We start from the raw sequence: 48449 nt of genomic DNA, 5'->3' as shown, positions 1-48449 counted from the left end.
TATATACACATTTAAATTCAATACTACTATTACTTTGATTTAATGATTCTCCAATTTGTACTGTTGAAATAGGTTTAGTGAAGTAATTATGAAAAGTTGAAGCAAAATAATCAATAGATTTTTGGGTAATCAAAATTTCTGATAACCTTTTTGAAATTAAACGTTCTCTATTAGCTACCAAATCTTGACGCTCTTTTCTTAATTTGTCTAATTCTTCTCTTTCTTTATTTTTTAACCTTTCATATCGTTGTTTGTAATTTGTTTTCCTGTTTATTTCATTTTCAATGTTATTAAAAGAGTATCCACTTGATAAAAAGCCCGAATAATCAGAATGTGAAAAACTAATATTAGAATCAATTATAAATTTATTAAAGTTGTCGTCCTTTATGAGTTCTGTTTCATCTAGGGTTTCAACACCAACTTTTATTTTTTTTACAATTTGATTATGTTTTTTATTAACTAAATTGATAAATGTGTACAAATAAAATTTTCGCAATTCATCAATATTTTCAAATGATTCTTTTCTTGATTGTTCAATTTTTTCTTCATCGATTAATCTAATTTCTACGTCAATCTTCTCGATTTCAGTATCAATTAAATCTTTTTTATTTTTAAATAATTGATAAACATATCCTTTGTTTTTGTCTAAACAATCAAAATCGGAAGGTTCAATATTTTTGTAAATCATCATTGATAACAATTTTATTTTGTCAATACCACTCCCTCCTAAAATTTTTTCATATATCTTAAACTCGTTACAAATTGATATAATTGTTCGCATGTCATTGATATATCGAGAAACGACTTCAATAAAATCTTTAAACTTACTTTTTTCTTCTAAATCACTTATTTGATTTAAATTAAGAGCCAATGCTCCAAGGAATTTATCTGAGGAATTTGTATAATTTATTACAGGAATAACAGGCAATATTATATCGAAGAATTTTGTGCGTTCGGTTTCATCGAACATATTATCTCTCACAGCATATACAAAAGTAACTTTTCCTCTTTTTTTAATTGGTTGGTAATTATTTATCAAGCAATTAATTTCTCTAAGCTTAATATAAATTTCTGTATTATCAAATCTATCTAAGTCTTCGATAAAAACAACATCTGTTTTATTCTTATCAAAAAAATAAAGTATTTCGTCTATCTCGTTTTCGAAATCAATCGTTTTGGAATCATTCTTGTTATCAAACTCTGCTTCACTAACTTTGAGTTTACCAATTTTAAAGTTTACAAAAAAATCATAAGTTGTATACAAGAAATATATTCCTCCAGAAATAGCAAAAATACTGCACATAAAATCAAGTATTTCTGCATATAATTTAGTTAGCCATAATGTGTGTATTAATTTAGTTGTAAGTAGTGAATCTGGAAAATCAAAATCTGATAAATAAATAATTGATGAAATCCATAAAAATAGTAAACCTGTTTTTAGACGAATATATTTATAATTGATTATTCTTTTAAATCTTGATTGAGGAACTTTATCATGAGAAACTTTGTAAAAGATTTGTTTTAATATACTATATTCTAATTTGCTTGTTTTATCATCCTTAATTACTTTTCCATCAAAAGTTGCTAAAGAAATATTTATAAATTTTAGGTTAGAAAAATTATGTTCAAAAGTTTTTATTATTGACGTTTTGCCTGAACCATAAGGGCCGGTTAAGGCAATATTTAATATATTGTTGTCTTTGATAACTTCATTCAGCAAAGCAGAATGATTATCCTCTCTTGAGCTTAATATTTTAGGTGTGAAGTTTTCAATTTTGACAATTTTAATGCGGTCTAATTTTTTCTCCAATCTATATTTCGAGATTATCAATTTTTTTAGCAAAGATTTTTGTATGTTAATCTTAATCTTCTTGGCAAATTCTTTTCCTTTTTTAATAATATTATTTGTCATTTTCAAGTTTTTTCATTCTTGCTAAATTATATCTTTTAACAAGACAAATATTTGAAACTTGTTCACAATGAGAGCATTTTATTTACAATCAATACTTTTAAAGTTCGACTGTTATTTTTGATTTAAGACTGATAATATTGAGATAATTGATTTAGTTTTAAATTAAAGAAGGAAATAGCTTATTTTTTTAAAAGTAGAAGACCAAATCATTTCTAATTGAAAACTAAACATCTTGCCTAGCCCCGATGGAAGCAAATATCCTTTTGTCTCGTCCTCAAACGAGATAAAAGATATTGCGGACAGCGGGAGTGAACTTGATGTAAGCACAAATCTCTCTGCTCCTAAAAACAAAAAAAAAACACCAGCTTTTCGACTGGTGTTGTTGATGACCTTTGTCAAAGTTCAAAACTTTGGCAAAGGTTTTTACGGACGTTTTTATTTATTCGTGTACCAACTCGGTTTGATTTCTAAAAACGAGTTCGTTGTCGAAGGCATCGAGTAGGATGATGCTGTCGGGTTTTACGCGACCGGCGAGGATTTCTTTGGAGAGTTGGTTGAGGACGTCTCTTTGAATTACTCGTTTTACGGGTCTGGCACCAAATTGCGGGTCATAACCTTTCTCGGACAGATACGCGATAGCTTCGGGAGTGGCGTCCATGGTGATGCCTTGTTGGGCAAGCATTTTGGTTACGCTTTTCAATTGTAATCCTACGATTTGGGCAATGTTGGCACTTGTTAATGGCGTGAACATTACGATTTCGTCGATACGGTTGATGAACTCGGGGCGCACGGTTTGTTTCAATAATGCGAGCACTTCGATTTTGGCGAGTTCAGTGGCGGCTTCGACGCTTCCTTTTAGGTTTTCAAATTTTTCCTGTATGATTTGGCTTCCCATATTGGAAGTCATAATGATAATGGTGTTTTTGAAATCGGCCAAACGCCCTTTGTTGTCGGTCAGACGGCCTTCGTCGAGTACCTGCAACAAGATGTTGAAAGTGTCGGGATGGGCTTTTTCGATTTCGTCCAACAGTATTACGGAGTACGGTTTACGTCGCACGGCTTCGGTCAATTGTCCACCTTCGTCATAGCCCACGTATCCCGGAGGCGCACCTACCAATCGGCTCACGCTGTGGCGTTCTTGGTATTCGCTCATATCGATACGGGTCATCGCGTTTTCATCATCAAATAGATATTCGGCCAGGGCTTTGGCAAGCTCGGTTTTCCCAACTCCTGTTGTTCCTAGGAAAAGGAAGGTTCCCACCGGTTTTTTCATATCCTGCAATCCGGCACGGCTTCGACGTACAGCATCACTCACCGCTTCGATAGCTTCCTCTTGGCCAACAACACGTTTTTGCAATTCTCCTTCAAGATGCAATAGTTTTTCGCGTTCGCCCTGAAGCATTTTCATCACTGGAATTCCGGTCCATTTGGCCACCACTTCGGCAATGTCTTCGCGGGTTACTTCTTCTTTTATCAATGAAGTTCCCGATTGGTTTTCGGCCAATTGTTTTTGAAATTCAGCCAATCGATCTTGGGCTTCCTTGATTTTACCGTAACGAATTTCGGCTACTTTACCGTAATCGCCATCACGTTCGGCGCGCTCGGCTTCGTGTTTGAAATCTTCAATTTCGGTTTTTACTTCCTGAATGTTATCGGCGACTTCTTTTTCGGCTTTCCATTTGGCGTAAATTATGTTTCGTTCATCTTTGAGATTAGCCAAATCCAAACCTAATACTTTAAGTTTACTTTCGTCTTTCTCGCGTTTAATGGCTTCTATTTCGATTTCCAACTGCATTATTTTTCGATCCAAAACATCCAATTCCTCAGGTTTGGAGTTGATTTCCATACGCAGTTTGGAGGCCGCTTCGTCCATTAAGTCGATGGCTTTGTCCGGAAGGAAACGATTGGTGATGTAGCGTTGCGAAAGTGTTACGGCTGCAATGATAGCGTCGTCCTTAATTTGCACTTTATGATGTGTTTCGTATTTTTCCTTGATTCCTCTCAGAATCGAAATCGCACTTTCGGTATCCGGTTCTTCGATTATGATTTTTTGGAAACGGCGTTCGAGGGCTTTGTCTTTTTCGAAATATTTTTGGTATTCGTCCAAAGTCGTCGCACCAATGGCGCGCAATTCTCCACGAGCCAAAGCCGGTTTAAGAATATTGGCGGCATCCATTGCGCCTTCGCCACCGCCTGCACCCACAAGCGTGTGAATTTCGTCAATGAAAAGCACGATGTCTCCTTCGGCAGCGATCACTTCTTTAACAACCGATTTTAATCGTTCCTCAAATTCTCCTTTGTATTTGGCACCCGCAATCAAGGCACCCATATCGAGTGAGAATACGATTTTGTCTTTCAGGTTGTCGGGTACGTCGCCATCCACGATTCGGTGTGCGAGACCTTCGGCAATGGCGGTTTTACCTACACCGGGTTCTCCCACAAGCATTGGGTTGTTTTTGGTTCTTCGGGTTAGGATTTGTAGTACGCGTCGAATTTCCTCGTCACGACCAATCACAGGATCTAGTTTACCTGTTCTAGCCAGTTCGTTGAGGTTTTTGGCGTATTTGTTCAAAGAATTGTAATTTTCTTCAGCCGATGCTGAGGTTACACGTTCTCCTTTGCGCAATTCTTCAATGGCGGCTTTCAGTCCTTTTCCGGTTACTCCCTGGTCTTTCAGAATTTGGGAGACCTTACTTTTGGAATCGAATATGGCCAGAATCAAATGCTCAATCGAAACGTATTCGTCGTTCATTTTTTTTGCAATGATTTCGGCTTCGTTCAGGGCAGTATTGGCGCTTCTCGAAAGCTGGATTTCGCCTCCGGAAACTTTTGGAAAACTCTGAATAGTTGCATCTAAAATTTGAAGAAACAACGGTACATTGACGTTTAGTTTTTTCAAAATAAAAGGTGCCACATTTTCATCCACTTCAAAAATTGATTTGAAAATGTGTTCGTTTTCTATTTGTTGTTGACCCAAACTCTGAACCAGTTGCTGTGAAAGCTGTATGGCTTCCTGCGATTTAATGGTAAATTTATTAATGTTCATGATTAAAGGTTTTATGTTTTTATGTTTTTGTTTTACTTATGATTAGCTATAGGTTTTAATTATAGCTAATGAGTTATAACCAATTGCTGATTACTGAATTTCACTATTTAATAGCTAACTTTGCAAAATAATCATCAAATGGTATTCCACTATAAATTTACGGACAATTTGACGTTTCCGTGATGATTTTTATCATATTAAAAAGACAAAAAGACATAAAATAAGACAAAATGAGCCTATTCAATTCCCTATTCGGTAATTCAGAAGAAAAGAAAGTAACAACAAGTAAAATTAATTGGATTCCGCTAACCAACTTAGACCAACTGAATGAGATTGTAGCTTTATCGAATGAAAAACCAATAGCGATTTTTAAACACAGTACACGTTGCAGCATAAGCAGATTTGCCCTTAAACAATTTGAAAATGAATATGCTTTGGAAGATAAGGTAGATGCTTACTTTTTGGATTTAATTGAATACCGTGACGTTTCCAATGAAATAGCTAATCGTTTTCAGGTAGTGCATCAATCGCCACAATTATTGCTGATCAAAAATGGTCAATCGGTTTATGATGCTTCGCATGATGCTATTGATGCGGGAGATTTGGTGGAGAGATTGTAGGTATAATATTTTACTAAGATTAAGCTTTTTTTAGCTCGCAAAGCCGCGAAGACGCAAAGAGAAAATGTTTTTAAACTTTGCGTCTTCGCGACTTTGCGAGAGACTGATTGATAAGAATCTAAAATTCCCCGTTTGATCCACCACCACTAAATCCGCCGCCACCAAACTTCATTGGTGATTCTTCGACTTTTACCTCGGGTTTAAGCCCAAATTGTGAAGTAGCCACAAGAACCTGAAGATTTTCGAAAGCATGTGGATTGGCAAATCGGTCTTCTTTGAACGTGATTCCTGTTTCGTTATGTTTTGTTTTTTTTATCGAAAAATAAGTAAAGGCAAACAGTACCAATCCACCAATGGTTAAGGCAACTTCCGGTGGTAAAACGTGATGATACATTCTGAAAGTAAAAAAACTGAAGCAAAGCGCCAGAAAGCCAATCCACAGCATTATTCGGTCTTTATTTTTCAAAGAGAAAACAAGGTAAACCACAGGAATTGAAAACGTAAATACCCAAAAGAACAGCGCGAAAGGGATTTCTGGACTTACACCACCATAATAATACCCTCCTGATAGGCTGAAATTTAATTCCCTTACTACATAATAATTCCCTGCGAGATAGAATAGAATTAAGCAGAAGGCTTTGGCTAGTTTCAGTCCGTTATAATAATAAGGAATAGTTAGATTTTGTAGCTTATTTTTAGAAATAAAATAACCAATACCTGAAAACAGCAACATTACAAAAGGCAATATGGATTTTCCGATTGTTAAATATTCGAATGTTGTATACGCCAGACTAGCCGTAATCCCAAAACAGGCTAGCAATGCCAACGAAAGATTGAGATATCGTAAATAAGCAATGCAGGAAACGATTGCCATTACGATAATAACGGCCAAATAGTTCGTATCGTAATTTTCTTCAAAGCTGAGCCCAACTGCTGTCAATAGTGTTGCAATAGCTCCCAAAATAAACGCATCGTCCAAGCCAAAACCAAAATACTTCATTTCTCTCGACATGAATTCTTTGGTTCCAAAACCAATCATAGAAAAGAAATAGATAAAATAGATATATTGATTATCTCTAGTGGCAAGCATCATTAGTGATATAAATCCGCAAATAGAGGAAAATAACAAACAACCCAAAATAAAGAAGCCAATTCTAATAAAGAGATTATTTTGAGTTTTAAGCCTCGGCAACTGATGATTAAGCGATTGATACTGTTCCATGCTGATGAAACCCGACTCTTTCAATCGATACGCTTCTTGGTCTATATAAACGTTGTCTAAAAGTGTTTTATCGTATGCTATCATCAGATGTGTTTTTGTTAAAATGTTTAATCAGTTTTATAAATCCAATGATGGTGCCAATGAAATAAAACGGTGTTGTAAAAATTAATACCTCGAAAATATCATTGAAATTAATAAAATCGATGACCCTTGCAAAAAAGATATTCATTCCAATAAAACCATATAAAACGGTAAAAATAAACAGGGAAATGGATTTTATCTGGAAACTTAAATTATAAAAATAATAGGCAGCAATTCCTAATATTAACCCAAATGGTGGCCAGTAATCATTACATAAATTAACTATGCAGGAAATGCCAATTAAGTGCAACGAAAAAGTGAGATAGACCAAATTAAAGTGTTTTTTCAAATTGATTTTGGTTGCATACAAAACCCAAAGTAATAAGGTTAATCCAAAAGCCAAACCAATATAACTCAAATAGGTATTGTCAATCATTTCGTTTTCAAAAACATGTTTGGGATCTACAGAAAGTCCTAAATAAGCCGCCATTCCTGTTATTCCGATGGATAGGACACTTTTGTTGTCAAAATAATAGGCACAAAATAGGCTGATGACTGTCGGAATTAATGTAGCCAATCCGTAATGGGTTCCAAAAGTTTGGTATTGAAATTGCAAATAGCCCACAAACGTACAGCTCAATATAACAGCCGTCAGGACCAAATAATCATAAAGCGGATTGGGGAATGGGGCTTCATCTTTTTTGAAACCGGGATGGTTTTTAAAGCAAAAATAGAAGCAGGTCACGGTCACCAAAAGCAACAGACCAAGAATTGCAGTATGACCTATAGTGTCTATGTTTTGGTAAATCAGAATTCCAATGCCAGAAGTAAACATCAGCATTGAAAGATATAATAAGAATTTCAATTCGTTATGAATCGAAAATATATTCAAGCTACGATACGCTTGAATAGATTCGAATTGTTCTTCTGTAATGTGATTTTTGTCAAAAAGCTTTTGTGTTGCTTGTTCTTCTAAATTCGCCATAGTATACAATTATGATATTCATCAAATATATACAATTTTTAGTACTAATTGTAGGGGAATGGATTGTGAATTACTTCAAGTTTTGGCTGGAGGAAACTAAAGAAGTACAAAAAAGCCGATTTCTCTAAATTGAAAAATCGACTTTTTATTGAAATTAGTAAGCAATATTTTATTTCTGGATTTTGATATCCACTACAATTCTTGGATCATAACCGACTCTGTGAACGGATTTAATATAAATCGCACCTTTTTTACCAGCCGCATTTTTGAATAATACTACATTTGGGGTTTTATCATCGGGGAAAGAATCATCATCGTCTGTGTCTATTTTGATAGCATAAAAATCAGAACTTTTTACTATCTTTTTGAATTGTTCAATGGTCAAAATGTCTTTTTGAGCGTTGATAAATAATGTTAGCGGTGCATTTTTTATTCCGTAATCTGAATTATTTGGGCTCATAAAATAGTTTAATGTATAACTTGAACTATAAAAAGCGATATCAATTTTTGGTAATGTTGCGGCATCAATCTTACTTGTTTTAAATGATTTTCCCAATTCGGTTGAGAAGTATAATCCGGCATCATATCCTTCGGATTGGTCTAAAGAAAAAGTAACATCGGTAAAAGTTTTTAAAGTAGAAGTATCCGCAGCTGAATCAGTTTTCTCTGAATCATCACTTGAACAACTGTTAAAAAGAATTGAGCTGATAAATACGAATAAGGCAATTTTGTAGGTTAATTTCATTGGGTTAGTTTTATAAATTCTTTGTGAAAATATAAAATATTATGCATGCATACTATTTTTATGTGTTAAATAATATTGATTTTTTATTAATGATTTAAGGGAGAATTGGTTACAAAAAAAATCCATAAGTGATTATGGATTCTTTTGTTTAATCAGTTTTTGAATTAATAAGTACTCTTCATTTTCTCTTTTATTTCCTCCAAACATAGGTTATTGATGCTTCCTTCGTGTGTGTGTTTGGTTTCTTTTGGAGATTGGTAGGTTCCGTTTTCCAATTGCTCAGCAACTGCTTTGTAGGCATCCCTAAACGGCATTCCTGCAACTACCATTTCGTTTAAAGTATCAACCGTAAACAGGTAATTGTATTTTGGGTCATTAAGAATATTGTCTTTTACCGTGATGTCTTTGATAGAGAAAATGGCAATATCCAAACACGCTTTCAGGTTTTGAATCGCAGGAAACAATCCTTCTTTCAATAATTGAAAATCCCTGTGGTAACCACTAGGAAGATTATTGGTGATTAAAGTGATTTCGTATGGCAAGGCTTGAATCTTGTTGCATTTGCCACGAATCAGTTCAAAAACATCAGGGTTTTTCTTGTGTGGCATAATGCTAGAACCAGTAGTAAGATGCGACGGTAAACCAATGAAATCAAAATTTTGACTCATATACAAACAAACATCCATTGAGAATTTTGCTAATGTTGCAGCTACACTACTCATTGCAAAAGCAACTGTTTTTTCCGATTTTCCACGGCTCATTTGTGCCGCAACCGAATTGTATTTCAACGTTTCAAAACCTAATTCTTTGGTAGTAAAAGTTCTGTTGATAGGGAAGGAGCTTCCGTAACCTGCAGCTGAGCCTAATGGATTTTGATCAACTATTTTTAAAGCGGCATTAAGCATTGTGATATCGTCAATCAAAGTTTCAGCATAGGCGGAAAACCACATCCCGAAAGAGGAAGGCATCGCAATTTGCAAGTGTGTATAGCCCGGTAACAATACATTTTGATGTTTCTCTGCCGATTCCATCATTAAATCGAAAAGCGTTTTTACCTGCTCTTTCAATTCTTTGACTACATCCTTCAGGTATAAATTCACATCAACCAAAACCTGATCGTTACGGGAACGTGCGGTGTGGATTTTTTTTCCGGCATCACCAAGTTTTACCGTCAGTAGATATTCGATTTTGGAATGTACGTCTTCAAAGCTGTCTTCGATTTCGAAATTCCCGTTTGCAATGTCTTTTATGATTTCGTTCAAGGCCACAACCAATGATTCGGTTTCATCATTAGTTAACAGTCCGATTTGTCCCAACATTTTGGCGTGGGCAATTGAACCTAAGGCATCGTATTTGGCTAAAACCAAGTCGAGTTCTCTATCGTTTCCTACTGTAAAATGTTCGATTTGTTTATCTGTTGGTATTCCTTTTTCCCAAAGTTTCATAATTGGATTTTTAGATGTTTCGATTGTTAGATCTAAACTTTTGTTGTTATTTGTTTTTTAGCCCCGATAGTAGCGGAAATCCTTGTGGGCCTGGGTTCGGCACACAAGATTACTTCACTATGCTTTTATTTTAATCGGAGTTCAGTGAACTTCGTTTGTAGCGGATAGCGGGATTAGCTCCTAAAAATTATTTTAGTTCTTCAAGAAGTCTCCTAGTATTTTGATATACAATTGGATTCCTTCTTCAATTTCGTTTACAAATATAAATTCGTCTGCCGAGTGCGACCGCAAGCTTTCTCCTGGCCCTAATTTTAATGATTTACAATATAAAACTGACTGATCCGAGAGGGTAGGCGAGCCGTAGGTGGTTCTTCCTAATGCGATTCCAGCCTGTACCAATCCGTGTGAAATAGGTATGGACGAAGCGTTCAAGTGCATCGAGCGAGGCGTAACTTCGGCTTTTACATTTGCTCTTACGGTTTCTAATATCTCGGTATTGTTGTAACAATCATTCACTCGAATATCCACGACCAAATGGCATTCGGCGGGAACTACGTTGTGTTGTTTTCCGGCATTGATTTGGGTTACAGTCATTTTTACTGGCCCTAAAACTTCCGATACTTTCTCGAATTGATAACTGTTGAACCATTGGATAACTGGCATTGCATTGTAAATAGGATTGTCAGGGTTATTGTGAGCTGCGTGGCTTGCTGTACCTTTTACAACAACATCGAGCACTAATAAGCCTTTTTCGGCCACGGCCAATTGCATTAATGTAGGTTCGCCAACGATAGCGCATTCCAATTCCGGCAAATGTTTTAAAACGCTGTTCAGTCCTTTTTTGCCACTGCTTTCTTCTTCGGCAGATGCTACGATTACAATATTATGGGAAAGGTTTTCTTTGGCATAAAAATAAACAAAAGTCGCCATGAGGGAAACCAAACAGCCTCCTGCATCATTACTGCCCAATCCGTATAATTTGCCGTCTTTTTCGATGGCTTCAAACGGATCATTAGTATAACCTTGGTTTGGTCTCACCGTATCGTGGTGTGAATTGAGTAAAAGCGTAGGTTTGGATTTGTCAAAATGTTGATTGAAAGCCCAAATGTTATTGTTTTCCCGTTCGAATGGAATGCTATTTTGTGTAAACCAATTCTCGATTAAAATCGCAGTTTGTTCTTCTTCACTCGAAAAGGAAGGAGTTTCAATCAGCGATTTTAATAAAGCAATGGCTTCTTGTGTTAGGGTTTCTATGTCTTTCATTTTTTTACTGGAAAGGTCTTTTACCGTAAAGGTAGAAAGACGCAAGTTTTTTATTTTACTTTTAAATTCGTGAAAATTCGTGTAATTTGTGTTTTATAATTCAATGCTCGTATGAACTACTCCAGTATTTTGCAGCATTCTGTGATGTCCAATTTTTATTTTCTGAACGCCTTTGGACAAGCTGTTGAAACAATTGTCTAATTTAGGAATCATCCCGGAATGTATCGCTTTTTCGGCTTTTAATTTGGTGTATAATTCGTGGTTGATTTGTTCGATTACTGAACTGTCATCCTCAGCATCATACAAAACACCCGGTTTTTCGAAGCAATAGGTCAAAGTAACTTCAAACACTTCAGATAATGCAATGGCCAATTCGCTGGCAATCGTATCGGCATTGGTATTCAATAATTGTCCTTGTCCATCGTGTGTGATGGCACAAAATACAGGTGTTATCCCGCTTTTTAGCAATGTTTCCAATAAAGGGGTATTCACTTTTTGTACATCGCCCACAAAACCATAATCAATTGTTGGGTGATTTCGTTTTGTTGACAGAATCAAATTTCCGTCTGCACCCGAAAATCCTACTGCATTAGTATTGTTAGCTTGCAATTGAGCAACTACATTTTTATTGATTTCACCGGCATAAATCATCACTACCACATCCAGCATCGGCCCATCGGTAATACGGCGTCCGTCAATCATTTGAGGAACCAATCCGATACTTTGTGCCATTTTGGTTGCCGATTTTCCGCCACCGTGAACGAGTACTTTATATCCTTCAATTTTAGAAAAATCAGTCAGGAACTGTTTTAATTCCGTTGGATTGTCGATGATGTTGCCACCAATTTTTATGATAGATAATTTAGTCATTTTTGTTTAAAGTTTCTGAGATGCTAAGATTCTAAGTTTCTGAGTTTTTAAGTTTGTGTGTCTTAGTAACTCAGAATCTTAGCTACTTAGCTACTTTTTTTAATATTTTTTGCAAAACCAATTGAGCTGAATAGGTTCTGTTATTGGCTTGTTGTATTACAATCGAATTTTCGCTGTCGATTACTTCATCAGTCACAATTACGTTACGTCTTACTGGCAAGCAATGCATAAATTTAGCATTGTTGGTCAGTTTCATTTTGTCGGCTGTAATTGTCCAATTTGGGTCAGAATTAGTGATTTTTCCGTATTCTTTATAGTTGCTCCAGTTTTTGGCATAGATAAAATCGGCATTTTCAAAAGCTTTGTCTTGATCATACTCTATTTTTGAATCTTTCGTAATTTCCGGATTGAGTTCGTAGCCTTCTGGGTGTGTAATGACAAAATCCATTTCGGTTTGCAATTGCATCATTTCTACAAATGAATTGGGTACAGCCTGCGGTAATGCTCTTGGGTGTGGTGCCCATGACAGAACCACTTTTGGTCTGTGTTTGGTTTTGTTTTCTTCCATTGTGATAGCATCAGCAAGGGATTGTAGTGGGTGTCCTGTGGCACTTTCCATATTTAGGATAGGCACAGTGGCATATTTCAAGAAACCATTCATTACCGTTTCGGCATTGTCTTTTTCTTTGTCAACTAAACCTGCAAAAGCTCTGATTGCAATAATATCGGCATATTGAGAAACTACCTCGGCCGCTTCTTTAATGTGTTCCGAAGCGCCTTGGTTCATGATAGTTCCGTCTTCATATTCAAGCGTCCAGCCTTCGCTTCCGAAGTTCATTACCATAACATTCATTCCTAAATTTATAGCTGCTTTTTGAGTACTTAAACGTGTTCTTAAGCTAGAGTTGAAAAACAACATTACTAAGGTTTTGTTTTTTCCTAGTTTCTTGTTTTTAAGCGGATTTTTTTTGATTTTTAAGGCTTCTTTTACCCATTTTTTGAGCGAGTCTATTTCTTTGATAGAAGTATAGTTCATAGCTTATTTTGTTTAGTTTACTTCGTTTATTTGTTTAATCGATTAACCGAATGAATATTTTTACACAATCTTTGTGAAGGCAATTTCATTAGCTAAAGCCTTCAACATAAAATTATCTTCGAGTCCGTTTACAATCCAAGTTTCGATATTCGCAGCTTTTGCAATTGCTGCTGAATCAATTTTGGATTGCATCCCACCTGTTCCGTGAGAGGATTTTTTATCACCAATTTCTTTTTGCAAAAGCGATAAATCAGTAACTAGTTCTATCGTTTCCGGTACTTCATCGTGAATTGACGATTTGGTATAAATACCGTTGGTGTTAGTTGCAATTATCAGAATATCAACATTTAATAAAACTGCCGCCAATGCTGCCAGTTTATCGTTATCCCCAAATTTTATCTCATCTGTTGCAACAGTGTCGTTTTCATTGATAATCGGAATGTAATTGTTTTTGACCAATACATTGATGGTATTTACAATGTTGACTTTGGACTGTTCCTTTTCAAAATCAGAATAGGACAACAAACATTGTGAAGTGAGTAGTCCCAAATCGCTGAAGTTTTCATGGTAAATCCGCATCAAATGTGGCTGACCAATTGATGCCAAAGCTTGTTTTACAAAAACATCTTCGTCCTGATTTTCCAGTTTTACAAATTGTTTGGCCGCAGCAATTGCTCCTGAACTAACAATGATAAACTCGTATTTGTCTTGTAAAGCGGCAATTTGAATTCCAATATCCTCAATTTTTCCTCTCGAAATGTGATTGGTTTCTTTGGTTAAGGTGTTGCTGCCTAACTTTAATAATATTCTTTTTTTAGCCATTTTTATTTTTTTAACCACTTATGGATTTAACCACAAAGGGCACAAAGTTTTTTATAATTGAAATACTCAAAAAACGCAAAGTTCACAAAGCTTTGTCTCTAAATATTGAAATCTTTATTCTGAAATCTTAAATCTGCAATCTTCCTAACGAATCTGCCCGTCACCATACACATACCATTTATTGGTCACCAAATGCTGTAATCCAATTGGGCCTCGTTGATGCAGTTTATCGGTGCTGATTGCCAATTCTCCGCCAAGTCCAAATTGACCACCATCGGTGAATCGGGTAGAAGCGTTTTGATATACTGCTGCAGAATCTACATTTTCCATGAACTCTTGGGCTGAAACATCATTTTGAGTGATTATTGAAGCCGAATGTCCTCCACAATATTTGTTTATTTTTTCAATAGCTTCTTCATCAGAATTTACGATTCCGATAACAATTTTGTAATTCAAAAATTCTTCATACCAAATTTCCTCGTTTTCAATTGTAGGCACCTGAGTCGCATTTGCGAAAGCGGTATCACCTAAAATTTCTACGTTGTATTTTTTTAATTCCGCTACCAATTCCGTTGCAAAAGCTTCCCAATTATGTAATTTAGTGTCAATCAAAACCTTGTCTAAGGCATTGCAAACACCAATATTGGTTGTTTTTCCGTTGATGATAATGTCAAGAGCTTTTTTCAAATCGGCTTCTTGATTTACATAAACAAAGTTATTTCCTCGACCGCTTACTATTACGGGACAAGTAGCGTGTTTTTTAGTGAATTCAATTAATTGTTCTCCACCGCGAGGCACGATTAAATCGACTTTTTGTGTTGGTTTTTCTAAAAAGGCTTGAGTTTCTACTCGATTGTAATTTAAGTATTCTACCCAATTCGTATCAATTTTATTTTCCTCTAAGGATTGGTGCCAAAGCGAAACAATTTTCAAATTGGATAACAAAGATTCTTTTCCGCCTTTCAATAAGATTTTATTTCCGGATTTGAATGCAATTCCTCCCGCTTCTACAGTTACATCAGGTCGGGATTCGTAAATAATCATAATTGTCCCGAAAGCAGCTGTTTTATTGGTTACTTTCATTCCGTTTTCGTGAGTAAAATCAAAACGGATTTGCCCGATAGGATCTTCTTGACTAGCCAATTGTTGCATAGACAAGATCATTCCATCAATTTTGGCATCATCAACTAATAAACGTTTTTCCATAGCCAAATCTTCTCCAGAATAATTATTTAAATCCTGTTGATTAATCGCTTTCATGTTGGCTCTTTCTTGTTCTAAAAGTACAGCCATTCGATTCAGAACTGCATTTCTTTTTTCTATGGATAATAAATGGCTCATTGGTTTTTTGGTTATTGGTTAGCGTTTATACTTTTAAAAAAAAGAATAAACTTTTGCTTAATTTGTTTGGTGACCTTTGTCAAAGTTCAAAACTTTGACAAAGGTTTATTGAAAAACTATGCTTTCAATTCAGCCAAGCTTTCTTTCAAAGCAATTATAAATGTATCAATAGCTTCTTTTTTGACTGTTAAAGGTGGCAAAATTCTCAATAGATTTTTGTTGTTTGCACTTCCTGTGAAAATCAGTTTTTCGACAATCAGTTTTTTGCGTAATGGACCTACTTCAAAATCAAATTCCACTCCCAGCATCAATCCTTTTCCTTTTACTTTAACAACTTCAGGAACTTGTTTGATGGCTTCAAGGAAATATGCGTAAACTTCATTTACGTTATCTATCAGTTTTTGATTTTCGATCACTTCCAAAACTGCAATTCCGGCAGCACAAGAAAGGTGACTTCCTCCAAAGGTAGTTCCCAATAATCCGTGGCTAGCGGTGAATTTTGGTGAAATTAAAATACCACCAATCGGGAAACCGTTACCCATTCCTTTGGCAAGCGTAATAATATCCGGTTTGATATAGTGGTGTTGAAAGGCGAAAAACTTCCCGCTTCTTCCATAACCTGATTGTACTTCATCCAAAATTAAAACCGCTTCGTATTGACTGCAAAGTTTCTCTAATCCTTGGAAAAACTCGGTTGTTCCCTCGTCCAATCCGCCAACTCCTTGAATTCCTTCAATAATCACGGAACAAACATCGCCTTTTTTCAATTCGGCTTCCACCAAATCAAGATTGTTCAAAGGCAAGAAAGTAACGACTTGCTGTGCATTGATTGGAGCAACAATTTTCTTGTTGTCTGTTACTGCAACTGCTGCCGAAGTTCTTCCGTGGAAAGAGTTGTCAAAAGCAATCACTCTTGATTTTCCGTTGTGGAAAGAAGCAAGTTTTAATGCATTTTCATTGGCTTCAGCTCCAGAACTGCATAAGAATAAGCTGTATTCTTCGCATCCTGAAAGTTTACCTAGTTTCTCTGCCAATTCCACTTGCAATGGATTTTGAATAGCATTCGAATAAAACCCAAGGTTATCCAATTGATTTTTCAATTTGGCTACATAATCAGGTTGTGTGTGTCCAATGGAAATTACTCCGTGGCCACTGTATAAGTCTAAATATTCCACACCATTTTCGTCAGTAATTGTGCAGTCTAGAGCTTTTACAGGAATGATGTTGTATAATGGGTAAACGTCAAATAAGTTCATTTTTATCCTCCCCCTAACCCCCTCCGAAGGAGGGGGGACTTTGACAACGGGGGGTGTTGTTTTTATGTTTATTATGTTTTTTTTCGTTTGCCTCCCTCTCCTTCGGGGAGGGTTGGGGAGGGGATTAAAATCCGCTTGGTTTCAAATGCAATCCCGTACTTTCTTCCAATCCAAACATTAAATTCATGTTTTGGATGGCTTGTCCTGAGGCGCCTTTGACTAAATTATCGATTACCGAAGTAATCAAAATCCGGTTTCCTTTTTTCATTAAACTAATAATACATTTATTCGTCTGAACCACTTGTTTCATATTGATGCCAGTTGTGGTAACGGTTACAAAAGGTTGGTTTTTATAAAACGCTTCGTATTTTGCTAGAAGATCTTCCAGACTTTCGCTACAATTAGTATATAATGTTGCGAAAATTCCTCTTGGAAAATCTCCTCTGTTCGGAATAAAAAGCAATTCGTTTGTGAAATCATTTTGCAATTGGTGCAAACTTTCTGAAATCTCTCCCAAATGTTGGTGTTCGAAAGCTTTGTAATGCGACATATTATTGTTTCTCCAACTGAAATGCGAAGTTTCCGAAAGTCCAACTCCAGCTCCTGTGCTTCCAGTTGTGGCGTTGATATGAACATCGCTATTCAATAATTTGGCTTTCGCCAATGGTAGTAAAGCCAATTGAATAGCTGTGGCAAAACAACCAGGATTAGCAATGAACTGTGCGTTTTTAATCGCTGATTTATTCAATTCAGGTAAGCCGTAAATGAATTTTTTACCGTCAAAAACTTCGTCTTTGTGCAATCTGAAATCATTACCTAAATCGATGATTTTAGTGTGGCTGGCAAACTGATTTTCGGTTAAAAATGTTTTTGATTTTCCGTGTCCTAAACATAAGAAAACCACATTTACATTAGGGTTTACAGTATCGGTAAAGTTCATTTCGATATCGCCCAACAAATCGTGATGCGCTACCGAAAGCGGTTTGCCAGCATTAGTTGTACTGTATACAAAATCTAATTTTGCATTGGGATGAAACATCAATATTCTGATGAGTTCTCCCGCAGTATAACCTGAACCTCCAATTATTCCAACATTAATCATAAGTTTCATTGTTTACAGATGAAAATATGTTTTGGGCATTCCCTAAAATTTTGATAAATCCTTTCGCATCGTCAGATGTCCAAGCATTGTTCATTTCTCCATATTGGCCAAAACCAGTATTCATTAAATCATTTTTGGATTCAATTCCGTCCAATGAGAAGTGGTATGGTTTCAAAGAAACAGTTACCGTTCCGTTTACCGTTTTTTGAGTGTCTTCTAGGAAAGTTTCGATGTTTCTCATTACAGGATCTAGGAATTGACCTTCATGGAATAACATTCCGTACCAGTTTCCTAGTTGTTCTTTCCAGTATTGCTGCCATTTTCCAAGAGTGTGTTTCTCTAGTAAATGGTGTGCTTTGATAATGATTAAAGGAGCTGCTGCTTCAAAACCGACTCTTCCTTTGATTCCGATAATGGTGTCACCCACGTGAATATCTCTACCAATTGCATAAGCATTTGCTAATTTTTCCAAAACAACAATATTGTTTGACGGTTTGTCGGCTACGCCATTTACGGCAACCAATTCCCCTTTTTTGAATTCCAAAGTCACTTTTTCTTCGCCTGTTTTTTGCAATTGCGAAGGATACGCTTCACTAGGTAATGGAAGTCCAGAAGTCAAAGTTTCTTTTCCTCCAACGCTAGTTCCCCATAAACCTTTGTTGATAGAATATTGTGCTTTTTCCCAAGAATAGTGAACGCCGTTTTTTGCTAAATAATCAACCTCTTCTTGTCTTGAAAGTTTCAAGTCACGGATTGGAGTAATGATTTCGATTTCGGGAGCGATAGTTTGGAAAATTAAATCAAAACGAATTTGATCATTTCCTGCACCGGTACTTCCGTGAGCGATTGCAGTTGCACCTACAGATTTGGCATATTTTATAGCTTCAATAGCTTGAAAAACACGCTCAGCACTTACAGATAAAGGATAAGTGTTGTTTTTCAATACGTTTCCGTAAATCAAATATTTAATTGCTTTATCGTAATATTTATCCAGAATGGTAAGGTTAGCGTGTTTCGCGCTTCCCAGTTCATACGCTCTTTCTTCAATAGCTTTTAGTTCGGCGTCGTCAAAACCACCTGTGTTGATCAATACGGTATGAACTTCATACCCTTGTTCATTTTTCAAATATTTAAGACAGTAAGAAGTGTCTAATCCTCCACTATATGCTAATACTACTTTTTTCATAATTTTCTAGGCTTTTGGCTATTAGCTTTTGGCTATTAGCTGCGAGTTGTTTGTATGTTATAATTTTTTAAATTTTCTCTAAAATAATTTTGTCAAGAAAAGTGCTTTTTTAATTGCTGTTAATCTATTAAGTACCCTCACATTAAAAGGATGTTTTGGCGGGTCTTTCGGCTTTTCGGCCGGGTCATAAAGCATTCCAGTACACAAACACATTTTGTAATCTTTACTTTTTAATATGTCATAATTGGTACAGGTTTGACACCCTTTCCAAAAACTTGGATCATTCGTAAGTTCAGAAAAAGGAACAGGTTTGTACCCCAAATCAGAGTTGATTTTCATTACAGCCAAACCAGTTGTGATTCCGAAAACTTTGGCTTCCGGATATTTTTGCAACGAATAGTCAAATACAAACGATTTTATTTGTTTTGCTAGTCCCAAATTTCTGTAATCAGGGTGTACAATCAAACCGGAGTGCGCCACAAACTGACCGTGTTGCCAACTTTCGATATAGCAAAAACCAGCAAAAATTCCGTTGTTAAGTGCAATCACAGCATCTCCCTTCTCCATCTTTTTTTGGATGTATTCCGGTGTTCTTTTGGCAATTCCAGTACCTCTCAACAGGGCAGATGATTCTATCGTATCGCATATTTCCTGCGCGTACTTATAATGTTCTTCCTGAGTTACTACAATAGAAATATTCATTTCAAGAGTTATATTTTAGGTTAAATAATGTACTGTAATGAAGTTTGAAATGTTCTGATTTTGCACTATCAAATATAGAATAAATGCAGTAAAGAACAATCCAAATAATTGAATTACAGATAGATAAAATTTGTTTGGTAATTTTTTTAGGATGTATTAATCCAAATAAAAATGGAAATAATTTCAAAACGATAAAATAAGAAATGAATAAATATAATACGATTACACTATGGAGGCTATAGTTATAGCATCCGTACTTCGGGAGAAGTCGTAGGTGTAATTATCCGAGAGATAATTGTTTTATATGTTTCTGTATTTTTCATTGGTGCAAAAGTACATATATTTTTCAAACCAAATGCTAATTTTTTTGTAAAAGTCAAATTTTTAACAAATCAGGCTGTTTTTGTAATAAAAAAGAAAATTTTATTTAAAACGACTGCTTTTTGGTGTTATTTTTTCTTTTTTAAAGAAGGAGATGGTCTGAATTCAAAATTAGTTTTCAAAATATTTTGGGCGTGCCCCCGTTGAGCAAAGGGGCTTATTTGTAGTGCCGCTTATACAGCCCCTTCGCTCAACGGGGTCGGGCTATCCGCGCTACTTCGGTAGCTAGCTTTTATCCCTCACGCAAGACAGCTTTAAGGTAAACGAGAGATTTTGTATTTATAAGTTCAATATCGACTTGAAAATAAATGTTCTTTTAAAAATTGTAAGGGATATTGGGTATATTTGAAAAAGAAAATAATGAGAAACAAATTTTGGTTAAACACTTACTATGGGGTGTAAATGGAGGTTTGTTTCGTGTATCAACTAGTTGGTGGCAATATTACAGCAGAATCAAGAAAAACATATGAATTAAATGGAATTTTATTTTAATAACGAAAATATATCAAGAGCGACAGTTATTGATTTGAAATGTACACATTGTAATTTTAAAACTCTAACATTTGAAATTATTGGAGATAGTTGGGCTATGAATTTTATTGGGATAATTGGTGTTTTTGATGTTGAAATGGAAGAATTATTCATTACTCATTTGACAAAAAATGAATATCAAAATTACCGAACAATAAATCAAAATGTAATCAGTGATAGACTGAAACTTTTGATAAATAGAGAAAACTTGATTTTCCTAAAAAATGAAATAGATGAAAATAATAAACTATATAAAAAATGTACAAAATGTGGGGGAAAATTAGAGCAAACTAAAATGCAATCTCTAGCAGACTTTGTAACAAACGGTGGTAAAATTTATACCATTGGAATTTATTAAAAAATACTGCCACCAACACACGCTACAAGCAATTTGGGTATTTGGCTTAATGGAAAAATTGGTTTGTATTTGTAAAGATTTGGCAAATCCGAAAGATAACGCTGATTTAATCCCAAACTGCTTGTAGCTCGAGAACGTTATCTGCAACCTTAACAACTAAACGTGAAAAAAAAATTAACACTTCTAATTCTGCTAACGATTATCGTGGTTGGATTTTGTATTTTCAGAAAACAAATCTCATATGAAATATATAGAAAGATTAATATTATTTCTGCCGGTAGTTATCCATATGCTGAAACGTATTATCTCAATTATTCAGAATCTGAAGTCAAAAACGCAATCAAGAAATTTAAAGAATTACATCCTGAATATAAAGTTCCCAAAAATATCGGAGAGTATGAATTGATTGATCATCAAACCAAAAATCCTGCATTTTGGTATGTTACATTTTTTTACTTTCAAGATGAAAATGAGGTAATTCAAACTTGGATTAGAAATAATGGAAAAAGCGAAACAACTTTTGCATTTGTTCAAGTGAATCAAGTTCGAATAAATTCATGGGAAAATATTAATGATGATTTCAATTATAATGACAATAGTAAGCAAATTGAGAAATTTGAAAAGCGAATATTGAAAGTGTTAATTGAAATCTTAAAAGCAAATAAAGGCGGAAGGTAACAGCCGCTACAACGGATTTTGGCAATTGGCTTAGTGGAAAGTTGGTTTTGTATTTGGATGATTTGTCAGATCCGAAAATAGGGCTTAATTTAGTACCAAACGCGTTGTAGTCCCAGAACGTTGGCAGAAACCCTAAAAGAATCGTAACTAAAGAAAATAAGAATAATGGAAGAAAATAGAAAAAATCATTGGGAAACAGTTTACGAAACTAAAAATCCAAATGAAGTTAGTTGGACGCAAGAAATTCCGAAAACTTCATTAGATTTTATAAAATCTTTCAACTTAACGAAGAAATCTAAAATTATTGATATTGGTGGCGGAGACAGTAAACTAGTAGATTTTCTAATCGAAGAGGGTTTTGAGAATATAACTGTTTTGGATATTTCTGCAAAAGCAATCGAGAAAGCGAAAGCAAGATTAGGAGTAAATGCAGAAAAAGTGAATTGGATTGTAAGCGATATAACAGAATTTGAAACAAACGAAACTTTTGAAGTTTGGCACGACAGAGCAACTTTTCATTTCTTAACGAGTAAAGAGCAAATTCAAAAATATATGGAAACTGCAAGAAAATCAGTTTCAGGATATTTAACCGTTGGAACCTTTTCTGAAAACGGGCCGAAAAAATGTAGCGGTTTAGAAATAAAACAATATAATGAAGAAACATTAACCGCCGAAATGGAGAATGGATTTGAAAAAATAAAATGTGTAACCGAAGACCATACAACGCCTTTTGAAACAAAACAGAATTTTATTTTTTGTAGTTTTAAGCGACAACTAAACTAACAAAAAGGGCTATCTGCGAACACACGCTACAAGCAATTTGGGTATTTGGTTTTTTGAAAGTTGGTCTTGTATCAGATGAAATTTTTGTTTATTCGAAGATTAGGCTTCTTTAATCCCAAACCTCGTGTAGCGCCAGAACGTTAAAAGAATTACTTCAAAACTATGTCAAGTAAAAAAAAATAAAAACATGAGAACAATACTAATTTTACTTTTTGTATCTGTAAATTTTACCATAGCGCAAGTACCCAAAAACTCTGAATTATTTTTGGCTTTACAGAAACATGACAGTATCTTTTTTGAGCGATGTTTTAATCAATGTGATTTTGCTTATATGGAAAAAATGATACACAAGGATCTTGTGTTTTATCATGATCGAGGTGGAATTCAAGACAAAGAGAAGTTTTTGGAGAACACCAGAAAAAACCTTTGCTCCGACAATAATAAAAAACCAATTCGTAAAGTTCGTAAAGAAGCGTTGGAAGTCTTTCCGTTATATAATGACGGTGTTCTCTATGGAGTTGTCCAAAGTGGAATCCATGATTTTTATATCAGAGAGCCTAACAAGGAAGATAGACAAACCGGCACGGCAAGATTCACGCATGTATACTTACTCGAAAATAAAGAATGGATACTTAAAGAAGTTTTGAGTTTTGATCATCAATAATAGTGTAACGATTTGTAATTAGCAGGTTTAGTGTTCAAAAAAGTAAATTCAAGAAAATATAAATTACCATTGGCAATGGAAGAAAAACAAAGAAAAAAGAAACTGCTCATTCGAAAAATAATCAAAATTATTATAGTGATAGTTTTGATAGGTGCTGCTCAATACTATTTTATAAAAGAGAAACCTGTCAGTAATGAACTCGCGGCTTTGGTGACCAAATACAATGCGGCCTGTCCCGTGATGATAAGTGACGATATTCGGATGGAGAGTGTAAATCAATTGCCCGATAATACTGTTCAATATGATTTTACTTTGGTACGTGTTTTAAAAGGAAGTATTGATGTTGCCGCTTTGAAAAAGTCTATAGAAAAAGAAATATTGGCTGCTTCCAAAACAAATCCAAGTCTTGAAGCTTTTAGGGATAATGATTCTACCGTGATTTATCATTATATGGACAGCAACCAGGAAAATTTATTCATAGTTACATTGACTCCGGAAATGTATTGATTAATTTTTGAGCTATCATAAATTTCAATAAACGCTTTGATAGTTGTTTTTCCTAAATTAGAATAATTCCCAGACTATTTATCAACTATATCGTTTGATAGTTTTCAATATTTATTTTTAAATAAAATTAATTCTCCAAATATGATAAAAGTCAATATTTGCGAGGTTTCATGATTCTAAATTTGTTACTTCATTGACAAGGGTAAGTTTGCCTAATTTTTTTTTGACGGGCTTAGATTTGTCGCAATTTAGGAAACTATCATGATTAAAAAAGGACTGCTTTATCTGCTATTTATAAGCGTATTGTCTGCTTGTAACCACACTGAAAACACCAATTTATCTCCACTACAAAAACTGGAAGAAGGAAACAAACGATTTGCTTCGGGAAAACCCGTACATCCCGATGAAACACTCGAAAGGATACGGGAACTCAAAAAAGGACAGCACCCATTTGTCGCTGTCGTGAGCTGTTCCGATTCCAGAGTGCCTGCCGAACTTGTTTTCGATCAAGGGCTTGGCGATATTTTTTCTATCAGAACTGCCGGAAATGTGATTGGAGACTATGAATTAGGAAGTATTGAATATGCTGTGGAGCATTTAGACTGTAAACTGATTGTGATTATGGGACACAAAGACTGTGGCGCCATCAAAGCATTTATCAGTTCCAAAGGGCATTATGACCATCCGGATCATATTAAAAACATAATTAATTATATAGAAAGAGAGAACGAAGAGAAAAGCTTGAAAGTCACACATAACTTAACTGTTGATAAAGCGATTGATGCAAACATTGCTCACGGAGTTACTTTTTTGAAAGCAGCAGAGCCAATTTTGAAAGAGCGTTTTGACCATAATAAAATTGCGATTATTGGTGCATTATATGATATTGAATCAGGTAAAGTAACTTTTGAAAAAATAAAATAGCCTGTCCGAAAAATATTTATAATGAAAAATCACTTTATTTATTGGATGCTTATTTTTATGCCTTTTTTTTCTTTTGGGCAAAATGGAATCCAGAAAGAAAATCCTGCAGCTGCACCTTTAATACCAACTTCTAAATTTTCGTTGTTAAAAAACGTTGATGTTATTTTTAATACCCGTTTGGCTTTTGATAATTATTTTGTGGATAATGAACATGTAAATTCCCTTTTTTCGGTCAATCAATTCCGATTTGAAGTAAAAGGTAAAATTCATGACAAGGTTTTTTTTAGATTCCGAAACCGATATACTAAAATTGCCGATCCAAACACGGTAGATAACATGAGCCGTTCTGTCGATATGGCTTATCTGACCATTGATGTAGCACCACAGACTGAACTAAGTCTTGGAAAAATGATAGGAGATTGGGGAGGTTATGAACTTTTGACGAATCCAATTGAAATTTTGTCCTATAATACGATTAATAATTACAGTGAAAATTTTATCGTGGGAGCTTCACTTTCGTATGCATTATTGGATCATAAAAACAAGTTTAATCTGCAGTTGCTGAATTCCCGAACAAAAACATTTCAAGAGCAATATGGAGCTTCTGTTCCGCCAGGGATTACGGCTACCGAAACGCCTTTGGCAGCAGTTGGTAATTGGAAAGGCAGTTTTTTTGAAGGAAAACTGGAAACAACCTACAGCTACGGTTATTTCATGGATGCCGAAAACACAAACCGAAGTTTGATTTCGCTTGGGAATAAGTTTAAAAATAATAAATGGCTGCTGTATTATGATTTTCAGTACAGTAAAGAGGATTTGGATCAAAAATGTGTAGTTTCGAATATTATCAAAAGCAAACATCCTTATGCCGCTGAAGATGTTTCATATATCGAGAACTGGATAAGGTTAGAATATCAGATTCAGCCAAAAATAAATCTCTTGCTTACCGTAATGAACAGTAATGCCTATTGGAACGGAAATCCGGATCCTAATAAAATGGATAGATTATTGACTTCTTATGGCATTATTCCAACAGTTGAATATTCGCCTTTCGTCGATTTAAATATGAAATTTTTTGTAGGTTACGTCTTTAAGAAAAACGATTATTCTGCTTATGCTCAAAACAATTTTAATGCAACCGATGGTACTACTGGGCAATTGAGTTTTGGTGTTATTGCACCATTACTGGTTTTGTGATTATAAAAAACATCTTTGGTAGTTAAACTGCGAAGTTCACAAAGAATTGCATTAAGTTCGCTGCTCTTTGATGCTAATTTTGACGGCTAAAAACAAAAAAAGCAACTCGGATTGGAGTTGCTTTTTGATATTATTTTAGGAACCTTATTTTCTAAATTGATTACTGTTAATTACGCCATTGATTTTGGCTTTCAAATTTTCGCCGGTATCATAAACCATTTGCTCGCTGGTAGGAAAAGGAACAGCCTTGTTGTAGAAATTTGCATTGTAGTTGTCATCGGCGGCGCGAGGGTCCCCTTTGTAGGTAGCAAAAATATTTTCAAAAACATACTCACTAGTGATTGGGAAAGATCCCAATGATTGCTTGGTCTTATTTTCAACATAGTCGACTTTGGCGGTGATTTGACACGATTTAAACTGTCTTACTTCGTTGATTTTTACCGAAGCATTAATCACGTTATCTATCATTATTGGTTTTCCTTGTCTGTCCAAAACGATTTTTCCATTGTCGTCAACCTGTTTTCTTTGTCCATCAACTACTTTACGTTCTTTGAAGAACTCTCTTTCTTTTATTTGTTCAGGAGAAATTAAAATCGATCGGAAGCTGATCAGCATTCCGTAATCATAGTAAGTGTCTTTTTGTTTGACGGTATGGTAAACGGTCCATTTGTCATTCAAATTATAGCTTTTAAAATCCAATAAGTCACTTTGCAGCTGCGCAGGAATAATCATGTTCGTTTCGTTTTTTGTATTTACGATTACATAATCAGTTCCTTTTAGTTGTGCTTCATCTATAATGCTGGCAACATCTTTATAGTTATGATTTATTTTGTCCAAATAGATTAAATCATCATACACTCTGCGATAATTCATTTTATTATTGGTCAGCATTAACGCTTTTGCATTGGTATAAAGATGATTGGATAGTGCGTTTTTACTGCTAATGATTTGATTGTCGTAATCATCAAAAGGGAAAATGGCATTTCTTTCATCTTTGATTAATTTTAAAGGAAGCAATGGCTTTATTTTTTCTTGACGGTCGTTTAACGCCAGATAGGTATTGTATATTTTTTCCAAATTACTCGGATTATTTTCTTTGATTAAAAAAGAGACAGTGTTCAAATCTCGTTCTTTGGCCTTAGCGAAAGCTTCTTCGAGTAAATAGATGTAGTCTTGTTTTCCTTTTTTGTCTTTGTTGGAACGCAAATTGGAAAGTGCGATGTCAATTGCGGCATCATAATTTCCGGATGCTAAATTGTTTTGGGTTTGTTTTACGCCACATGAAGTAATTAGCGTAAAAAAAGCAATTATAAGAGTAATTTTTTTCATTTTATGGGGCTAATGAATTATATCAATCGTAGGTTAATTTTTTTTGCAAATCTACTATTCCTTTGGTGGATTTTGCCAATATTTTTTCAAAAAAAAACCGACAACTTTGAAATTGTCGGTTGGTTATAAAAAGCTTATAATTATTGTCTTACAAAGGGAGGGAGTAACTTGCTGGAGCATTCTCCAAAACCAATACGAACCTGCCCGTTTTGACTGTGTCCTTTAATAATTACAGTATCGCCATCATTAATAAATTTTCGTTCAGTACCATCATTTAATTTAATTGGATTTTTTCCGCCCCAAGTCAATTCCAGCATAGATCCATAACTGTCCGGTGTAGGCCCTGAGATAGTTCCTGAACCCATCATGTCGCCTGAATTTACTCGACAACCGTTTGATGTATGATGTGCCAGTTGCTGACTCATCGTCCAATACATATATTTGAAATTGGTTCTGGAAACCACAGTTGGTTCTGCGTTTTCTGGCGCAATAGCCACTTCCAGATTAATATCGAATGAGTGTTTTCCTTTTTGCTGTAAATAAGGGAAAGGAGTAGGATCTTGTTTTGGGCCTTTGGTTCTAAAAGGTTCCAAGGCATCCATAGTGATAATCCAAGGAGAAATTGAAGAGGCAAAGTTTTTGGCTAAGAAAGGTCCTAACGGTACATATTCCCATTTTTGAATATCACGAGCACTCCAGTCATTAAGCAAAACCATCCCAAAAATATAACCTTCAACTTCACTGATAGGAACGTTTTCTCCCATGATATTACAATCAGTAGTGATAAAAGCGGTTTCCAATTCGAAATCAACTAAACGAGAAGGACCAAAAACAGGGGTAGTTTCACCATTTGGCAAAGTTTGTCCCATGGGTCTGTGTACTGGAATCCCTGATGGGATAATGGTAGAACTTCTTCCGTGGTATCCAACTGGAATGTGTAACCAGTTTGGCAATAAAGCGTTTTCTGGGTCGCGGAACATTTTTCCAACATTGGTTGCGTGTTCTCTACTGGAATAGAAATCAGTGTAATCACCAATTAATACAGGAAGTTGCATCTCAACATCTTCCATTCTGAAAATCACTATGTCTCTATGTGCAGTGTTATCCCTTAATTCGGAATTTGAAGCATCAAAAATTTCTGCAATTCTATTTCGTACCAATCTCCATGTTTTTTGACCATCCGATATAAAATCGTTCAAGGTATCTTGCATGAACATATCGTCTGTCAATTCGATTCCTTCAAAGTAATTTAATTGTTGCAGCGCCCCTAAATCGATTGCAAAATCACCAATTCTAGAACCTACCGTGACGATATTTTCTTTGGTAAGAAAAACTCCAAATGGAATATTTTGGATAGGGAAGTCGCTGTCTGGCAGTACTTCTAACCATGATTTTCTACTAGTGTCGTTGGCTGTTATTGGCATGATAATGTTAATTGATTGTTGAAAATTACTTGTCAAATATATTATAATCTAGGGGTTAAACAAACGTTTTTTTGTATTTTTGCGTCAAATTAACGAAAATCAAAGAAATGCAACGCGACGAACAAATTTTTGACCTCATTCTTGAAGAACAAGACAGACAAATTCACGGACTAGAACTTATTGCTTCTGAAAACTTTGTAAGTGACGAAGTAATGGAAGCTGCTGGATCTGTTTTAACTAATAAATATGCTGAGGGATATCCTGGCAAAAGATACTACGGAGGATGCGAAGTAGTTGATGTAGTGGAACAAATTGCTATCGACAGAGCTAAAGAATTATTTGGTGCTGAGTATGCAAACGTACAACCTCACTCAGGTTCACAAGCGAATACAGCTGTATTTTTTGCTTGCTTGAAACCAGGTGATAAAATATTAGGTTTCGATTTGTCTCATGGAGGACACTTAACTCACGGTTCACCAGTAAACTTTTCTGGACGTTTGTACAATCCTGTTTTCTATGGTGTAGATCAAGAAACGGGTCGTTTGAACTATGATAAAATTCAAGAAATTGCGACTAAAGAACAACCAAAATTAATCATCGCAGGTGCTTCGGCTTACTCTCGTGATATGGATTTTGAACGTTTTAGAGTAATTGCTGATAGTGTTGGTGCTATATTGATGGCTGATATTTCTCATCCTGCTGGGCTTATCGCCAAAGGTTTGATGAATGATCCAATTCCTCATTGTCATATCGTTACAACAACAACCCACAAAACATTGCGTGGACCACGTGGAGGTTTGATCATGATGGGTAAAGATTTTGAAAATCCTTGGGGATTAACTACACCAAAAGGAGAAATCAGAATGATGTCATCACTATTGGATCTTGCTGTTTTTCCTGGAAATCAAGGTGGTCCATTAATGCACATTATTGCTGCCAAAGCAGTAGCTTTTGGTGAAGCATTACAAGATGAGTTCTTTACTTATGCAATGCAATTGAAAAAAAATGCAAATGCAATGGCTGAAGCTTTTGTAAAAAGAGGATACAATATTATTTCTGGAGGAACAGACAATCACATGATGTTAATTGACCTTAGAAACAAAGGGATTTCTGGAAAAGAGGCTGAAAATGCTTTGGTAAAAGCAGAAATCACAGTAAATAAAAACATGGTTCCATTTGATGATAAATCTCCATTCGTAACTTCAGGTATCCGTGTAGGAACTGCAGCAATCACTACTCGTGGTCTTGTTGAAGAAGACATGGAAACTATTGTTGCTTTAATTGACAGAGTTTTGGTAGATCATACAAACGAAGATGTTATCGAAGAAGTAGCCAATGAAGTAAACGAAATGATGAGCGAAAGAGCTATTTTCGTATTCTAAATTTTTGTTTAAGTGTAAAAGTTTAAAAGTTTAAATCGTTTAAAGGTTTAACCGTTTAGATTCAACTTCAATTTATTTTAAAGGTTTAAAGTTTAAAGATTGTGTATTCTAAAAGTCTTCACAGGAATTTAAACTTTAAACTTTTTCTTTTTATTTACTTTAAGTCTGTTTTAAACAATCTTTAAACCATTTTAAACAAACTTACACAACACATAAATCCAATAAAAATGGGCGTATTACGACTACAACTGCCAACAGATCCTAGATGGGTAAATATCGTTGAGAAAAATATTGAAGAGATTCTTACCGATCACGCTTGGTGTGAGCAAAAAGCAGCAACAAATGCGATTACAATTATCACCAATAATTCAGAACACCAAGATTTGGTAAAAGATTTATTGGCTTTGGCCAAAGAGGAAATTGACCATTTTGAGCAAGTTCATAACATCATTATCAAACGTGGATTGAAGTTAGGCCGTGAACGAAAAGACGATTATGTAAATGAATTGTATTTGTACATGAAAAAAAGCGGTGACGGAAGCAGAGTTTCGGGTTTGGTGGAGCGTTTGTTATTTTCGGCCATGATTGAAGCCAGAAGTTGTGAGCGTTTCAAAGTGCTTTCAGAAAACATTAAAGACGAAGAACTGGCTGTTTTCTACAGAGATTTGATGGAAAGCGAGGCAGGTCATTATACTACCTTTATCACTTATGCTCGAAAATATGGCGTAGGAATCGATGTTGAAAAACGTTGGAGAGAATGGCTGGCATTTGAAGAATCGATTATTGCCAACTACGGTAAAGGCGAGACAATTCATGGGTAGTTTAAAAAGTGTTCAGTATTCAGGTTTTTAGTGATCAGTTGATTGCTAGTTCTGAGTTTTGAGTTCTCAGTCTATACTCTATTTTCTGTGTTCTATTTTCTGTTTTTTAAACTTCTAACCTCTATTTTCTAACTTCTAACCTCAAATGATTTCAATAATTCCTGCTACAGCAAACGATTACGAGACAATTCAGAATATAGCCCATCAAACCTGGCCTATTGCCTATGGAGAAATCCTTTCAAAAGCGCAATTGGATTATATGTTGGATGCCTTTTATAACGAAGAAGCATTAAAAGATAGTGTTACCAATAAAGGACATCATTTTATATTAGCCAAAGAGGGTGAGGGAATTTTAGGTTTTGCTTCCTATGAGCATCATTACAACCAAAAGCAACAAACCAAAATTCATAAAATTTATATTTTGCCACAAACTCAGGGCAAAGGAATTGGAAAAAAACTAATTGATTTTGTCGAAAAGGTTGCAAAAGAAAACGATTCGACTGCGCTTTCTTTAAATGTTAACCGATTCAATAAAGCATTACACTTCTATCAAAAATTAGGTTTCGAAATCGTGGAAGAAGTTAATATAGAATTGGAACATGGCTACCTGATGGAAGATTATGTGATGGAGAAAAAACTCTAATTTAATAGTTTTTTGTTTGATTCAAGACCAATATTACCCAATTCAAGAACTCCAGATTTCTTAGCAATAGTGCATTTACATTTGCTTTATAAAAATGTATTATTCACTAAAAAATCAAAATCATGAAGAATTTCCTTTACTTATTACTGTTAGTTTCTTCGCTAAGTATAGCTCAATCAAAAGAGACAATTGAGAAGCCTGCAGCTAATGCTTATTTTGTTTTAAACAAAACAACTGTTCGATTCGAAAATAATTTCGCTTTTAATAAATATATCGTGTTTAATGAAGGCAATAATAAACATATCTCATCTAATGAAAGTAAAGGTCCATATTATAATCCACCAATATTTAATAATTTATCAAATACAGAGTATCATTTTACGGTATTAGGAGAGAAAATCAATCTTAAAATAACGGATCCAAAAGTGTATAATAGTTTACATATGATAGGTGTTAGAGGCATTGATACTCTCAAAGTAAATAAAGATTTATATAGAATTGAAAATCTGGAAATTCAGATTGTAAAAAATAATAAAATCGCAAAAAAATGGACTTTAGTCACACAATCAAAAAGTTATAGCGAAAACAATGTTTTTGAAGGAAAAAAATATTTTGAAAAGGGCTATTTTCCTTATACAGATTCACTTGTTAACGGTGATAAGCTTGTAATTTCACTTAGAAAAAAAGGACAGGAAAAATGTTTAAAATTACACCTTGAGAAGAAAGAAAGTGCTCGAAAACCTTTTGTAATAATTTCAAGGTCAAATGATTTAAAAAAATCGATAAGTTTTGAAAATTTTATTCAAGAATCTATAGACGAATTACATAAAAATAGATTTTTAGATAAATCGAATTTTTATGATGATTGGCCTGAAGATTATGCTCCTAGAATTATTGGAAGAAGCAGACACTTCAAAGGTGAAAAATATTGCTTGGTCTTTAGAAAGCCAAATGGTAAAAAAAGAACTTATGATAGTTTTGAATACCGAATGAGCGTAAATTCAAAAGCAGGCGAATGGATAAGTTCGAATGGTTTCATTTTCATGAACCTGAATGAATCTGGAACAGAATATATACTTGAAGTCCGTTATAAAGACGATTTGAAGCATGTTGAAGTGTATAACTTCTATACCGAACCTGATTGGTATCAAACACTATGGTTTAAAATTGCTATTGGAATGTTTTCTTTCTTTATTTTTTCTGTCATTTATATTTTTTGGATGAGGAAAATAACTAGAAGAAAAAGATTGGAACAAAAATCCAAAATAAAAATGCTGTATGCCCAGCTTAATCCGCATTTTGTATTTAATGCTTTAGGATCTATTCAGGGATTGCTTAACGATAATCAGATAGAGAAAGCAAATCAATATTTGGTAGGTTTTGGTTCATTGCTTAGAAACACTCTTGCTTCTAGTGAAAAAGAAACACATAGCCTTGAAGTCGAAATAAAAAGCATCAACAATTACATTGAGTTAGAACAGTTGCGAAATCCTTTTTTATATCGTTTAACAATAGATGAAAAAATCAATGTTCATGAAGTACAAACACTTCCTCTTTTGATTCAGCCTTTGATAGAAAATGCCATAAAACACGGAATTTCAAATAAAGAAAATGCTAAAATAACACTTACTATTTCGAAAAAAGCAGATGATTTAATTTTTGAATTAGCAGATAATGGAAAAGGTTTTGATACATTAGCAGAGCAGAAAGGTTTTGGTTTAAAACTGGTGAAAGACAGAATTGCGTTATTCAATCAGTCTACAAAAAAGATGAAAATTGATATGAAGATTCAAAGCAGTTTATCAGGAACACAAATTACTGTTTATTATAAAAACTGGCTCAAAAATGATTAAAGGAATCATCATCGACGACGAACAAAATAACATTACCAATCTGCAGCGATTGCTGGAGAAATATTGTCCAGAGGTAATTATTACTGGTTCGTCGACAGATGCTAATGAAGCTATATCACTAATTAAAAACAGTCAGCCCGATTTGGTTTTTTTGGATATCCAAATGCCAGAAAAGGATGGTTTTCAGGTTTTGCAGGAACTTAATTCGTATGATTTTGAAGTAATATTTGTGACCGCTTTTAGTCAATATGGAATTCAGGCTATTAAATTTTCGGCAATTGATTATCTTTTGAAACCAATTGATATTGAAGAGCTAAAAAAAGCGGTTGCTAAAACAAGTGAGAAATTAAAACATAAAAATCAAAATCTGCAATTGCAGAATTTACTCAATCATTTAAAAGAAAGTAATAACAGTTCCGAACATAGAATAGCCATTTCATCGCTTAAAGAAACCCGTTTTGTATATGTAAAAAATATAGTTCGCTGCGAAAGCGAAAACAGTTATACGTTATTTTTTACTGATGAAGGCGAAACCATTATTTCGACAGTACCTCTTTATGAATATGATGAAATGTTAAGTATTTATGGATTTATTCGTTGTCATCAATCACATTTGGTAAATAAAAAACATGTCAAAAGCCTGCTAAAAGAAGATGGCTATACTTTGTTGCTTTATGATCAAATTAGAATTCCAGTTTCAAGAAATAAGAAAGATTTGGTGAAAAAAGCGCTAGTTTGATTTTAAAGAAATTCTATCAAAAATTAGGTTTTGCAATCGTAGAAGAAGTTAATATAGAATTGGAACACGGTTACCTGATGGAAGATTATGTGATGGAGAAACTGATTCCATAATAATAGTGATTTTTGCCTTAAAAAGAATTATTTTTCTTTTCAAAAAGAATTACTTCACGATAATATCATGCTTGTATAGCAAACCTTTCAGGCCTTCCTGTGAAAAAACTGCTTTCTTCAATTTGGTGGTTTTTGGGTCAATGGTGTAATTATAGCTGGTCTTGAAATTGGCTTTGTTGGCAATGGCTTTGGCAAATTCTGCTCGGTATAAATCGCAATTTTCAAACAAAACTTCTGTTAAATCGGTTGCCATAAAATCAACGGCAATTAAACTGCAGTTTACAAAAGGAGTTCCTTTTATTTTTAGGGTATAAAATTTAGAAAAATCCAAAGTGCAATTATTAAAACGGACTTCAAAAATCAGTTTGTTACACATTGCAAAATTAACATCATTGATTTCACATCGGTTGAATGTTACGGTTCTCAAAGCCACATGATTGATTTTCCCTTCGCTAAAAACACAATCATTAAAAATACAATCAATAAAAGTAACATCCATAAAGTTACAGGCCGAGAACGTACAATTATTAAATGTACAACATTCAAATTCCTTAAAATTAATTTCATCAACGCCGTAAGTGAGGTTGTTGTATTCGATATCTAGGAAATATTCTGGCATCAAAGAATTTTAATTTTGGCAAAGAAACGAATTTCTACCACTTGAATAGAAAGAACATAAATAAAAATGGCATTTCGTATTATTCAAATGTTTGGAAGAGAACATTTCGTAAATGACAAAAGTGGTTCGAGTTTTATTTTTTTTTGCAATAAAATTTTTAGTTTCATCCTATTTTAAACTGTATTTTTGTTAGTATATGCGAAGTCTATGAAAAATTCCATCTCTATTGTAATTGCTTTTGTTTTAATAGCCTGCCAAAACGGTTCTGAAACACTTGCAACACTTTATGGTTTACCAAAAAAACTAAAAGAAGTTTCCGGGATTGTTTATGCCGAAAAGGATGATTTGTTTTGGACTTTGGAAGACAAGGGCAATGCCAATAAAATATATGGGTTGAACGCCAAAAATGGTGCAATTGAGAAAACGGTAACTATCGAAAACGCTATAAACACTGATTGGGAAGATATCACAAAAGATGCAGTTGGAAATTTGTACATCGGTGATTTTGGTAACAATGACAATGTTCGAAAAGATTTGTGTATTTATAAAATTGATAAAGAGTCACTTAATCAGAAGAACGCCATTGCTGCATACCGAATTTCGTTTTCGTATCCCGAACAAAATGAATTTCCTCCAAAAAAAACGAAGCTGTTCTTTGACGTGGAGGGCTTTTTTGAATACAAAAACTACTTTTATCTTTTTACCAAAAACCGAAGTAAAGGATTTGACGGCACGGCTTTTGTTTATAAAATTCCAAATAAAGCAGGTCTTCACCAAGCAGTCTTAATGGGGGAATTTAAAACTTGCGACAATTACAACCATTGTGCAATTACCAGCGCTACGATTAGTCCAGATGCTTCCAAGGTGGTTCTTTTAACCCATGATAAAATTGTATTATTTGAGGGTTTTGAAGGAGATGATTTTCTAAAAGGTAAGCAGTCGCAATTGAAATTAAACCATTTTTCCCAAAAAGAGGCGATTTGTTTTAAGAACAATGAAACCCTGATTATTGCTGATGAAAAGACAAATAAAGTTGGTGGCAATGTATATGAAGTGAATCTCTCGACACTAAAATCCGTACCCTAAACCAATAGTGACTCTGGCTCGGTCTTCGGTACTTTTAAAGTAGGTAATTCGGCCTGTAATCACATTGAGACCATTTATCCATATTCCTCCACCAACGGACTGATGCCATTTATTGGAATTTTCACCATCGACCCAAACTCTTCCATAATCAAAACCTCCCAAAATTCCATAGGACATTGGTACAATACTCTTTTTGATTTTTCCGATATTCCAACGTAAATCGGTGCTTTGGTAGAAAGAGGATTTTCCCAGAAATCGTTCGTTTCTATAACCTCTTAAATCGTAATCACCACCTAATGCTGCTCCTTGATAAAATTCGAAATTATTATTGAACAACATTCTTGATTTCAAAATAGTGGCCAAAACAAGCTGACCTTTAGAATCAATTTTATGATTGAAATTAATCTTTGCGTCTAATGCAGGAAAATTAGCTTTCGTATCTTGAACATTCATTTTCCAACTGCCCGCCACCGAAAATCCAAATCCCATAGTAGAAAGCGATGGAACATCATAATTCTCAAAGCTATATTTGATTATGGCTCCCACAAATTGTTGGTGGTCAAAAACGTTTGGGTTTACTACGCCTGGAACATTGATGTATCGATTGGTAGTTTCTTCGACTTTTATTTTTTCAAAAGTAGTCGAGAGATTGATTTCACTTCCGTAGCGGCCAACTTTTTTGATAGAGGGTGCTGCTTTTAGTGTCCGCAATCGAACCCGATTGTAATCCATCCCATTAATATCATCATTGTTTACCGTTTCATTTCCAAAGCCAAAATAATTAATGGTGAAGTTAGGACTGGTAAATTTTGATTCTATTTCAAAATCCCATTTGCCGATAGTTTTTGGAAAATAGCCATTATAAGTGAATTCATAACCACTTGTGGCAAATAAGTAATTGGCTCTTAATACGTGTCTTTGAGTGTATGGATACTGATTGAATTTATTGACTGTGTAGTTTGCAAGGAAGCCTAATTTTAAGCCATCATCCGGATTGTAACCCCCAAAAGGCAATCCTGAGAAAGCATTGTATTTTACTTTTTCATAGTTGTAAAAATTAGGTTCATAATCATCTGTCAAAACCGTTTTGGTTTTAGAATCCAAGGTATAGTTGTTCGGTTTTGATTTAAAATCATAGATTTTTATTCTTTCTCCGTTTTCAATGGTATATGAATCTTTATTTTGACCACCTATTAACCTAATTTTTATACCTGATTTAGAGCTGCCTTTTACTTCAAATACATCATCATCATCCAAACCATAAACCCAAATATTTTTGGTTTTATCTGCTGTAAAATTTTTTGTGTACAGCAACTCCTCGCCATCTTTTTTGAGTCTGTAAACCGCAATTTCAGTCTTGTTTTTAGAGGTATGGGTGATTGTGAATTTGTCTTTTTTGTCTGTTCCAACAATTAAAACTGTTTTTTGAAGGACACGATAATATTCTTTGGCATAGTCTTGTAGTTTAGTTTTTCGTGTTTTCAATTTACTTTTAATGTCTTCAATTGTTTCGTCTTGAACTTCTTTGGGTAAATTAATGAAAGCTCCGTCTATTTCAGCATCCGAAAGATGATCTTGTATGTATTTGGCCTGTGATATCCATTCTTTTTCATCAGCTGTTTTTAGGAAAGCAATATCCTGTGGATAGGGTTCACGATTGAACCATTTTACGTTTTTAATGTCTTTTTTAAAGCTTTGCTGATGGCGTAATGCAGGCATATTCATTAAAAGTGAAAGTAATGCTCCATCATATTTGGTAAAGGCTTGATCCCTGTCCCTTGGAATGGGTTTATACACTATTTTTTCGCCTTCTTTGTATTCGCCCCAACGCCACTGATCACTGTGCCTGTCCCAATCGCCGATAAGCATATCAAATAAACGGGCTTTGATATATTCAGGTTCATCGATGGTGTATTTCTCGTCTTTATGCATGTTTTTCATAACATCTTCGGTACTGATGATGTCCAATGGTTTTCCAAAACTTTTTACATCCTTTTGATTGTCGCTGAGATGTTCTTCTACCAAATAGAGTTCATCACCAAAATTATAATTGAAGCCCTTTAAAAGAGGTTCTTTTGGAATGTAATACAAAAGAGGATTGGTATGCGCCACACCGATTTTATCGGCGAGTTTTCCAACTGCCAATGGAGTGTAAGGGTGTGAGGTGGTGTAAAAATCAAACAAGAATCCTTCGGCATAGGTATCATCAAACTGATTTAAAACAAACTGATCTTTGAATACAACAGATTGCAGAAAGCGTGAAGTGCTTTTTTTGAGGGCACGCATTACATATTCTTTTCCATTGGCATCAACCAGTCGCAATGATTTTGATTGGTGTCCTCCACCTTCTTTCGTGGGTTTGACACCACCAAAAAGCGTGTCCAAAGTAGCTGTTTTTGCTTCAATTGGTAAACTATAATATTTTCGGTAATGTAGTCCAAAAAGGAATTTATGAAAGATACTTTTTTGGGTCATTTCTTTAGAATAAATAGATGTAGTTGTTGTCGCGGCGAATTTTGCAGGTAAGTTAGTTGGCGCAACAGTATCACGAACTTTGATAATGATTTGTTCGAAAAGTAGTTTTTCCTGTTGGTTTTCATTGCCAAAAAAGGTCACTTTGGTTTCGCCGTTTCTATAAACGGTCAATGTTGCATAGCCATTTCCTCCGTATGAAAAATCAGTTGGATTGACCGCTTTGGCAGCTTCCGATTTTGAACCAGCACCGCTAATGATTTGTCTAATATTGTTTTTGCTGAGGTATTGTAAATTGTGGTCATGACCCGAAACCACAATGACATTTCTCTGATTTTGCAAAAGTGTTTTTACCCGTTTCGTAAAATTGAGATACACTTTATTTTGAATATCCTGTGGATTGATACCCGATGTTTTTCGAATTAAATTCATCGCAGAACCAATAACGGGCAACGGAATTTTTTGTTCCAATGGAAAAAGTTCTTTGTCCAATGAATATTGTCCGCCGTGGGAACCGTTACTCATCAACGGATGATGAAGGGCAATAATTACTGTTTTGTCCTGATTTTTATTCAATAGACTTGCCAGTTCTTCAAAAAAGGCTTCACGGGTTTTGATCGTGCAATCGTCATTTATGGTTGGGTATTTATCCCAATCTTCCAAAAACCATTGACTGTCAATAGTGATTAAAGTGCTGTTTTTGTCAATCTTTAATTCTTCGATCCCACAATTTTTTTGAGGCAAAAAAGCTTTTTTATCGTTTAGATAATTGGTCACAAATTTTGCCTGGCGTTCTATTCCGCCAATTCCGTTGTACCAATCATGATTTCCTGGGATGAAAATGGTTTTTCCTTTGAAGTTTTTGGATAATTCTAACTGTTTTGTTAGTTTGTTTTGGGCCAAAGCATGTTCTTCTGGATATTTTCCGTTCGGAAATCCTTTGGGATAAATATTATCACCAAGAAATAGTAAGGTGCTTTTTTTATTTGAATTTACTAATCTTTTTTGGAGTAACGCTAATGTTTCCTGAGCTTTATCTTCTTCAGCATTTCCGGCATCGCCAACTAAAAAAAAGGTATGGGCAATTCTTGAGGTATCCGATGTGTTTTGTGAAATTTCATTTTCTGTGCTTTTGCTATACTGTGCTTGGTGTGTGGCACAAGATTGTAATACCAATACTAAGACAATGATGGCATAATTTATTGTATTCCCTTTTGTCAGACGTTTTTTTGAAAACAATATCATGATTTTACTTTTAACAGTATTGAATGTTAGTTTTTTTGATTTATCAAAGGCAAGTTTACATGAACTTAAAATTCAAGAATCATACCTTTCTTGAATAGCCATTGATAGTGATCCTATTGTGTGTTTTATTATTTTAAATTTAGTGAAATACCAAGTTTTGTAATAATTTTTCAACGATATTAAGTAAATGTAATTAAAGGTAATTGATTAGTCAATCTTAGTTTTAAATAAAAACCATCAAAAGGGCAAAAAACAAAAATTATACAAAGTTTTATTTATTCTTTGAGATAAAATGAATTTCAAAAAAACAATTTCATAATTTAGACAGATAAAAATTTATGTATGACTCTTGTAAATCAAGTTCAGGATTTTGTTTCCGATTTAATCAAAGATAAGCTTTCCAGTGTATATTCATATCATAATTTGGATCATACAATTGGGGTAGTGAATGCCGTTATTCTTTTATGTGAAGAAGAAAAAGTATCTCCTTCCGACAAGGAGATTTTACTCGTAGCAGCTTGGTTTCATGACACGGGATATACAAATGGCTGCAAAAATCATGAAGATTCTGGTATTAAAATTGCAACTCATTTTTTAGAGGAAAAAGAAAAATCCGAGGAGTATATAACTAAAGTTTCCAGTTTGATCAAAGCAACGGCCAAGGAGTATGTGCCTCAAACTCTTTTGGAAAAGGTAATAAAGGATGCGGACTATTATCATATTCTAGGTGATGATTATGTTTCCGAATGTGAAGGCTTGAGGAAAGAGTGGGAGAATGTTGAAGGCAAATCATTCACAGAGATGGAGTGGGCAAAAGAGAATGAATTCTTTTTATCAAAGATCCATCAGTTTTATACTTCTTATGCTCTTGAACATTGGCAGCCTTTAAAGGAAAAAAACATTAAACGACTTCGAAAAAAAATAAAAAAAATGAATGAAGAATTGTCCAAAGGCGATAAAATAAAAGCAAAAGAAGAAAAACCAGATCGAGGAATTGACACGTTGTTTCGGGTTACTTTGGGAAATCATACCCGTTTGAGTGGTATTGCCGACAGCAAAGCCAATATTTTGCTCTCAGTAAACGCCATTATTATTTCGATAGCGCTTTCTACATTGATTCCAAAATTAGATAGCCCACGAAACGTGCATTTGGTTGTTCCTACTTTTATTATGTTGATGTCCAGTGTAATCACCATTATTTTTGCCATTCTTTCAACACGACCAAAAGTGACTAAAGGTATTTTTACAAAACAAGATATTGAAGATAAGAAAGTGAACTTGCTTTTCTTTGGCAATTTTTACAAAATGCCTTTGGAAGATTATAAATGGGCGATGAACGAAATGATGAAAGACAGAGAATATTTATACAATTCCATGATTAAAGATTTGTATTTTTTAGGAATTGTTTTGGAGAAAAAATACCGTTTGTTGCGCATTGCCTATAATATTTTTATGATTGGAATTGTACTTTCTGTAGTTGCTTTTGTTTTAGCTTTTAAGACATTAAGTCTTTAAGATCTCTGCTTTTTAGACACTTGAGGTTGAACGGAGCTATTTTTTTGAATCTGTTAATTTTGCAAAATAGTATGATAATTATGTAATTCCTCCAGCAGTTTTTAGGACGTACTTTGGATCGAACCTAAACTTTGAAATTATGAGATTTTTATCAGTGATATTTTTTGTATTCGTATTTGTTTCTTGTCAGAAACAGCAAAAGGAAGATATTAATAAAGCCAAACAAGTTAGTATCGATTCTATGCAAACGGAAATCATTAAGAAAAAAATTATTGATTCAATGGAAGTGGTAATTGCAAAAACTAATGAAGCCAATGAGGCCAATGAACGACGCCAGAATGTAACTGGAGTAAATCAGCCTGCAGCGGCGGTTCCTGCCAAGAAGAAAGGCTGGAGCGGAGCAGCAAAAGGAGCGGTGATAGGCGCCGGTGTTGGTGCAGCTACGGGAGCGATTGTCAGTAAGAAAAAAGTACAAGGTGCCATAATAGGCGGATTAGCAGGTGCTGGCGTAGGTGCAGGAACTGGAGCCATTATTGATAGCAGTACAAAAAATAAAGCGGAATAATATATTTACTGTTTTAAAAGCAAAGAGTCTTTTGGGTTTCATTTTGATACCAAAAAGACTTTTTTTTATGTCCAAAATTCAATACTATATCAGGATCTTTTTTAAAGATTCTGCAATGCTTCTCCATAAAAAATTATAAAAAGATTTCTCCTGAATCCGTTCCAGTTCAATTTTTGCCTGTTTGGATTTGTCATCCGAATCTTTTTTCAGAATCAGATTGGTAACAGCACTTTTGAATTTGGCTTTTTTATCAGGATTTCCTTTTTTATAAAAAGTTACCTTTAAATCTTTGTATTTTAAATTGGCATAACCGTATGCGTTTTTATCATTTCCGGTAATATTGAAACTATAGGAATTAAAAACACCTTCAAATGAAGTATTGATATATGGTTTTGTGAATTGGTACATGGACTGAATATCAAAATTTTGAATATTGCCTTTTATGGTAAAACTGTCTTTTACATCAAGTACATTAAATGTCCAATGTATTTTTAATGGTGAATCTTTCATGAAGCGGCAATTGATTTTGATATCGACATCTGCTGTTTTTTTTAAGCCAAAACCGCTTTTAATGTGAGTTGCATTCAAATTAAAATGATCAAACGTCAATTTAGCCGGACCTTTTTCAAAATTGATTTCTTCTTCATACACTAATTTGGAATTCTTTATCAAAAGAGTATCTATTTGCAGCGGGAATTTTACTTTTCGAAGTAATGCATTATACAATAGTTTTTTGCTCAAATCATCTTCGGGAATTTTATTGCGGTAAATGTTGGCGTTTACACCGTCAAGAACCAAAGATTTGGCTTTGAAGAAAAACACCTCATTTTTAAATCCCCAATCCATTGATTTTATATCCAATGAAGAAGCCTTAACAGTAAAAAGATCTTTTTCTTTTGGTAACTTTTTTACATATACTACTCGGGAATATTCGGGTAAATATTCTAAATTTTTTATGTGAAGTGTATGATTTGCAGTCCTTATTTCAGATACTTTAATGGTATAAAACTCATTCGGTTTGTAATATAAACTGTCACAATCCACAATATAGGCATCAAATAAGAACGGTATGGAACGTTCTAATATTGGATCACTAATTATGATTCCTTCTATGGATGCAGTAATATTTTGAGTGCTGAGGATAATTTCGTTATCGTGAGTGGAGATAACTGTTAATCTTCCTTTCTGGAGGAAAATGTCAGAAACAGAAATTATTTTATCAAATGGTTCTGCAATCTCTTGACGAATTGTACGAGTGTTGTTGTCCTTTTTATATAAAATTAAATTTGGTTCATTAACAGTAATACTTTTTGCTTTTATAATATCGTTAAAAAGTAATTTCCAAATATTGAAATTAGTTATGGTAATGGATGTAGTTTTGGCATAAACTCCAATTTTAGCTCTGCTTTTTTTGGGTTCTATTTTAGGAAGAACCGTTATATTAGATATGTGAATATTGGCAGGTAGTAAGTCAATTGTTAGCTTTTCATAAGTGATATGATATGGAGTTTTGTTATTTTCTTTTATAACTTTAGGAAACTGATTTGTAAGCCAAAAATTTAAACCAACATTGGCAAAAAGTAATAATACCAATAAAGCAGCAATTCCGAAAATGATTTTTTTTGCTAATGACATAATCAGATATTTGGTTTAAACCAATAAATATAAAGTTTTAAAACCAACTTTAAATGATAATGCCGAGTTTAACTGCTTTAATTTAGTTCGTTGACTAAATCGTTATGGGTGTTGTCCAGTGTGTGATTCTTGAGATTGGTATTGATTACTTTTACCCTTATGGCTCTCAATCCTGATACCCCTTGAAGTTCTTCGACTTCAAATTGTTCAATGGTGGATTCCAATATTTTTTTGTGTTGCAGGTATTTGATATATTTTAAATATTCGTTTTCTTCGGCATTGTGAGAATAAACAATTGTGATTTTTTCTTTTTGGGTAATTCGTTCTTTGGTACCTTTTATATTGGCTTTGTCAATGCGTTTTTTGACCACTTCATAGCGGGCGTTATACGTTCCATCTACATCAAAACGTTTTTCGTCCATCCTGAATCGGATAGAAATGGGAGAGCTAAAAACTAAAATCAGCGATGTTACGTCCAATTCATACGGCAAAGTCTCTTTGAGCTGATGGTGTTCAATTTCCATTTCGCACAAAGTCTGCAATTGCCACAATCTTAAATTTTGAAGATAAAGCATGTTAAAAGGTTTTGTCGGAGCTATTGATGCGCCAATGTAGAGGTTGTGTTCTACGCCATCTGTTTTGAATCGTTCGTAATAATGAGGATAGATTTGTTGTGCTTCAATTTGTTTTTTATCCAAAACCAGAGCCAGTTTTTTATTGATTACAGACATAGTGTTATCAAATTTCTTTCTGGATTGATAAAACATTCCTGTTTTTTCGTCTAAGCTTTCAAAATAGTTTTTCGTTGCCATTTCACTATCAATATCCATTTTAGTATTTCTCAGGATAGGATGTATTTCAGTTTCAATATAACTCTGAATTTGTTGCTCAGTATCAGCTTTTAATGACGATTCTAGCTCTTTATCAAAAGATTGTAATTCGAATATTCGTTGTTCCAATAATATAAGGCTTTCATTTGATTTTTGCTTTTCAAGGAGCTGTATGAGAGTTTTTAATTGGTTTTTCAAATCCTCTTTTACCGTTTGATTCCGATGCTCGGATGAGCCTTTAATGTCAATTTGTCCATAGAGCGGATAGACTTCCTTGAATATGATTTCTTTGAAAATGTAATCTTTATTGGGACTGCTTGTTTGGTAATATTTGAGCGCTTCCCTTCTGAATTTCCAGTACACGCTGGAATGAATCGCAGTATATTCTCGTTGAATAATAGCTTCAATCTGGTGTTGCATATCGATTTTATAGCGTTCCATTGTATCGATGAGATAGGGTAGAACCAAATCTAAATTTGTGGCATTCACAGTATTGAGTTCCTTTGGTTTTGCAGAAACTAATTCTATAATTCCCAGTATGGTGTTGTCTTTTATTACAGGTGCAAAAATACAGCTCTTTACATTTTGCTGAAGCAAATGTTGGGCAAGTCTTTCATTTCCGGGAATTTTGGAAAATTGTTCAACATCAGATATTATCATTGATTTTTTTTTCTCCAAAATAGTTTCCAGCGAACAGCCGTAAACGGTGTTTTTGCAATCTATTTCCTCGAATCCGTTTAAGATGAAACTCTTTATTTCTTTCTCGTCATTCGGTGGATTGGTGAATTTTTCCTGCTCTTCATTGTAGATTATCAATCCAATTCTTAAATCCGAAATTTTAAAAATAGATCTAAAAATAGTTTCAAAACTCAGTTTTGAATTGGCTTGTGAAGATTCTGGTTTTAAAAGATTGCTTTTTAGGTTGGATATGGCATTTTCTCTTGTAACATCGATTAGCGTAATTATTCCAAATCCTTTTAGAATCCAGCTTTCCTTAGGGAATTTTTCTTTCCACAAAGTAATGTTCTCATAATTGTCCATCAAAAGATCGATGTCATTTTGGGAAAGATGGGCTGCATTTTGGGTTGGAATGACTTCTATAAAATCGGCATTGTACAAAATGCGGTAATGGTTTATAATGCCATTCGCATTTGGAATATCATAAAACAAAGGTTTATTAAAATCAAAATGCTGCTGATAATAAGTGTTTAAAATCAATATGCAATTAAAGATGTAAAATTCATCCTGCTCAAAATCTCGAATCTCCATGTCAAATGTTACACCAGCATTTTGAAGAATTTTTTTAAACCTCTCCGTGTAATTAAATGTAATGTCTTGAAAAGGAATGCTAATCGCTTTAATTTCGTTGTGCGTTAATGCGGTAGGGAAGAGATCGGCGAGTAAATTATGGATTAAAGTTTCGTGTTTTTTTATAAAACTTATATCTTCAATTCCATCTCTGAATTCCGGGAAAAGTTCTGTTTCTTTGAGTAAAGCTTTGGCATAATTCGACCGATAATCCACATCGGCGGAAGCAATATCCTCCAAATTTTCAATCAATTTATGAAATGAAATTATCGTTTTGAACGGGCTTTCTGTAAATGAATTATTACTCATAATAGGTAGGTAAATGCGACAGTAAAATTACAAATAAAGAGCTTGAGTTATTGTTTTTAATGTAATATTTTGTTTTCCATGATATGAGTTTTTAATATTGATAGAACAAATTTATAGTCTTTGAAAAGCCTTTGCATTGAACTAGGACAAGAAAGGAATTGCCTTTTCTGGATTAATTTATTGTATAAAGATCCTTTCCAAATCTTCTTTTGAATTTAGTTCTGACAGAGAAAAGTTATATGCTCTATAAACATGATTTTTGTAGGTTCTGAAATTTTTACCCAATTCCAACCAATAAGTATTCAGTATCATGTCAATCGCATTATTTGTGATTATTGACCTCATATTAAAAAGCTATGAATTTTTTTCACTTCTCTAATATGTTATTCAAGACGAATAGTGTGCCAATATTTAATTTTAGTGTTTATACGGGGTTTTTTGATTTCTTTAGAAATTAAATTTGTGATATATGGTAAATTTTGAAGCGCTATTCACGAAATGAAGTAGATGAAAAACAAAGTTTTTGAGGGAATTTATGGTTTTTAAACGATTAAGTTTAATCTCATCGTAAATTACATTCAGTTTTTTAGAAGTTTATATGAATATAGTTATTTGATAAAATGCTGAATGAAGGTAAACACAGCTATAGTTTTTTAGCTTTCGTACCAATTTATTTCAGGGTAATACTTTTTTAGATATTCTTTTACATCGTGTATGTCTTCTTTAGCTGTTAAATCTGGGACATGTTCCGAAAAAGGAATTCCAAGAGTGCTATTTGGATGATCTTTTATGGTGTTTAAAAGTGCTGTTGGAAGTTCTTTTTCGTCTCTTTCGGGATGAATGGGACAGTTTTTGAGATAGGGATATACTAGAGCTCCGTCAAATTTGAAAGCATTCATACTTACCCTTAATTTGCCTTCTAAATCTTTATATTTTTCAACACTGTCAGCCGAAGGTTTTTCGAGAATATCCAAAAGCTGATTGTTTTTATCTAGTTTAGCAATGGCAAAACGTGAAATTCGTTCTGCAGAAAATTCCAAGGCATCCCGGTCATAGCTTATAAAAGCATTTGGACTGTTGGTTTCTCGAAGTGCCAAAAGTGCTTTTGTGGAATACAAATTATCGCTATTACACACCGAATAAAATTGTGTATTTAGTTCGGGATACTGTTCCACAGCTTGGAGTAATGCGTCTGCTGTGCCAAATGGTTTTATTCTGTCTTTTGGAATATATTGAACAGCGAATGAAATATTTAATCCATAAAAATCATTATTTTTATTTTTACTGCCATAAAATTCTTTGAATAATTTTCCTTGTTGACCAATGATGATGTAGATGTTTTTGTATCTGGCTTTTTTTGCATTTAGCAAAAGGTAATCCAATAAAGGTCTTCCATTTGGCCCCACTCCGATAAGTCCTTTGCTTCTCTCATTGGCTTGTTGGATTTCTTCTTCGCTTAAATTTTCCAATGAAGCTTGTTTTTTCATTCTTGAAGAAGCTCCTCCAGCCAAAATAATTAAACTGTTATGCATGTTTTTGTATTTAATTCGATTGTACTATTCTCGCTCCGGGATCAACCCCAACAACATAAGCCTCTTTTGCACCGGCCTCCAAAATGGATTGAACCACTTGCTCTTGTTTTTCCGGTTCAGCAATTACTACTATACAGCCGCCGCCGCCTGAGCCAACAATTTTTGCGCCATATGCACCTGAATTTAATGCTGCTTTTATCATGGCATCAATTTTTGGTACTGTGATTTTTAGTAAATCTCTCAAAACAGCATGATGACCGTTCATTAATTCGCCAATTTTTTTTAAATCAAGAGATGATTTTTGAAACTCTTTCAAAGCAAGTATAGTGTATTGATGATTTTTTATGGCCGCTTCAAAATAAGGAATCAATCGATCTGGCAAAAAGTTGCAGTACTTTTTTAAATCGTCAATTTCGGTGGTATTTAAATCAAAATCTTTATAATTCTGTTTTACAATATCTATTGCCATCAAGGCATTGTTTTTTATCTCGCCAATAAGCCCAATGGTTTCTTTTGGCACACCCGATACACCTATAATAAGCCCTTTTAATTCCGTACCAATAATAGAACAGCGAAACGGTTCCTGTGTGTTAATATGAACAATATTCCCCATGCTGATGCTGTAATGATCCATCATTCCTCCAGGTTCTCCATGCTCTAATACTTCAGAAGTATATCCCATTAGTGCAATAAATTCGGGTGTTATTTCCTCATCTACACCAAAGGCGGTTATCAAAAAATTAATCCATGCTATCAATAGAGCCGATGAACTTGAAGTGCCGGAATTGATAGGAATAGTTCCTGTTATGGTGATGTCGTACCCAACATTTGGAATACAACCATGTCTTCTAAGTACTCGCAATGAAGATGCAAAATAGTCGCGTGGGTTTAATTCTGGAAAAGTTTCATTAATATTAATAATTCGTACTTCATTAATATCCAACATGTTTAAATTAAATACATTGGTTGTATTTTGTATTGCGTTTAATTCTATGTCCCGGTCAATTGCACACGCAATAACAGGTAATCCAAGGTAATCTTGATGGTCTCCAAAAAGACAAGTACGGCCAGGTGCTATGGATCTAATTTTTCTCAATTATAATGTGTGTTAAAATTCAGTAATTCAGTATTTTATGTGATGGTTTGTGTTTTTTTACCATTCTTGTTTTTGATTTTATAAAAACGAAAGTATAGATTAAGTTTTAATAAAACAAGCAAATGTAAGTAAAATGTGTTCGAACACATTTTGTTTTTGAAGCAAAATTTAATCACTGGAATAAATTATCAGATTTATTTTGAAAAGCTTTATCAAAAATGGTTAGCAGTCTGATTTTAGTTATAAAAACTCAACGAAAAACGTATATATTTGTGA

Annotated in this window: 39 protein-coding genes; 16 read left to right on the top strand and 23 right to left on the bottom strand. The window is 34.2% G+C overall.

Annotated features, from left to right (window positions below; genetic code table 11):
- The coding region (locus B0E44_RS02985; RefSeq protein WP_217341288.1) for a P-loop NTPase fold protein at window positions 1–1912 on the bottom strand (1912 nt) is incomplete at its 3' end.
- Window positions 1913–2351: 439 nt separating this feature from the next.
- Entirely contained in the window at window positions 2352–4958 is a 2607-nt protein-coding gene (gene clpB / locus B0E44_RS02980; RefSeq protein ID WP_077370723.1) for an ATP-dependent chaperone ClpB, read from the bottom strand.
- A 230-nt stretch (window positions 4959–5188) separates the two neighbouring features.
- Between clpB and ytxJ the strand changes: the two genes are divergently transcribed.
- Window positions 5189–5578: a bacillithiol system redox-active protein YtxJ gene (gene ytxJ / locus B0E44_RS02975; RefSeq protein WP_077370722.1), complete on the top strand. Its 390-nt coding sequence runs from the start codon at window positions 5189–5191 to the stop codon at window positions 5576–5578.
- Between the two features lie 118 nt (window positions 5579–5696).
- Here ytxJ and B0E44_RS02970 read toward each other — a convergent pair whose 3' ends face one another.
- The 13 genes from B0E44_RS02970 to B0E44_RS02910 form a co-directional block, all read right to left on the bottom strand.
- The gene (locus B0E44_RS02970; protein ID WP_077370721.1) at window positions 5697–6884 is read right to left on the bottom strand and encodes a hypothetical protein; all 1188 of its coding nucleotides are present in this window, start codon (window positions 6882–6884) and stop codon (window positions 5697–5699) included.
- Complete coding sequence (locus B0E44_RS02965; RefSeq protein ID WP_077370720.1) at window positions 6868–7866, bottom strand: DUF2157 domain-containing protein; 999 nt, start codon at window positions 7864–7866, stop codon at window positions 6868–6870. The genes B0E44_RS02970 and B0E44_RS02965 overlap by 17 nt, the downstream gene beginning before the upstream one ends.
- A gap of 169 nt (window positions 7867–8035) precedes the next feature.
- The gene (locus tag B0E44_RS02960) at window positions 8036–8611 is read right to left on the bottom strand and encodes a hypothetical protein (protein WP_077370719.1); all 576 of its coding nucleotides are present in this window, start codon (window positions 8609–8611) and stop codon (window positions 8036–8038) included.
- Window positions 8612–8775: 164 nt separating this feature from the next.
- Window positions 8776–10056: an argininosuccinate lyase gene (gene argH, locus B0E44_RS02955; protein WP_077370718.1), complete on the bottom strand. Its 1281-nt coding sequence runs from the start codon at window positions 10054–10056 to the stop codon at window positions 8776–8778.
- A gap of 192 nt (window positions 10057–10248) precedes the next feature.
- Entirely contained in the window at window positions 10249–11319 is a 1071-nt protein-coding gene (locus B0E44_RS02950; RefSeq protein ID WP_077370717.1) for a M20 family metallo-hydrolase, read from the bottom strand.
- Between the two features lie 93 nt (window positions 11320–11412).
- Window positions 11413–12189 carry an acetylglutamate kinase gene (argB, locus tag B0E44_RS02945; RefSeq protein ID WP_077370716.1) on the bottom strand — a complete coding sequence of 259 codons (777 nt, stop codon included), beginning with the start codon at window positions 12187–12189 and terminating at the stop codon, window positions 11413–11415.
- Between the two features lie 82 nt (window positions 12190–12271).
- Window positions 12272–13225 carry an N-acetylornithine carbamoyltransferase gene (locus B0E44_RS02940; protein ID WP_077370715.1) on the bottom strand — a complete coding sequence of 318 codons (954 nt, stop codon included), beginning with the start codon at window positions 13223–13225 and terminating at the stop codon, window positions 12272–12274.
- 60 nt (window positions 13226–13285) lie between these two features.
- Complete coding sequence (gene proB, locus B0E44_RS02935; protein ID WP_077370714.1) at window positions 13286–14047, bottom strand: glutamate 5-kinase; 762 nt, start codon at window positions 14045–14047, stop codon at window positions 13286–13288.
- Window positions 14048–14191: 144 nt separating this feature from the next.
- Window positions 14192–15388, bottom strand: a complete 1197-nt coding sequence (locus B0E44_RS02930; RefSeq protein ID WP_077370713.1) for a glutamate-5-semialdehyde dehydrogenase — start codon at window positions 15386–15388, stop codon at window positions 14192–14194.
- Window positions 15389–15504: 116 nt separating this feature from the next.
- The gene (locus tag B0E44_RS02925; RefSeq protein ID WP_077370712.1) at window positions 15505–16644 is read right to left on the bottom strand and encodes an aspartate aminotransferase family protein; all 1140 of its coding nucleotides are present in this window, start codon (window positions 16642–16644) and stop codon (window positions 15505–15507) included.
- Window positions 16645–16768: 124 nt separating this feature from the next.
- Window positions 16769–17746, bottom strand: a complete 978-nt coding sequence (gene argC / locus B0E44_RS02920; RefSeq protein ID WP_077370724.1) for an N-acetyl-gamma-glutamyl-phosphate reductase — start codon at window positions 17744–17746, stop codon at window positions 16769–16771.
- Complete coding sequence (locus tag B0E44_RS02915; RefSeq protein WP_077370711.1) at window positions 17739–18932, bottom strand: argininosuccinate synthase; 1194 nt, start codon at window positions 18930–18932, stop codon at window positions 17739–17741. The genes argC and B0E44_RS02915 overlap by 8 nt, the downstream gene beginning before the upstream one ends.
- Window positions 18933–19010: 78 nt before the next feature.
- Complete coding sequence (locus B0E44_RS02910) at window positions 19011–19634, bottom strand: GNAT family N-acetyltransferase (RefSeq protein WP_077370710.1); 624 nt, start codon at window positions 19632–19634, stop codon at window positions 19011–19013.
- A gap of 856 nt (window positions 19635–20490) precedes the next feature.
- On the opposite strand from B0E44_RS02910, the gene B0E44_RS02905 reads away from it, so the two are divergent.
- The 7 genes from B0E44_RS02905 to B0E44_RS02875 all read left to right on the top strand — a co-directional run bounded on the left by B0E44_RS02905 (window position 20491) and on the right by B0E44_RS02875 (window position 25657).
- Window positions 20491–20904 carry a hypothetical protein gene (locus B0E44_RS02905; RefSeq protein WP_077370709.1) on the top strand — a complete coding sequence of 138 codons (414 nt, stop codon included), beginning with the start codon at window positions 20491–20493 and terminating at the stop codon, window positions 20902–20904.
- Window positions 20905–21066: 162 nt separating this feature from the next.
- Entirely contained in the window at window positions 21067–21582 is a 516-nt protein-coding gene (locus B0E44_RS02900) for a hypothetical protein (RefSeq protein WP_077370708.1), read from the top strand.
- 165 nt (window positions 21583–21747) lie between these two features.
- Window positions 21748–22365 (top strand): class I SAM-dependent methyltransferase, encoded by a 618-nt coding sequence (locus B0E44_RS02895; RefSeq protein ID WP_077370707.1) that lies wholly within the window; start codon window positions 21748–21750, stop codon window positions 22363–22365.
- 187 nt (window positions 22366–22552) lie between these two features.
- Entirely contained in the window at window positions 22553–23029 is a 477-nt protein-coding gene (locus tag B0E44_RS02890; protein ID WP_077370706.1) for a nuclear transport factor 2 family protein, read from the top strand.
- A 75-nt stretch (window positions 23030–23104) separates the two neighbouring features.
- Entirely contained in the window at window positions 23105–23536 is a 432-nt protein-coding gene (locus tag B0E44_RS02885) for a hypothetical protein (protein WP_124019266.1), read from the top strand.
- A gap of 261 nt (window positions 23537–23797) precedes the next feature.
- Window positions 23798–24460, top strand: coding sequence for a carbonic anhydrase (locus B0E44_RS02880; RefSeq protein WP_077370704.1), 663 nt, complete (start codon window positions 23798–23800; stop codon window positions 24458–24460).
- A gap of 21 nt (window positions 24461–24481) precedes the next feature.
- Window positions 24482–25657, top strand: a complete 1176-nt coding sequence (locus tag B0E44_RS02875; protein ID WP_077370703.1) for a porin — start codon at window positions 24482–24484, stop codon at window positions 25655–25657.
- Window positions 25658–25801: 144 nt separating this feature from the next.
- Here the strand turns inward: B0E44_RS02875 and B0E44_RS02870 are convergent, their stop codons facing one another.
- Entirely contained in the window at window positions 25802–26986 is a 1185-nt protein-coding gene (locus B0E44_RS02870; protein ID WP_077370702.1) for a hypothetical protein, read from the bottom strand.
- 140 nt (window positions 26987–27126) lie between these two features.
- Complete coding sequence (gene fahA / locus B0E44_RS02865) at window positions 27127–28410, bottom strand: fumarylacetoacetase (RefSeq protein ID WP_077370701.1); 1284 nt, start codon at window positions 28408–28410, stop codon at window positions 27127–27129.
- Window positions 28411–28517: 107 nt separating this feature from the next.
- Between fahA and glyA the strand changes: the two genes are divergently transcribed.
- The 5 genes from glyA to B0E44_RS02840 all read left to right on the top strand — a co-directional run bounded on the left by glyA (window position 28518) and on the right by B0E44_RS02840 (window position 33848).
- A complete protein-coding gene (glyA, locus tag B0E44_RS02860) occupies window positions 28518–29792 on the top strand; it encodes a serine hydroxymethyltransferase (RefSeq protein WP_077370700.1) in 1275 nt (424 codons plus the stop codon).
- A gap of 227 nt (window positions 29793–30019) precedes the next feature.
- On the top strand, window positions 30020–30613 hold the full coding sequence (locus B0E44_RS02855) for a tRNA-(ms[2]io[6]A)-hydroxylase (protein WP_077370699.1): 594 nt from the start codon (window positions 30020–30022) through the stop codon (window positions 30611–30613).
- Window positions 30614–30758: 145 nt separating this feature from the next.
- The gene (locus tag B0E44_RS02850; protein ID WP_077370698.1) at window positions 30759–31256 is read left to right on the top strand and encodes a GNAT family N-acetyltransferase; all 498 of its coding nucleotides are present in this window, start codon (window positions 30759–30761) and stop codon (window positions 31254–31256) included.
- Between the two features lie 122 nt (window positions 31257–31378).
- A complete protein-coding gene (locus tag B0E44_RS02845; RefSeq protein ID WP_077370697.1) occupies window positions 31379–33109 on the top strand; it encodes a sensor histidine kinase in 1731 nt (576 codons plus the stop codon).
- On the top strand, window positions 33102–33848 hold the full coding sequence (locus B0E44_RS02840) for a LytTR family DNA-binding domain-containing protein (protein ID WP_077370696.1): 747 nt from the start codon (window positions 33102–33104) through the stop codon (window positions 33846–33848). The genes B0E44_RS02845 and B0E44_RS02840 overlap by 8 nt, the downstream gene beginning before the upstream one ends.
- A 162-nt stretch (window positions 33849–34010) precedes the next feature.
- Here B0E44_RS02840 and B0E44_RS02835 read toward each other — a convergent pair whose 3' ends face one another.
- Window positions 34011–34580 carry a pentapeptide repeat-containing protein gene (locus tag B0E44_RS02835; protein ID WP_077370695.1) on the bottom strand — a complete coding sequence of 190 codons (570 nt, stop codon included), beginning with the start codon at window positions 34578–34580 and terminating at the stop codon, window positions 34011–34013.
- A gap of 207 nt (window positions 34581–34787) precedes the next feature.
- Here B0E44_RS02835 and B0E44_RS02830 point away from each other — a divergent pair, with 207 nt between their 5' ends.
- Window positions 34788–35666 (top strand): hypothetical protein, encoded by an 879-nt coding sequence (locus B0E44_RS02830; protein ID WP_077370694.1) that lies wholly within the window; start codon window positions 34788–34790, stop codon window positions 35664–35666.
- Here B0E44_RS02830 and B0E44_RS02825 read toward each other — a convergent pair.
- On the bottom strand, window positions 35649–39383 hold the full coding sequence (locus B0E44_RS02825) for a metallophosphoesterase (RefSeq protein WP_077370693.1): 3735 nt from the start codon (window positions 39381–39383) through the stop codon (window positions 35649–35651). The genes B0E44_RS02830 and B0E44_RS02825 overlap by 18 nt on opposite strands.
- Window positions 39384–39725: 342 nt before the next feature.
- Here B0E44_RS02825 and B0E44_RS02820 point away from each other — a divergent pair, with 342 nt between their 5' ends.
- Together B0E44_RS02820 and B0E44_RS02815 are read left to right on the top strand one after the other, a co-directional pair.
- A complete protein-coding gene (locus B0E44_RS02820; RefSeq protein WP_077370692.1) occupies window positions 39726–40898 on the top strand; it encodes a Pycsar system effector family protein in 1173 nt (390 codons plus the stop codon).
- A 139-nt stretch (window positions 40899–41037) separates the two neighbouring features.
- Entirely contained in the window at window positions 41038–41463 is a 426-nt protein-coding gene (locus B0E44_RS02815; RefSeq protein ID WP_077370691.1) for a glycine zipper family protein, read from the top strand.
- Between the two features lie 84 nt (window positions 41464–41547).
- Here the strand turns inward: B0E44_RS02815 and B0E44_RS02810 are convergent, their stop codons facing one another.
- The 4 genes from B0E44_RS02810 to B0E44_RS02795 all read right to left on the bottom strand — a co-directional run bounded on the left by B0E44_RS02810 (window position 41548) and on the right by B0E44_RS02795 (window position 48173).
- Window positions 41548–43098, bottom strand: coding sequence for a hypothetical protein (locus B0E44_RS02810; RefSeq protein WP_077370690.1), 1551 nt, complete (start codon window positions 43096–43098; stop codon window positions 41548–41550).
- Between the two features lie 77 nt (window positions 43099–43175).
- Window positions 43176–45545 carry a GAF domain-containing protein gene (locus tag B0E44_RS02805; protein ID WP_077370689.1) on the bottom strand — a complete coding sequence of 790 codons (2370 nt, stop codon included), beginning with the start codon at window positions 45543–45545 and terminating at the stop codon, window positions 43176–43178.
- A 653-nt stretch (window positions 45546–46198) separates the two neighbouring features.
- Window positions 46199–47077 carry a sugar phosphate nucleotidyltransferase gene (locus B0E44_RS02800; protein WP_077370688.1) on the bottom strand — a complete coding sequence of 293 codons (879 nt, stop codon included), beginning with the start codon at window positions 47075–47077 and terminating at the stop codon, window positions 46199–46201.
- A 10-nt stretch (window positions 47078–47087) separates the two neighbouring features.
- Entirely contained in the window at window positions 47088–48173 is a 1086-nt protein-coding gene (locus B0E44_RS02795; RefSeq protein ID WP_077370687.1) for a galactokinase family protein, read from the bottom strand.
- Between the last annotated feature and the right edge of the window lie 276 nt (window positions 48174–48449).

It is taken from the genome of Flavobacterium sp. A45 (assembly GCF_002001005.1).
Taxonomy (GTDB): Bacteria; Bacteroidota; Bacteroidia; order Flavobacteriales; family Flavobacteriaceae; genus Flavobacterium.
The sequence above is the reverse complement of the archived record's forward strand: the minus strand, read 5'-3'. Positions and strand labels throughout refer to the sequence as shown.

Excerpts from the sequence above, each read along its gene's own strand:
- clpB (WP_077370723.1), bottom strand. The coding sequence starts at position 4,958 with ATGAACATTAATAAATTTACCATTAAATCGCAGGAAGCCATACAGCTT.
- ytxJ (WP_077370722.1), top strand. The coding sequence starts at position 5,189 with ATGAGCCTATTCAATTCCCTATTCGGTAATTCAGAAGAAAAGAAAGTA.
- B0E44_RS02970 (WP_077370721.1), bottom strand. The coding sequence starts at position 6,884 with ATGATAGCATACGATAAAACACTTTTAGACAACGTTTATATAGACCAA.
- B0E44_RS02965 (WP_077370720.1), bottom strand. The coding sequence starts at position 7,866 with ATGGCGAATTTAGAAGAACAAGCAACACAAAAGCTTTTTGACAAAAAT.
- B0E44_RS02960 (WP_077370719.1), bottom strand. The coding sequence starts at position 8,611 with ATGAAATTAACCTACAAAATTGCCTTATTCGTATTTATCAGCTCAATT.
- argH (WP_077370718.1), bottom strand. The coding sequence starts at position 10,056 with ATGAAACTTTGGGAAAAAGGAATACCAACAGATAAACAAATCGAACAT.
- B0E44_RS02950 (WP_077370717.1), bottom strand. The coding sequence starts at position 11,319 with ATGAAAGACATAGAAACCCTAACACAAGAAGCCATTGCTTTATTAAAA.
- argB (WP_077370716.1), bottom strand. The coding sequence starts at position 12,189 with ATGACTAAATTATCTATCATAAAAATTGGTGGCAACATCATCGACAAT.
- B0E44_RS02940 (WP_077370715.1), bottom strand. The coding sequence starts at position 13,225 with ATGAACTATACTTCTATCAAAGAAATAGACTCGCTCAAAAAATGGGTA.
- proB (WP_077370714.1), bottom strand. The coding sequence starts at position 14,047 with ATGGCTAAAAAAAGAATATTATTAAAGTTAGGCAGCAACACCTTAACC.
- B0E44_RS02930 (WP_077370713.1), bottom strand. The coding sequence starts at position 15,388 with ATGAGCCATTTATTATCCATAGAAAAAAGAAATGCAGTTCTGAATCGA.
- B0E44_RS02925 (WP_077370712.1), bottom strand. The coding sequence starts at position 16,644 with ATGAACTTATTTGACGTTTACCCATTATACAACATCATTCCTGTAAAA.
- argC (WP_077370724.1), bottom strand. The coding sequence starts at position 17,746 with ATGATTAATGTTGGAATAATTGGAGGTTCAGGTTATACTGCGGGAGAA.
- B0E44_RS02915 (WP_077370711.1), bottom strand. The coding sequence starts at position 18,932 with ATGAAAAAAGTAGTATTAGCATATAGTGGAGGATTAGACACTTCTTAC.
- B0E44_RS02910 (WP_077370710.1), bottom strand. The coding sequence starts at position 19,634 with ATGAATATTTCTATTGTAGTAACTCAGGAAGAACATTATAAGTACGCG.
- B0E44_RS02905 (WP_077370709.1), top strand. The coding sequence starts at position 20,491 with ATGGAATTTTATTTTAATAACGAAAATATATCAAGAGCGACAGTTATT.
- B0E44_RS02895 (WP_077370707.1), top strand. The coding sequence starts at position 21,748 with ATGGAAGAAAATAGAAAAAATCATTGGGAAACAGTTTACGAAACTAAA.
- B0E44_RS02890 (WP_077370706.1), top strand. The coding sequence starts at position 22,553 with ATGAGAACAATACTAATTTTACTTTTTGTATCTGTAAATTTTACCATA.
- B0E44_RS02885 (WP_124019266.1), top strand. The coding sequence starts at position 23,105 with ATGGAAGAAAAACAAAGAAAAAAGAAACTGCTCATTCGAAAAATAATC.
- B0E44_RS02880 (WP_077370704.1), top strand. The coding sequence starts at position 23,798 with ATGATTAAAAAAGGACTGCTTTATCTGCTATTTATAAGCGTATTGTCT.
- B0E44_RS02875 (WP_077370703.1), top strand. The coding sequence starts at position 24,482 with ATGAAAAATCACTTTATTTATTGGATGCTTATTTTTATGCCTTTTTTT.
- B0E44_RS02870 (WP_077370702.1), bottom strand. The coding sequence starts at position 26,986 with ATGAAAAAAATTACTCTTATAATTGCTTTTTTTACGCTAATTACTTCA.
- fahA (WP_077370701.1), bottom strand. The coding sequence starts at position 28,410 with ATGCCAATAACAGCCAACGACACTAGTAGAAAATCATGGTTAGAAGTA.
- glyA (WP_077370700.1), top strand. The coding sequence starts at position 28,518 with ATGCAACGCGACGAACAAATTTTTGACCTCATTCTTGAAGAACAAGAC.
- B0E44_RS02855 (WP_077370699.1), top strand. The coding sequence starts at position 30,020 with ATGGGCGTATTACGACTACAACTGCCAACAGATCCTAGATGGGTAAAT.
- B0E44_RS02850 (WP_077370698.1), top strand. The coding sequence starts at position 30,759 with ATGATTTCAATAATTCCTGCTACAGCAAACGATTACGAGACAATTCAG.
- B0E44_RS02845 (WP_077370697.1), top strand. The coding sequence starts at position 31,379 with ATGAAGAATTTCCTTTACTTATTACTGTTAGTTTCTTCGCTAAGTATA.
- B0E44_RS02840 (WP_077370696.1), top strand. The coding sequence starts at position 33,102 with ATGATTAAAGGAATCATCATCGACGACGAACAAAATAACATTACCAAT.
- B0E44_RS02835 (WP_077370695.1), bottom strand. The coding sequence starts at position 34,580 with ATGCCAGAATATTTCCTAGATATCGAATACAACAACCTCACTTACGGC.
- B0E44_RS02830 (WP_077370694.1), top strand. The coding sequence starts at position 34,788 with ATGAAAAATTCCATCTCTATTGTAATTGCTTTTGTTTTAATAGCCTGC.
- B0E44_RS02825 (WP_077370693.1), bottom strand. The coding sequence starts at position 39,383 with ATGATATTGTTTTCAAAAAAACGTCTGACAAAAGGGAATACAATAAAT.
- B0E44_RS02820 (WP_077370692.1), top strand. The coding sequence starts at position 39,726 with ATGACTCTTGTAAATCAAGTTCAGGATTTTGTTTCCGATTTAATCAAA.
- B0E44_RS02815 (WP_077370691.1), top strand. The coding sequence starts at position 41,038 with ATGAGATTTTTATCAGTGATATTTTTTGTATTCGTATTTGTTTCTTGT.
- B0E44_RS02810 (WP_077370690.1), bottom strand. The coding sequence starts at position 43,098 with ATGTCATTAGCAAAAAAAATCATTTTCGGAATTGCTGCTTTATTGGTA.
- B0E44_RS02805 (WP_077370689.1), bottom strand. The coding sequence starts at position 45,545 with ATGAGTAATAATTCATTTACAGAAAGCCCGTTCAAAACGATAATTTCA.
- B0E44_RS02800 (WP_077370688.1), bottom strand. The coding sequence starts at position 47,077 with ATGCATAACAGTTTAATTATTTTGGCTGGAGGAGCTTCTTCAAGAATG.